This is a genomic window from Tildeniella sp. (assembly GCF_059505325.1).
In genome coordinates this window covers 1-57,671 of the sequence record NZ_JCACKI010000009.1, presented here as the reverse complement: position 1 = coordinate 57,671, position 57,671 = coordinate 1, and the positions used below count along the sequence as shown (strand labels likewise).

General features: G+C 51.2%; 50 protein-coding genes and 1 pseudogene. 19 read left to right on the top strand and 32 right to left on the bottom strand.

The window, feature by feature from the left end; genetic code table 11:
- Positions 1 to 598: 598 nt before the first annotated feature.
- From AC5JO6_RS04250 to AC5JO6_RS04230, 5 genes are all read right to left on the bottom strand, one after another.
- Positions 599 to 1,150 carry a GNAT family N-acetyltransferase gene (locus AC5JO6_RS04250; RefSeq protein ID WP_496079798.1) on the bottom strand — a complete coding sequence of 184 codons (552 nt, stop codon included), beginning with the start codon at positions 1,148 to 1,150 and terminating at the stop codon, positions 599 to 601.
- Between the two features lie 42 nt (positions 1,151 to 1,192).
- Entirely contained in the window at positions 1,193 to 2,845 is a 1,653-nt protein-coding gene (locus AC5JO6_RS04245; RefSeq protein WP_496079797.1) for a CocE/NonD family hydrolase, read from the bottom strand.
- Between the two features lie 113 nt (positions 2,846 to 2,958).
- Complete coding sequence (locus AC5JO6_RS04240; RefSeq protein WP_496079796.1) at positions 2,959 to 3,414, bottom strand: cupin domain-containing protein; 456 nt, start codon at positions 3,412 to 3,414, stop codon at positions 2,959 to 2,961.
- 67 nt (positions 3,415 to 3,481) lie between these two features.
- Complete coding sequence (locus AC5JO6_RS04235; protein WP_496079795.1) at positions 3,482 to 4,282, bottom strand: cysteine hydrolase family protein; 801 nt, start codon at positions 4,280 to 4,282, stop codon at positions 3,482 to 3,484.
- Between the two features lie 147 nt (positions 4,283 to 4,429).
- Positions 4,430 to 5,398 (bottom strand): DUF1517 domain-containing protein, encoded by a 969-nt coding sequence (locus AC5JO6_RS04230; RefSeq protein WP_496079794.1) that lies wholly within the window; start codon positions 5,396 to 5,398, stop codon positions 4,430 to 4,432.
- 286 nt (positions 5,399 to 5,684) lie between these two features.
- Between AC5JO6_RS04230 and AC5JO6_RS04225 the strand changes: the two genes are divergently transcribed.
- The 3 genes from AC5JO6_RS04225 (at position 5,685) to ilvN (ending at position 7,698) form a co-directional block, all read left to right on the top strand.
- Positions 5,685 to 6,047: a hypothetical protein gene (locus AC5JO6_RS04225; protein WP_496079793.1), complete on the top strand. Its 363-nt coding sequence runs from the start codon at positions 5,685 to 5,687 to the stop codon at positions 6,045 to 6,047.
- Positions 6,048 to 6,257: 210 nt separating this feature from the next.
- Positions 6,258 to 6,428: a hypothetical protein gene (locus AC5JO6_RS04220; RefSeq protein WP_496079792.1), complete on the top strand. Its 171-nt coding sequence runs from the start codon at positions 6,258 to 6,260 to the stop codon at positions 6,426 to 6,428.
- Positions 6,429 to 7,179: 751 nt separating this feature from the next.
- Complete coding sequence (gene ilvN / locus AC5JO6_RS04215) at positions 7,180 to 7,698, top strand: acetolactate synthase small subunit (protein WP_496079791.1); 519 nt, start codon at positions 7,180 to 7,182, stop codon at positions 7,696 to 7,698.
- Positions 7,699 to 8,073: 375 nt separating this feature from the next.
- Here the strand turns inward: ilvN and era are convergent, their stop codons facing one another.
- Positions 8,074 to 9,150 carry a GTPase Era gene (gene era / locus AC5JO6_RS04210; protein WP_496079790.1) on the bottom strand — a complete coding sequence of 359 codons (1,077 nt, stop codon included), beginning with the start codon at positions 9,148 to 9,150 and terminating at the stop codon, positions 8,074 to 8,076.
- Positions 9,151 to 9,266: 116 nt separating this feature from the next.
- Here era and surE point away from each other — a divergent pair, with 116 nt between their 5' ends.
- The gene (gene surE / locus AC5JO6_RS04205; RefSeq protein WP_496079789.1) at positions 9,267 to 9,953 is read left to right on the top strand and encodes a 5'/3'-nucleotidase SurE; all 687 of its coding nucleotides are present in this window, start codon (positions 9,267 to 9,269) and stop codon (positions 9,951 to 9,953) included.
- Between the two features lie 30 nt (positions 9,954 to 9,983).
- Here the strand turns inward: surE and AC5JO6_RS04200 are convergent, their stop codons facing one another.
- The gene (locus AC5JO6_RS04200) at positions 9,984 to 10,745 is read right to left on the bottom strand and encodes a hypothetical protein (RefSeq protein WP_496079788.1); all 762 of its coding nucleotides are present in this window, start codon (positions 10,743 to 10,745) and stop codon (positions 9,984 to 9,986) included.
- A 444-nt stretch (positions 10,746 to 11,189) separates the two neighbouring features.
- Positions 11,190 to 11,558: a hypothetical protein gene (locus tag AC5JO6_RS04195; RefSeq protein ID WP_496079787.1), complete on the bottom strand. Its 369-nt coding sequence runs from the start codon at positions 11,556 to 11,558 to the stop codon at positions 11,190 to 11,192.
- Positions 11,559 to 12,328: 770 nt separating this feature from the next.
- On the opposite strand from AC5JO6_RS04195, the gene truB reads away from it, so the two are divergent.
- Entirely contained in the window at positions 12,329 to 13,303 is a 975-nt protein-coding gene (truB, locus tag AC5JO6_RS04190) for a tRNA pseudouridine(55) synthase TruB (protein ID WP_496079786.1), read from the top strand.
- 128 nt (positions 13,304 to 13,431) lie between these two features.
- Here truB and AC5JO6_RS04185 read toward each other — a convergent pair whose 3' ends face one another.
- The 8 genes from AC5JO6_RS04185 to acpP all read right to left on the bottom strand — a co-directional run bounded on the left by AC5JO6_RS04185 (position 13,432) and on the right by acpP (position 20,327).
- Positions 13,432 to 14,397, bottom strand: a complete 966-nt coding sequence (locus AC5JO6_RS04185) for an Rpn family recombination-promoting nuclease/putative transposase (RefSeq protein WP_496079785.1) — start codon at positions 14,395 to 14,397, stop codon at positions 13,432 to 13,434.
- A 15-nt stretch (positions 14,398 to 14,412) separates the two neighbouring features.
- Positions 14,413 to 14,979: a Uma2 family endonuclease gene (locus tag AC5JO6_RS04180; protein ID WP_496079784.1), complete on the bottom strand. Its 567-nt coding sequence runs from the start codon at positions 14,977 to 14,979 to the stop codon at positions 14,413 to 14,415.
- Between the two features lie 36 nt (positions 14,980 to 15,015).
- Positions 15,016 to 15,228, bottom strand: coding sequence for a hypothetical protein (locus tag AC5JO6_RS04175; protein WP_496079783.1), 213 nt, complete (start codon positions 15,226 to 15,228; stop codon positions 15,016 to 15,018).
- A complete protein-coding gene (locus AC5JO6_RS04170) occupies positions 15,212 to 15,487 on the bottom strand; it encodes a BrnT family toxin (protein ID WP_496079857.1) in 276 nt (91 codons plus the stop codon). Before AC5JO6_RS04170 ends, AC5JO6_RS04175 begins: the two co-directional genes overlap by 17 nt.
- Before the next feature lie 138 nt (positions 15,488 to 15,625).
- Positions 15,626 to 16,582 (bottom strand): hypothetical protein, encoded by a 957-nt coding sequence (locus tag AC5JO6_RS04165; RefSeq protein WP_496079782.1) that lies wholly within the window; start codon positions 16,580 to 16,582, stop codon positions 15,626 to 15,628.
- A 90-nt stretch (positions 16,583 to 16,672) separates the two neighbouring features.
- A complete protein-coding gene (locus AC5JO6_RS04160; protein ID WP_496079781.1) occupies positions 16,673 to 18,586 on the bottom strand; it encodes a thiamine pyrophosphate-binding protein in 1,914 nt (637 codons plus the stop codon).
- Positions 18,587 to 18,659: 73 nt separating this feature from the next.
- Positions 18,660 to 19,910: a beta-ketoacyl-ACP synthase II gene (fabF, locus tag AC5JO6_RS04155; RefSeq protein WP_496079780.1), complete on the bottom strand. Its 1,251-nt coding sequence runs from the start codon at positions 19,908 to 19,910 to the stop codon at positions 18,660 to 18,662.
- A gap of 165 nt (positions 19,911 to 20,075) precedes the next feature.
- A complete protein-coding gene (acpP, locus tag AC5JO6_RS04150) occupies positions 20,076 to 20,327 on the bottom strand; it encodes an acyl carrier protein (protein WP_496079779.1) in 252 nt (83 codons plus the stop codon).
- A gap of 61 nt (positions 20,328 to 20,388) precedes the next feature.
- On the opposite strand from acpP, the gene AC5JO6_RS04145 reads away from it, so the two are divergent.
- Both AC5JO6_RS04145 and AC5JO6_RS04140 read left to right on the top strand, forming a co-directional pair.
- Positions 20,389 to 20,685: a hypothetical protein gene (locus AC5JO6_RS04145; RefSeq protein ID WP_496079778.1), complete on the top strand. Its 297-nt coding sequence runs from the start codon at positions 20,389 to 20,391 to the stop codon at positions 20,683 to 20,685.
- A 60-nt stretch (positions 20,686 to 20,745) separates the two neighbouring features.
- Entirely contained in the window at positions 20,746 to 21,669 is a 924-nt protein-coding gene (locus AC5JO6_RS04140; RefSeq protein WP_496079777.1) for a CoB--CoM heterodisulfide reductase iron-sulfur subunit B family protein, read from the top strand.
- 50 nt (positions 21,670 to 21,719) lie between these two features.
- Here the strand turns inward: AC5JO6_RS04140 and AC5JO6_RS04135 are convergent, their stop codons facing one another.
- Together AC5JO6_RS04135 and AC5JO6_RS04130 are read right to left on the bottom strand one after the other, a co-directional pair.
- Positions 21,720 to 22,658: an ROK family protein gene (locus tag AC5JO6_RS04135; RefSeq protein ID WP_496079776.1), complete on the bottom strand. Its 939-nt coding sequence runs from the start codon at positions 22,656 to 22,658 to the stop codon at positions 21,720 to 21,722.
- A 603-nt stretch (positions 22,659 to 23,261) separates the two neighbouring features.
- Positions 23,262 to 26,402, bottom strand: coding sequence for an O-linked N-acetylglucosamine transferase family protein (locus AC5JO6_RS04130; protein ID WP_496079775.1), 3,141 nt, complete (start codon positions 26,400 to 26,402; stop codon positions 23,262 to 23,264).
- A gap of 290 nt (positions 26,403 to 26,692) precedes the next feature.
- Between AC5JO6_RS04130 and uraD the strand changes: the two genes are divergently transcribed.
- Complete coding sequence (gene uraD, locus AC5JO6_RS04125; protein WP_496079774.1) at positions 26,693 to 27,193, top strand: 2-oxo-4-hydroxy-4-carboxy-5-ureidoimidazoline decarboxylase; 501 nt, start codon at positions 26,693 to 26,695, stop codon at positions 27,191 to 27,193.
- Positions 27,194 to 27,509: 316 nt separating this feature from the next.
- Here the strand turns inward: uraD and AC5JO6_RS04120 are convergent, their stop codons facing one another.
- Complete coding sequence (locus tag AC5JO6_RS04120; RefSeq protein WP_496079773.1) at positions 27,510 to 28,052, bottom strand: Uma2 family endonuclease; 543 nt, start codon at positions 28,050 to 28,052, stop codon at positions 27,510 to 27,512.
- Positions 28,053 to 28,237: 185 nt separating this feature from the next.
- Here AC5JO6_RS04120 and puuE point away from each other — a divergent pair, with 185 nt between their 5' ends.
- The 3 genes from puuE to AC5JO6_RS04105 all read left to right on the top strand — a co-directional run bounded on the left by puuE (position 28,238) and on the right by AC5JO6_RS04105 (position 31,351).
- Positions 28,238 to 29,143, top strand: coding sequence for an allantoinase PuuE (gene puuE / locus AC5JO6_RS04115; protein ID WP_496079772.1), 906 nt, complete (start codon positions 28,238 to 28,240; stop codon positions 29,141 to 29,143).
- A 72-nt stretch (positions 29,144 to 29,215) separates the two neighbouring features.
- Positions 29,216 to 29,830, top strand: a complete 615-nt coding sequence (locus AC5JO6_RS04110; protein ID WP_496079771.1) for an SH3 domain-containing protein — start codon at positions 29,216 to 29,218, stop codon at positions 29,828 to 29,830.
- Positions 29,831 to 30,205: 375 nt separating this feature from the next.
- Complete coding sequence (locus tag AC5JO6_RS04105) at positions 30,206 to 31,351, top strand: hypothetical protein (RefSeq protein WP_496079770.1); 1,146 nt, start codon at positions 30,206 to 30,208, stop codon at positions 31,349 to 31,351.
- 319 nt (positions 31,352 to 31,670) lie between these two features.
- Here the strand turns inward: AC5JO6_RS04105 and AC5JO6_RS04100 are convergent, their stop codons facing one another.
- Positions 31,671 to 33,938, bottom strand: a complete 2,268-nt coding sequence (locus tag AC5JO6_RS04100) for a capsular polysaccharide synthesis protein (RefSeq protein WP_496079769.1) — start codon at positions 33,936 to 33,938, stop codon at positions 31,671 to 31,673.
- A gap of 144 nt (positions 33,939 to 34,082) precedes the next feature.
- Positions 34,083 to 34,337 carry a hypothetical protein gene (locus AC5JO6_RS04095; RefSeq protein ID WP_496079768.1) on the bottom strand — a complete coding sequence of 85 codons (255 nt, stop codon included), beginning with the start codon at positions 34,335 to 34,337 and terminating at the stop codon, positions 34,083 to 34,085.
- Positions 34,338 to 34,960: 623 nt separating this feature from the next.
- Here AC5JO6_RS04095 and AC5JO6_RS04090 point away from each other — a divergent pair.
- Together AC5JO6_RS04090 and dnaK are read left to right on the top strand one after the other, a co-directional pair.
- On the top strand, positions 34,961 to 35,503 hold the full coding sequence (locus AC5JO6_RS04090) for an Hsp20/alpha crystallin family protein (RefSeq protein WP_496079767.1): 543 nt from the start codon (positions 34,961 to 34,963) through the stop codon (positions 35,501 to 35,503).
- 314 nt (positions 35,504 to 35,817) lie between these two features.
- Positions 35,818 to 37,731, top strand: a complete 1,914-nt coding sequence (dnaK, locus tag AC5JO6_RS04085) for a molecular chaperone DnaK (protein ID WP_496079766.1) — start codon at positions 35,818 to 35,820, stop codon at positions 37,729 to 37,731.
- 128 nt (positions 37,732 to 37,859) lie between these two features.
- On the opposite strand, the gene fghA is transcribed toward dnaK, so the two are convergent.
- Positions 37,860 to 38,708 (bottom strand): S-formylglutathione hydrolase, encoded by an 849-nt coding sequence (fghA, locus tag AC5JO6_RS04080; RefSeq protein ID WP_496079765.1) that lies wholly within the window; start codon positions 38,706 to 38,708, stop codon positions 37,860 to 37,862.
- 193 nt (positions 38,709 to 38,901) lie between these two features.
- Entirely contained in the window at positions 38,902 to 39,081 is a 180-nt protein-coding gene (locus AC5JO6_RS04075) for a hypothetical protein (protein WP_496079764.1), read from the bottom strand.
- A 390-nt stretch (positions 39,082 to 39,471) separates the two neighbouring features.
- Here AC5JO6_RS04075 and AC5JO6_RS04070 point away from each other — a divergent pair, with 390 nt between their 5' ends.
- From AC5JO6_RS04070 to AC5JO6_RS04055, 4 genes are all read left to right on the top strand, one after another.
- Positions 39,472 to 39,969 (top strand): HNH endonuclease, encoded by a 498-nt coding sequence (locus AC5JO6_RS04070; protein ID WP_496079763.1) that lies wholly within the window; start codon positions 39,472 to 39,474, stop codon positions 39,967 to 39,969.
- Positions 39,970 to 40,249: 280 nt separating this feature from the next.
- Positions 40,250 to 41,548, top strand: a complete 1,299-nt coding sequence (locus AC5JO6_RS04065; protein WP_496079762.1) for a DHH family phosphoesterase — start codon at positions 40,250 to 40,252, stop codon at positions 41,546 to 41,548.
- Between the two features lie 168 nt (positions 41,549 to 41,716).
- Positions 41,717 to 42,205, top strand: a complete 489-nt coding sequence (gene sixA, locus AC5JO6_RS04060) for a phosphohistidine phosphatase SixA (RefSeq protein WP_496079856.1) — start codon at positions 41,717 to 41,719, stop codon at positions 42,203 to 42,205.
- Positions 42,206 to 42,662: 457 nt separating this feature from the next.
- Positions 42,663 to 44,315: a sensor histidine kinase gene (locus AC5JO6_RS04055; RefSeq protein ID WP_496079761.1), complete on the top strand. Its 1,653-nt coding sequence runs from the start codon at positions 42,663 to 42,665 to the stop codon at positions 44,313 to 44,315.
- Between the two features lie 394 nt (positions 44,316 to 44,709).
- On the opposite strand, the gene AC5JO6_RS04050 is transcribed toward AC5JO6_RS04055, so the two are convergent.
- The 4 genes and pseudogenes from AC5JO6_RS04050 to menH all read right to left on the bottom strand — a co-directional run bounded on the left by AC5JO6_RS04050 (position 44,710) and on the right by menH (position 47,457).
- Complete coding sequence (locus tag AC5JO6_RS04050; protein ID WP_496079760.1) at positions 44,710 to 44,892, bottom strand: CsbD family protein; 183 nt, start codon at positions 44,890 to 44,892, stop codon at positions 44,710 to 44,712.
- 207 nt (positions 44,893 to 45,099) lie between these two features.
- Positions 45,100 to 45,777, bottom strand: a complete 678-nt coding sequence (locus AC5JO6_RS04045) for a hypothetical protein (protein ID WP_496079759.1) — start codon at positions 45,775 to 45,777, stop codon at positions 45,100 to 45,102.
- A 161-nt stretch (positions 45,778 to 45,938) separates the two neighbouring features.
- Positions 45,939 to 46,484, bottom strand: a pseudogene (locus tag AC5JO6_RS04040) (cyclic nucleotide-binding domain-containing protein); the annotation flags it as partial.
- 187 nt (positions 46,485 to 46,671) lie between these two features.
- A complete protein-coding gene (gene menH / locus AC5JO6_RS04035) occupies positions 46,672 to 47,457 on the bottom strand; it encodes a 2-succinyl-6-hydroxy-2,4-cyclohexadiene-1-carboxylate synthase (RefSeq protein WP_496079758.1) in 786 nt (261 codons plus the stop codon).
- Between the two features lie 52 nt (positions 47,458 to 47,509).
- Between menH and AC5JO6_RS04030 the strand changes: the two genes are divergently transcribed.
- The gene (locus AC5JO6_RS04030) at positions 47,510 to 48,895 is read left to right on the top strand and encodes a cytochrome P450 (protein WP_496079757.1); all 1,386 of its coding nucleotides are present in this window, start codon (positions 47,510 to 47,512) and stop codon (positions 48,893 to 48,895) included.
- Between the two features lie 54 nt (positions 48,896 to 48,949).
- On the opposite strand, the gene AC5JO6_RS04025 is transcribed toward AC5JO6_RS04030, so the two are convergent.
- The 5 genes from AC5JO6_RS04025 to AC5JO6_RS04005 all read right to left on the bottom strand — a co-directional run bounded on the left by AC5JO6_RS04025 (position 48,950) and on the right by AC5JO6_RS04005 (position 55,898).
- Positions 48,950 to 49,372: an FHA domain-containing protein gene (locus AC5JO6_RS04025; RefSeq protein WP_496079756.1), complete on the bottom strand. Its 423-nt coding sequence runs from the start codon at positions 49,370 to 49,372 to the stop codon at positions 48,950 to 48,952.
- Positions 49,373 to 49,657: 285 nt separating this feature from the next.
- The gene (locus tag AC5JO6_RS04020; protein ID WP_496079755.1) at positions 49,658 to 50,179 is read right to left on the bottom strand and encodes an FHA domain-containing protein; all 522 of its coding nucleotides are present in this window, start codon (positions 50,177 to 50,179) and stop codon (positions 49,658 to 49,660) included.
- 72 nt (positions 50,180 to 50,251) lie between these two features.
- Positions 50,252 to 52,888, bottom strand: a complete 2,637-nt coding sequence (locus AC5JO6_RS04015) for a heavy metal translocating P-type ATPase (protein WP_496079855.1) — start codon at positions 52,886 to 52,888, stop codon at positions 50,252 to 50,254.
- Between the two features lie 224 nt (positions 52,889 to 53,112).
- Positions 53,113 to 53,769, bottom strand: a complete 657-nt coding sequence (locus AC5JO6_RS04010) for a hypothetical protein (protein ID WP_496079754.1) — start codon at positions 53,767 to 53,769, stop codon at positions 53,113 to 53,115.
- A gap of 614 nt (positions 53,770 to 54,383) precedes the next feature.
- Positions 54,384 to 55,898 (bottom strand): CPBP family intramembrane glutamic endopeptidase, encoded by a 1,515-nt coding sequence (locus AC5JO6_RS04005; protein WP_496079753.1) that lies wholly within the window; start codon positions 55,896 to 55,898, stop codon positions 54,384 to 54,386.
- Between the two features lie 180 nt (positions 55,899 to 56,078).
- On the opposite strand from AC5JO6_RS04005, the gene AC5JO6_RS04000 reads away from it, so the two are divergent.
- Positions 56,079 to 57,431, top strand: a complete 1,353-nt coding sequence (locus AC5JO6_RS04000; protein WP_496079854.1) for a histidine phosphatase family protein — start codon at positions 56,079 to 56,081, stop codon at positions 57,429 to 57,431.
- Positions 57,432 to 57,671 lie beyond the last annotated feature (240 nt).

Sequence of the window (57,671 nt, the reverse complement as noted above, 5' to 3'; positions counted from 1 at the left end):
CCGAAGGAGAAGGGAGCAACATTCAAAGTCCCTCTCCTGCGGGAGAGGGATTTAGGGTGAGGGCGCAAAGGTGACATGCTCCCTGTAGCGAATGCTTCGACTACGCTCGACATTCTTGTCTTTGTGCTCAACATTCTTATGTCTAGGCTCAACATTCTTAGGCGATTTCCACGAAAGAAATTACCTGACGTAGTACGGTCATCTTGCCCACGTCCCAAGCGAGACGCTTGCACTACGAAATAAATTAGGTAGATTCGTAGACTCTTTAAGAGAAATCTCCTTATGTCTAGGCTCAACATTCTTGTGTCTAGGTTCGACGTTACTTATGTTTGTGCGCGACACCTCTATGTTTCTGCTCAACATTCTTGTGTCCAGGCTCGGCGTTACTTATGTTTGTGTGCGACACCCCTATGTTTGTGCACGACATTACTTGTGTCTAGGCTCAACATCGTTGCGTTTGCATTCAACATTCTTATGTCTAGGCTCAACATTCTTGTGTTTGCGCTCAACATTCTTGTGTTTGCGCTCAACATTCTTATGTCCAGGCTCAACATACTCCAGGTCTGCGGGTTGAGCGCAACCGAAACCAACTTCAGAGTCATGTTTCGGCATTGTAATCAACTTCAGGGTTGAGTTCTAAGGTCATCAAGTGCTCGTCATAGAAGCGTCCGTTTCTCGAAAAAGTTTCCTGTTCAGTGCCGTAGATGCGGAAGCCGAATGATTGATAAAGGCGGATTGCCGCTTCTTGCTGGGTTACGACTGTTAGGTTAACCCGTCTGATTTCTGGAGCGTTTGCTGCCCAACTTAATGCTTTGCGGACGAGCGCTCTACCGCAACCGTAGCAACGAAAAGGGGGCAGGACATAGAGACCTGCAAGGTACGCACGATGCTTCTCATTGGGTGCTGTATAGCGAGAAAGACGGATGATGCCGATGAGTTGCTCATCTTGAAATGCTCCAAAGAAGCAGCGATCGTCGCTCTCTGCAAGTCTCGCGGCAATCTCGGAGAGATTTGGCTCATCTTCAGGGAGCGAACCGAAAGCGGGCGGCTGTTCATGAAGCGCACGCAGACGTACAGAACGATACGCCTCAGCATCGGCAGGAGTGAGCACGCGCACACTCACTGGACTGATGTTTTGCAAAGACTTCATGCCTGTTCGTCCATGGAAGTGTAGCTACGCCTGACAGAATAGTTATTTGCCTTGAATGACAGGCAGCAAAATCTGGGAGGGTCGATCGCCCCCACTTTGCACCGTTACTGTAATGATTTGTTGATCAATCAAGCGCGCTTCACCCGCAGGCGCACCCGTGCCCGCATTGACTGGATAGGCAGGAAAACAAGCTGCGCTCAGACTCAAACGAATCGCGTTGCCCCTTAAAACGCAAACGCAAATTGGTTGGAGTACAACTTGTAGCGGTGTCGTAGCTTGCCCTGGAGCGACTCGAATATACCCTTGAGTCACGTTGTAAACACTACCATTGGGACATACTTCAGACAAAATGGCGCACAGGTCAAAACTGGGCATGTCAGCGGTGCAATGAACCAATAACGACACATCGCCTGCCAGATGCAAATCTTCCTCCAGTGGCTGAGACGTATAGGTAAGAATGTCTGTGCGACAGTCCAGGCTAGAGCGTTCTTGAGGTCCGGCTGGGGCTGAAGCATGACCACCCAGGGCAGGAACGGGTCGCCAGGGATCGTGGACGAGAAAGTCGGATGACGGGGTAAGGGTGAGGAGGTGAGAGGATGAGGGGGTGAGGATGCCTTCCTCACTCGTGCTGGCGAGTCCGGTGGTGGCGAGGAAGTAGGGCGTTGCATTGGCGCTGTGCCATGTGTCGAAGGAGCGCCATTGGTTGCTGCCCATCTCGAAGAGAGCGATCGCAGGCTCATCCAGTAACCCTGTATTTAAACCTTTGAGAAACTGATCGAACCAGCGAATTTGGAGACGATCGCACGGACTGGCGGCATCCACTCCAACGTCGATCGCGCCCACCTTTCGTCCCCACGGCAAATGCGCCCAGGCACCGACAAGCAACTGCTGACGATACGCGCTTCGCGCTGCCATCTCTTTATAAAGATGCATTGTACCGCGCAGAAAGGTATCAAACCAGCCGCCAATGTGCAGCATCGGCAAATCGACAGTTTGCAAAGAAGCCTTGGGCGACAGGCTCTCCCAGTAGTCATCTGGTTCAAAATGCTGCAACCACTCGAAATAAAACGAATCGGGATCAAACTGTTCGAGGACACTAGCGCGAGTGGGCACCGAGTCGTATACAGGTAGATTCTTTGCTGCGATCGCAAGCGCTTGATGTGCTAGACCGTCACCCTTCAATCGAGCGGTTTCAGCCGCAATTTGAATCGCCCAACTCAGATTTGCCTGCAAGCAAAAGGCTCCGCCTTCATATGCCCAGTCGGTGTAAAGGTCGTAGCCGATCATGGCGGGACAGATGGTTTTGAGGGCGGGTGGTTTGGCAGCAGCGGCATATAGTTGAGTCATGCCCTGATACGAAAAGCCATACATTCCCACCTGTCCACTACTGCCAGCAAGCGTTGTCGCCCAATTGACGGTATCCTCGCCATCCTCAATTTCGTGAGCGAAAAGCTTGAAACTGCCTTCTGACGTGCCACGTCCGCGTACATCCTGAATCACCACGATATAGCCGTGAGCCGCGTACCAGATGGGATGGGCGTAAACGATAGTAGATGCGATCGACCTCCCATAGGGTTGTCGCATCAGTAAAACAGGAAACTCTCCCTCACCGTCGGGACGATAGATATCTGCATCCAACCGCACTCGATCGCGCGTCAGCATGGAGGCAGTTTCTTTAGGACGAACCTTGAGCATGGAGAAGAGAGGCAGAAGGCAGAAGTAAGGGGAGCAGAGGGAGCAAGGGAGGCAGAGGGAGCAAGAAGAGCTCAAAATTCCTTTTATCCCTTAGCCTTTAGCCTTTAGCCTTCTCAACACAACACGGGTGACGGCGTGCGACGTAACACTGCCATGTCTTCGTCATCCAGTTCAGCCGGAATGCCACTACGGATCAGCTCGGCAAAATCCTCATTTGGCACCATGAAGCAGAGGGCATACAACCGTCCTGATCCCGTATTTTCAATCCCATGAATGCCAGTAGGAGGTACCAGAATGCTATCACCCGCCTGTACCTTCACGGTTTTGCCATCACAGGTTGCCAGCCCTTCACCTTTGAGAACAAAAAACATTTCGACCGCCAATTGGTGACGATTGGGTGGAGTTTTGCCACCGACATCAAAGATTTCGACACAAAGGGTCAGCGACATGTTGGCGATTTGGGGATCAAAGACGATCGCCAGCCGATTGGTATCTTTAGCGCTAATCCGAAACGCCTGATAATCTGTAGGAGACTTGACAACCGGAATCACGCAGCGTGCAGAATCCATATGGGTATTGCTCCAGAGGAATGGGGAGTTTTGAGTTTTGAGTTGATTGTAGTTCCTGTTTCCGCTCTTACCTTTTGCCCTCTGCCTCCTGCCCTCTGCCTTCCTTTATCGCAGTCAAGAGTGCATGAGAATCCGTCACGAAACCAAAGCACTGATTAACGTTGTAGAGTGTGGCTTGCCAGCAATAGTCAGGGGATGTGGTGGCGCTACAGTCTGTTAGCAAGAGGCAATCGTAGCCCAGAAAATTGGCATCTTGTAGGGTTGCCATCACGCATTGGTCAGCGTTCACGCCAGCAAAAAGAAGCGTCGTCTTGCCCAAATTTTTGAGAATGCTGTCGAGCGGTGTGTCCCAAAAGCCGCTCATACGGTACTTATCAACCTGAATATCTTCTGGCTTCTGCTCCAGTTCGTCTACAACAGCGGCTGCCCAGCTATCTTTAGTCAACACAGGCGCATCATTGGCAGGAAGCCGATCGCCCAGTCCCACCCCATCACCAGTGGGATTGTAGACGTGACGCGAGGCAGCACTGACGTTGAGCAAGTCGGGACGGTTGCCCCAGTTGACCCATACGATCGGCACTTGCACAGACCGCAGAACAGGCAGCAAGCCTTGCAGCGGCGCGATCGGCGTGCTTGCTGGACTCACATCGACCCCAATGTGCGCTAACCAACCATCAGGATGGCAAAAATCGTTCTGCATATCAACGATCAGAAGTGCGGCTTTCGCCAAATCCAGCCGCAGCATTTTGGTTGCGGTGGTGAGCGTGATGAGATGAGGCGGAAGAGGTGAACGGGTGATGTCTGCGATCGTGGCATTGACCAACCAGGCGTTGGGCGGCACTCCTAAAGTCCGAAGCGGTGATGTCATTCCGTGCAAGAACGTTACAACTAGTCTTAGTATGAGGGGTTGAAGGCGACAAGACTGTATTGCAGGCAATAAAAAAGGGGGCTAAAACACCCCCAATGTAAATCATTTTTCCTATGGAGCGATCGCATCAATGCGATCTAAACCGCTTTAAACAAGCTTCAAGTCGGGATACTGAACGACAACATCTTCGTTCGTCAGGACATCACCTTCCGCTTGCGGTGTCCAGAGCACTTCCAGCGCCAGGAGGCGATCGCTCGACACGCCACCCAATTGTTGCAGTGCCTGCCGCAAGTCATCTGAACTATTCACTTTTGGTAGTTCTAGCTTGCCTTGAGTACCGACTAGCAGCGTCACGATGATATATTCACCAGGAGCAGCCTGCGCTAAAGCGCCACCCTTTTCAGCCACAGCGAGGTTGCTGCTTGACGCTTGCTTAAGCTGACTGTTGACATTAGAAAGCGTTTCGCCACTGAACTTACTGCGCTCAGCGATCAGCAGACGGTTGAACTGAGACTCTGCTGCTTCTAACCGCGTTTGCTGAACAGTAGAACCCGCGTAGACCCAGTATTCTGGGTGACGCAACAGCGCCAGCGTTGATTCTTGCAGCACTTCAGACAAGCCAGCCGTAGAGCTAGTGTCAGCTTTTTGAGCGATCGCATTCAGGTCAGCCTGTAGCTCTCTCGCTTCTGCTAGCAGACCCACTTGAAGCTTGGCAACTGAAATAGTGGGGTTGTCGGCGCTGTAACCCACGCTATCGTCGGAACGGTTTCTGCGGAAGCTTTGTACTAGAAAGTTCGCTATGGCTAGAAAAATCAGGATGCTGAACAAGCCACCAGTCCCCCCGCCAATGCTAAAGAAGGGGAACAGGAAGGGCAAGCCCAAGCCACCGCCTGGATAATAGCCTCCACCATACCCACCACCATACCCACCACCAGGTGCGTAGGTGCGCGGTGCAGAGTACGTGCGGCTTGGTGCGCGGAAAGAGCCGCCACCCATCCGACCGCCACTTGCGGCTAGTGCGCCATCAGCATGACCAAATGACAGTGCAATGACTAAGCCGATCGTCATGAGCACCTTCACCCATGACTTGATTAATGAACGTAATGTTTTTTGCATAAACAGCCTACCCAGACGCTTGCTAAATGACAGTGAAATGTCGGCTCCCTGTTCCATTTTGCCTGAAACTTCGCAGCGATTGACTAAAAACGAAAGCTACTGGTACGAACATACGAGCCGAATCAAGCGATCCTAAATATCGACTCTCTGTTAAGAGTTGTTACTTTAGATCTCCCTACTACTGTATCGCCTTCACACACCCTTGGAAATCAATTGAAGGGCGTAATCATGGGTAGAAAGCCGTACGATCGCATTCGTTTATCTAGCCCTTTAGGGAAGAGCCAGTATGAAGAACCTTGCTCCAGCCATCTTCCGCCAACGCTTGTTGATTGAAGGCTTTTATACAGTAGATGTTACACAAACACTGCTGAAAGACTATTTACAAGGTGTAGCGGCTCATCTCAACCTACGTGCTTACGGTGAACCCGTCATTTTTTCACCCGCAAGCGGTATGGGCAAAGCTGAAAACCAGGGCTTTGATGCCTTTCTGCCACTCATTGATTCGGGCATCTCAGCCTACATTTGGAGCGGTCACAAGTTTCTTTCGATCGTGATCTATACCTGCAAGGGTTTTGATGAACAGGCAGCGATCGCCTACACCCAAAGTTTTTTCGTAGTAACTGACGAAGTTGTCTATCAGTCTTTCTAGCACCGTTCTCTTTGTTGTGGCACTTCAGTTCCACGAGCGTCAAGCAATTTGGCTGAGGCGATTAGGTGCATTGTCTCAAGCAGCCGCTACAATAAGAATGTAAACATTTGTAATCTTCCGTCAGATAGATCTTTGCGGCTAGCCAATAACTATCTCTATGCTGTCAAAGCCACCCAAGTTACATTTAGCCTTATTGAGAGCAACTGCCCCATGACTCAACTTAAACCAACTGTCACCCCCAAACTAGAAGAGCCGAAGTTTGGCTTTAGCGAATATGCTGAACGGCTGAACGGTCGTGCTGCCATGATTGGTTTTGCCCTCACCCTAATTATTGAGTATGTCACCGGACAAGGTGTACTGGAGTGGTTAGGCTTAGGCTAATGGCTCAACCTTCGATCGCTCCAGCGGTCGTTTTATAGATTTAAGCAGAACCGTGGAGACAAGTAATCTGACTGTCTCCACGGTTTTTAGGTTCTAAGGTGAATTACCTGATCGTGAAGAAGGCAGAGCGTTGCTACGCACCAGCGCCTTGTTCCTGCATGTCTACCTCCAGTCTTGCTACGCGCTCTTCTACCGCCATACGTCTACCTTAAGCTGTTCGTACCCTAACTTATGATGACGCTAGCGACACTAAGACCTAGCCGTTCTGCGATGTTCATTTCTTGATCTTAGGTTGAGTAGATCTTGTGTCAGGTATGTCAGATTGAGCGGTCGTTACCATTGTCATGAGGTCTGACGTTGAGGAGTCCCACTAATATCCGCATTTGAGGCAAGACAGCATCACTTTATTCGATCCGATCATGCCGCCAGCAAGTCCTACGGGTTCAAGTAGTACAGCACCGATCGCGGTTTTACCGACTCCAAACCCCTTTTTTGCTCCTGTGATCTAAGTAGAGGTGCAATTCGGGCATCTAATCTGCTCCTCGTTCTGGCTCGCTCCATGCTGGCAAGTCTTCGCCCGTCACCCGCCCATAGATAGCCAAGCTCCTAACCGCTGCAACTCCTAGTCTTTTCCTTTGCGCAAATACCAAAGAGGGTTAGGGAATGCAAGTCACGATAAGATGAAAGGCTCAGGCACGATCGCATTCTTGCCGCGCTGTCAGCCTTCTACTACATTCCCCTTCGCAAGTCCATGAAGCACACCCTCTCTGTTTTGGTTGAAGACGAAGCGGGGGTTCTGTCCCGCATTGCTGGTTTGTTTGCCCGTCGTGGGTTTAATATCGAAAGTTTAGCCGTCGGACCTGCCGAGCAGATGGGCGTTTCGCGCATTACGATGGTGGTGCCGGGGGACGATGGCAGCATTGAGCAGTTGACCAAGCAGCTTTATAAACTCATCAGTGTGCTAAAAGTGCAGGATATTACCGAAGTGCCCTGCGTCGAGCGTGAATTGATGCTGATGAAGGTCAACGCCAGCAGTACCAGCCGCTCCGAGATTGTAGAACTGGCGCAAATCTTTCGGGCGCGGGTGGTAGACGTAGCCGAAGACTCTGTGACGCTGGAAGTAGTGGGTGATCCCGGTAAGATGGTGGCGATCGTCCAGGTGCTCAACAAATTTGGCATCCGCGAAATCGCCCGCACAGGCAAAATTGCTCTCCCGCGCGAGTCTGGCGTGAATACGGAGTATCTGAAGTCGTTGGAAGCGAAAGTCTGAGGAGTTTTTAGTTGTTGGTTTGAGGAGTTTTTAGTTGTCAGTTTGGGACTGAATCTGGTTTTAGTGATTGGTTGGGGACTAAATTGCGATCGTGGTAGATTCACAAGGATTGCTGATTGGCGTGCTCGAATTGAAGCCAATGCTTCAGAGCGATGAGGGGCAATGGCGGTGCTCAATGAGTCCAAGAAGAGAGTGACGCAAGTGTTTCTATCGTACTGATCTTGCCTTCGGGTTGTGTCTACCAGCAGCCCCAACACTGCTTTGGTGCAGACAGTACAGAGGTGATCGGTAGAGTTTAAGCTTGTCTGCCGCCGCACAACTTTGCCGCCAGGTGCAATTACGGCTTAAAGTGTGGTTACCCGGAGGTTCGCCCTTTTACTCTTCAACCCGATATCCCAATTCAGCGAGACGAGCACTCGACTGTCGCCATTTGGGTTGCACTTTGACAAACAGTTCAAGATACACTTTGCCCGCCACCAATTTTTGAATTTGCTGTCGTGCTGCTGAGCCGATCGCCTTCAGCATCTCTCCCCCTTTCCCAATAAGAATGCCTTTCTGGGACGATCGCTCAATATAAATCGTTGCCAGGATACGGGTAATGGTTGGTTCTTCTTCAACGCGATCGATGCCGATCGCGGTTGAGTGCGGCACTTCCTCTCGCGTCAGCAGCAGCACCTGCTCTCGAATCAACTCGCCCATGATGAAGCGTTCTGGCTGGTCTGTTACTAAATCAGGCGGATAGTAGTAGGGACCTGGCTCCAAGTGCTGAATGAGCTGTTGCTGTAATGCCTCTAAGCCTTCTCCTGTCAGTGCAGAGAACTTGGCGATTTCCCATGCTTGACTGGCGGCGAGTTCCTGGTAGGTGCGATCGAAGCGGTGAGGAGAGAGGGATGAGGAGAGAGGGGTGAGGAGAGAGGGGCTAATCAATTCTGTCGGTTCGACTTTTGGCTCGTGTTCACCTACCTCTAGATTCTGATCATCTGCTTCCGCGTCCTCCTCGGCACCCTTGCTCTCCTGCTGTTGATCTGCCTTGTTAATGCCCAAAATGATCGGCGTTTGGCAGTGGGTGAGTAGATTGGCAATAAAGCGATCGCCCCCACCTGCTGCGACCGATCCATCCACAACAAACAGCAAAACGTCCACTGACTGAATGGCAACCTGAGCATTTTTGACCAGCACTTTGCCGAGTTGGTGGTGAGGTTTGTGAATACCCGGCGTATCGACAAAAATAAGCTGGGCGGTCGGTGTCGTCAGAATGCCCCGCAATCGGTTGCGTGTGGTTTGCGCGACGGGGGAGGTAATGGCGATCTTTTGACCCACCAGGTAGTTCATCAAGGTCGATTTGCCGACATTCGGGCGACCAATAATGCCGACAAAGCCCGATCGAAACCCAGGTGGCGAAGCGGGAATGAGACCTAATCCCGCTCCATCATAGTCATTCAGCTCACTCATGCAGTCCCCAACCTGTACCTTGTTATTAAACGTGCGATCGCTCCCCTCTTAATCACTTTAGTTTACGCACTAGCATTTACTCAGCCGTACGCCAAACTCAACCTCTTTCTACCTGCATGACTTTAGTTTTGACCAATGACGATGGCATTGACGCGCCAGGCATACGATCGCTGCTTAAAGCCGTGAGCCAATTGAATGGCAACGCGATCATTGTTGCACCTCAGGCACCTCACTCTGGCTGTGGACATCAAGTGACAACGACAAAACCGATCCATGTACAGCAGCGATCGACCGTGGAATATGCGATCGGTGGTACCCCCGCCGACTGTGTTCGCATCGCGCTCAACCACTGCGTCTCCGATGCTCACTGGGTACTCTCTGGTATTAATGCTGGTGGCAATTTAGGGTCAGACGTTTACATTTCTGGAACCGTAGCGGCAGTGCGAGAAGCAGCACTATATCGCATTCCTGGTGTAGCGATCTCTCAGTATCGGCAAGGTGGGCGGGCGATCGATTGGGCGATCGCAGCCCAGCTCACGACCCACGTTTTGCAGGCTCTTTTCGCCCGTGATTGGGAGCCGGGAACCTATTGGAACGTCAACCTTCCCCATTTGGACGCGAGCGAACCCATACCAGACATTGTTTTTTGTCAGCCCTGCACACAGCCGCTACCCGGAAATTATCGGATTGAGGGTGATTACTTCTACTATGCGGGGGAGTATGCCAAGAGACAAAGGGATACGGGTAGTGATGTAGATGTTTGCTTTTCTGGTCACATCGCCATCACCCGTATCACACTCTAACGCAAAGGTGCTTGCAGCCAGATGCCCTGGTTAGCCTTCCAGTAAGTTTCGGTAAATTTTTTGCACCAGCCGCGTGTACTCGCCAAGATCGGCAATAAAGCGACGAATTTGCTCATGAGCTTCCAAAGAGCGATCGACGCTGAAAGGAAGAGCATTGAGTTCCCCTTCATAAAGTGCAATTTCTCCTTCCCATGTAATGATGTGCACCTGTAAAAAAGCGACAAGCTGACGATATCTTTCTAATTCCTCTTCATTTAAATTGATTGGACTTGCTAGAATTCTATTCGACTGAGCATCAATCAAGCTTTCGATTTTCAGCACCAGATCTCGGAAAACAGACAGGTGATCTTTGACAAGGGAAACATTCGCTAACGCTGCTGAATGATTGAGCGTTTCACTGAGATAATTGATGCGTTCTTCAATCCGTAGAAAGCAATCTTCCCCACCTTCCAGAAGCAAACTCAAACAGTATGCTTGAACTAGCTGAACATACTGTGTTACTTGGCTACTGTAAACGCAAAGGCTATCGTATATTAGAGCAATCTGCGGCGGTACTGAAGCAGCCTGCTTCAGTATGACGTGGTAATCGCGGATGCTCGCTCTAAATGAGTTAATATGCTCGAGCCATAATTCCAACCACTGCTCTGGGTCAGAGACAAATTCTCTAAGACGTGGAGACTTTTCTAGCGCCTCTTCAAGTAGGTTGATGGTTTCTTCAAGGACATTAACAACGGATTTAAGGTTACGAATATTTTTACGGCTTTCTAAAAAAAAACTCTCGGTATTAAACATCGGTTAGTCAATGCACAGTTTATACAGTTGCCCTTTGCACTACAAGACGAAGACCCGCAATGTAGAAACTTCGTCTCTCAAAAGGCACTTGCGCTAAGTAAGTTATTGGGCGTAATCAAACCAAAGATGAATTTGCGGGTGGAGAGGGTGGAACCCCCTTCGGCTTGAGCGCTCAGGTCGAAAGCTACCTGGTGGCAGCGCCCTCAAACCCCTACCTCACAACTAATTGTGGCTACCTACTTAATAGCACGGGTGGAGACCTAAGGTTCCGCTCCAATCAGCTTCAGCAGGATTTTCCGAAGAATTGGTCTCAATGAAATCCACGAAGTAATGCTACAACGACATCAAACGGATACACGTGAGCGAAATCACTGATTAGTGATGATCGATACAACCAGGTTGTCAACCAAAATTGCTGTTAAGTGAGAGGCTAACCCGGTAGAGCTACTTTGAGCCTATTATGGGAGTCTCTTTTTGAAGCTGTGATTTCAGCTTGTAAACCTCTTTCTGCGTCTCTACAGCCAAGTCTTGAAGCTGCTTGAGTGTTGAATCTAGACTGCTGTAGCTGTGCTTGTTGGAGGGCAATGGCTGGCGTAGAGTTGAAAAGGGCTGACACAGCGTTCTGTTCATGCGCTCTTTATCTGAACCAAGAATGTCTGAAACGGTCGCATCAACTTCATTGCAAAGACGATCGATCTGCGTGAACCATTGCGCGATCGGTCTAATTTGAATGTCTAAACGTGTTTCGATTTGCACAAGGCTCTGGTCAATTTTGCTATAACGGGGATTGAAGTCATCTAAACGTTTTTTCATACTGCTATTGCCTATAAAGCTCAAATCTTACTGATTCTAAAACGCTAAATGCTCACGTACTGAGCATCATGTTAAATAACTGAGAGTGTTTGCACTCATAAACATAGACTTGACAGTGTTTAGTGATCAAATCACAATCAAATCTATAAGAGCTTTAAGGCAAACAAATACTGGTGTAGTTATGATCACGAACAACTCGACATGTGTCAATAAACTTACTTTCAGTCACACTATAACTCAAAGCGAACAATCAATTATTAATTATTAAGTTTTACATATGAAGTGATCAAGAACGTTGATACTCTTTGCCAAAGCAACAAGAGCTATAGCAGTCCCAGATTCAGTGGTGAGCGGAACTTAATGATGGATCGGTCAGCTTTTCTCTGTCTGCTGACCGCTGACGGCTAAGAGCTGCTATCAAGAAGCTTCTCACAACTCACATAGGATCGCTCTATGTGTATCACTAATTAACGCGATGTTGATCAATGTACGGCATGAAACAACAAAGACTGATGTCGTTTAGTAGCAAGTGTATCAATAGCCTGAGTGTAATGGCTAAGCAGAAACCTGAACCGACTCAGAAGAGCTACTTGATAATGCTTGAAAAACGACTGAGCAGAGGTATGCAAAGATACTTTAACGACTTAAATATCCATACCCGTTTACTTAATTTCTGTGTCCACTCATTCTCCACATTAGTTGCGGTTAGAACTAACTCGTTACGCTAAATTGTTAGGCTGATAGAGTGTTCGCAAAAACGTTGGAAGCAAATGGACGGGTTTCTTAATCTCAACAAACCGATAGGGTTTACCTCTCACGACTGCGTTGCAAAAGTACGGCAGTTGCTACAGATGAAGCGGGTTGGTCATGCTGGCACTCTTGACCCTGCTGCAACCGGGGTATTGCCGATCGCCCTCGGCAAAGCGACCCGTCTGCTGCAATTTTTGCGTCAGGATAAAGCGTATCAGGCAACCGTGCGGCTAGGGGTTAGCACAAACACCGACGATCTAGAAGGTGAAACGCTGCTTGCCCAACCTGTTGTCGGACTTGAGTTGGAGACAGTAAAAGCAGCGCTCCAACAGTTTCAGGGCACGATTCAACAAGTGCCGCCTAACTACAGCGCGATTCAGGTACAGGGCAAGCGGCTATACGATCTGGCGCGCGCAGGCGAACCAATCGTGGTCAAGTCTCGCGAGGTTAACGTATACAGCCTTGAAGTACTGAACTGGCGATCGGGCGCTTTTCCTGAATTGGAGCTGGCGATCGCGTGTGGTCCTGGCACATATATTCGGTCGATCGCGCGTGACCTGGGCAACGTCTTGAAAACAGGTGGAACCTTGGCAGCCCTGACACGCACAGCAAGCAGCGGCTTTGAGTTGGCAGAAAGCCTGACCTTTGAAGCTTTGGCAGAACAGATAGAACAAGGTGATTTTCAGCCGATCGCTCCAGAGGTCGCCTTGTCTCATCTCAGTAAAATTTCGTTATCGGCAGCGATCGCCCGACGCTGGTGTCAGGGGCAGCGCATTGCGATTTATCCTACGGGTGACGATCGGTGGGAAGGGTTGGAAGACGCGGAAACAGGCATCTACAAGGATGCAGACAGCACCCAGGTTTATGCCGTTGACCCACTTCAGCGATCGCTCTGCGTCTATCACGAAGATGGGCAATTTCTGGGCGTTGGCAAACCAACTGATACTGAAATGGGAATCATCTTGTTAGCTCAAATGGTCTTTGAGAGTGGTTAGTGACTTGCATGAAAATCGCAGCGCGATCCCTAGTTGTACAGAAATAACAGCATGGTCTGTAGCCGTCAGCGAAAAGCTGATAGCTGATAGCTGATCCAAAAGTGTGCCGTTATTTTTTAAGCAAGCTCTTAGGTCTGATGACTTTCTAACCAAGCTTCTAGCTCAGCCAGGGTGGAGACATTTAGCAAGGCGATTGCCAGTGCTTCTAGTTGAGTCAGGTTTAACTGAGAGAGGCGGTCGTGCAAGCTATCCGGTAATCGCCCCACTCGTTGCTCAAGGAGAAGGACAACGAGCGATCGGCGCTCCTCTTGCCGTCCTTCTTGCCGTCCTTGTTGAATGCCTCGCTCAAAGCCGATTTCTTCAACGCTCGTAATGTAGGGCACTTTACGTTCCTCCTCGTAAGCCTTCAGCTCTAACCAAAACGCCTGTTTCAACCCTTCTGGCAAGATCATAACCCAGTCAATGAACTTGAACAGGTGCAGTACATCCCGACGACTATACCCAGCCTCATACAAGCGCCGAATTAAGCTGAGTTTCCACTCCTTGCGACTACTCGAATTGCGCTTCGTTTCCTGTGCCTTCAAATGTGCCATGACGACTGTGGCAAAGGGATTTGGGTTGGCTTCTAACCCCTGCCATTGCGCTTGATAGTCCAGCAGCTTGACAGTGTCGAATTGAAACGATAAGTGAGTGCCGGGGTAGCTAAACTCGTAGCGGTTCGGTCGCCAACCAGCGTTGCTGTCACACAAAATCGCTAAACTGACGGCAGGCTGACGAAAGCGATCGAAAATGCGCAGGGCATACACAAACATCCGTTCAGCGAAATCTGCTTCGGGTTTTGCCTGTACTTCGACGTGCAGCAGCAGAAACAGTGCTTTACCCCGCTTGCGCCAGACCTTGACCAAAAGATCCGCATAGCGTTTGCCAATGGCAGTATCCGGGGCAATCTGCTGGAATTCTTTGTCCAAAAACTCAGGCGGCTTTTGCCAGTCGATCGCGCGATGCAATGCAGGGAAGAAAAACGCGATCGCCTCTGGAAAATAGTGACGCAAAATCTCTTTCCAGGGAGAATCCTGGTCTGTACGAGCTGCCATGCGGACTCACCCAATCTACGACGAGGAGCGATCGGATAATGGTTTTGATGGTTGTAGCCAAGCAAAGACTTGATCAACTGTTAAAACGAGTGGGATGTCTTGCAGGACAGGTAAGCGATCGCCATTGCTCAAGAGCGTCAGGCGGCGATCGGGTAACAGTACCATAACAATACGTTCGGTTGAATCGATCAGCCATCCAAGCTGTGTTCCTTCTTCCAAACAGGCTTGAATTTTGGCAATCAATTTCGTGGTGCTTTGTTCAGGAGACAGAATTTCAATGATCCAATCGGGTGCGCCTGAAATGGGACTATTTTCAGACGGAACGCGATTGCGATGAATCACGGTGATATCAGGTACGACAGAGTTGTTGCTCAATGTGCAGCGCAGTTCTGGAAACGCTTCATAGGGTGAATCGACCTGATCGATCGCAGCCGTCAAGCGCTTCTGCAAGATGCTGTGATGAGCAGTGGGCATTGGTTTTTGGTGAACGTGTCCCGCCACAAACTCCCAAGCTGGCGATTCTTCAATCTGCGGCAGCTTGAGAAAGTCTTGCAGTGTGAGGCGTTGCGTTGTGGTAGTCATACACGATCGTGGCTATAGTAGCCGAAGAGATATAAGTTACTGCCGTTGAGCGATTTGGAGCAATAGCCGCAGTGCTTCATTGACAGAAGCATCAGTTGGAAAAGCACGAGCAACATCAGGATCTAAGAGCACGAGGTTTGTTCCAGATCGATAGCGTTCCACATATTTACCTCTGACACCGCCTGCCATCTTAGAGAAGTCGTATTCAGGGCGTAGTTCATCGTCTAGTTCGTCAACGTCCTTCTTCATAAAACCTCCTTTCCTGGCGAGTGGCTTTTCGAGCATTGATGATACGAGTGTGGTTTTCTCGATCAGTATGGGAAACAACCAGTAATTGATTTAACCTTGACATTCCAATGATAACGTAGCGGCTTTCGCCGATGGAATGATCAGGGTCGGGAAAGGTAACGGATAAGGAGTCGTCAAAGACGGTTACAGCTTCTTGAAAAGAGACGTTGTGCTTTCTCAGGTTTAAAGCCGCTTTATCTGGGTTCCACTCAAACTCCATCATGCGATGTGTATCACTTAAACGTATTTGCGGCAGTTTGAGCAAAGCTAACAGTGCGAGTCGTTGTGTGTAGTAGCCATAAACGATCGTGATTATAGTAGTCGAAGACACGATCAACAAACATTGAAGATTAGCGTATCAATTGCCAAACCTGAAATAATCAACCTGAATTAGATCAGGCACAGACACAACCTCTTGTTCATTTCCATCAGCATCATGACCCGTAATTGAAACGAACCCAGGATTTTGAGCGCGATAGCGATTTCCACGCTTTAAGGGAAAGGCACCTAACAAGTAACTAGCGTTAATAGCAGGATCAAAAGCATCATTTTCGATCAGGAAACGTTCGGCAAACTCCCAAATATCACCCATTGCCTTAGCACTGACCTGCCGACGACGTGACCCAAAAAAGACTGTTTGCCTTGCTTCTGGGTAAAGTTGAGGGGAGGGAGACAAGAGATAGCGTTGAATTGGTAAACCATACTCGCTTATTTCTTCAGTAACGTCACCCTCCAGTCCCCAGAAATACTCAACAACCTTTCCGTTCTCAAACAAGATGTACTCAATCGAGCCAGTAGTATCGCTTACGCTCAGGTCAATTACAGGCTTCCCTAATGCCTTAGAAAGTTGAGCTTCAGTAGGTGCTGGCGATATTGCTACACGATCGGGTTCTATGATTTCGTCATGAACCATTATTGACCAGGGATGTCCAACAAGCTGAAACGCAAATCTAAAATAACCTGACACCTTAATTTCAGAACCAAGTACATCACGTCGTACTTCGAGTGCCCTGTTTGCAAGTACATTTGTGAGCATCTCTAGTGGAGCCTTGACCAACACAACCCTATCATTGCGGTCAATTGTCTCAATGCCCCGCCTTTCAGACCACGGACGCGTAAACTGCTTTGCTGCATCAGACTGTTGCTGCTGGTTCATGCTACCTCCTTCTACTGCTTGTGATGCAGCTAGTTTTGATGAGAAAATAGTACAGCCGATACAAAGAAGGAACACTATAACCGTTTTTCGGAACTCTATTTTCATTCCATGCACATCCAGTAGTAGCTTTGCAAACTGGGTAATGAAGAATCTCAACATTACAAATAACAATGGACTGAGGGCTGGGTGGTTAACCGCAACGCTCAGTCCATTAGTGTGTAGAGACTAAACTGAAATTAGTGGTTTCAGTTAGCCAACCAGTTCTTTGACTTTGGCGATGATGCTGTCGGGGTCGAGTCCTTGATGGGGATACTGTTCCCACAGACCGCCGGAGCCTTCTTTGTGAGTGCCGAGGTGGGCGTATTTGGGGGTCAAGCCGCGCTCTAGCAGCCAGGTGCCGAAGCGACTGCCCAAGCCTGTTTTGCGGTTGAATGCCTCAACGACGAGGACAAAGGGGGTTGCACCGATTTTGGCGATCGCTGCTTCATCCACCACATTCAACGTCGGCTTGTTGATCAAACCAACGTCGATGCCTTCCTGCTTCAGGCGATGCACGGCATCCAGAGCGCGATACAAGCCATCACCAAAGCTAACGATGTAGCCAGCGGTGCCTTCGCGTACCACTTCATCTTTGCCAGGAACGAAGGTATAACCCTCACCGTGAAGATCATTGCCGTTGGCATCAAGAATGTTGGGTGTTTTGGAGCGCGTGGAGAAGATGAAACGCAGTCCTGGGTCGTTAAACACGCCTGAGACAACCGCTTTCATCTGACCCGCATCGGCAGGGAAGTAGAGGCGAGTTTCGTAGCCATCGTCCAGCCCGTTGTCAGCAAAGAAGTTGTTGATGCCGAAGTGGCAGGTGTTGTCTGCCATATCGTCAATGCCGGAGTGGGAGAAGTGGCAGAGCAGGTTGGAGTAGTTTAACCGCGCCATCGTGATTTCAGAGATGCACATCTCCAAAAAAGCAGCGAAGGTAGCGAAGATGCCCTGCTTGCCTTTTTCCATGCCAAAGCCAGCCGCAGCGGAAATATTACCCCGCTCCATGATACCGGAGGGGATGAAGACTTCAGGATGGGCATCGTGAATCTTTTTCAGACCGCAAGAGCCTTCCAGGTCGCTGTCGATGACGATGACGTTTGCCTTGCGATCGGCTTCACTCATGCCATCCAACACCGCATTCACGGCATCGCCAAACACGTTGCGGTTAGAGTCCCATGTGTCGCCTGCACCGATAAATTTGTAGGGATTTTTGGGCGTTTCGATCGCTTTCAAAAAGTCCACTGCTGCTGTTAAACCGCGTTTTTCCAGATACGCGATCGCCAGCTTCACCGAAATCACGTCATGCCCGTGAGTCGAGCCTTCTAGACCTTCGATGCCAACGGACATGGGACGTTTGTTGACGACTGCGATCGGTCCCGGTGTGGAGATAGCTTCCACAATGCGCGCGTACAGATCGTCCAGATCTTCGCCATTGCCTTCCAGTACCTTGAGTCCGTGACCTGCCAGAGTTTTTGCCACGGTAAAGCCTGGGAGGTATTTGGAGGGATGTCCCGCGATCGTCACGTCATTGTCGTCAATGATCAGCTTGACGTTGAGGTGTTGCGCGACCGCTAACCGTGCCGCTTCCGCATCGTTGCCTTCTTGCTGAGAGCCATCCGAACCGAGGCAGAAAACCGTCTTGCCGGGGTTTGCCATTGCCACACCATTTACGTAGGGCCACATATGACCCAAGCGACCGGAGCTAAATTTCACGCCGGGAGTCAAGCCCAGTTCTGGATGTCCCGGCAGGTGGGAGTTTGCTTCCCGGTAGTGGGTCAACTGTTCCGCAGGCAAATCGCCATGCAGGGTTGCCATGAGGTACTGGGTTGCCACACGGTGCCCTGCTTCGTCAAAGAAGATTGGCACGAATTGATCAGGAGCGCTCCGGAACAGGGCATCAAGAATCATGACTTCGGGCACGGTGTCGTAAGGTCCGCCCGTATGACCGCCCACACCTCTTGCGGCACCCGTTGCAGTGAAGAAGATAATGGCATCCCGGCAAAGCTGGATGTTTGCCTTGAGGGTTTCGCGCTGCTCGTCGGTCAGGGTTTTGTTGGCAGGGTCTAGCGTTACGGGCTTATAAGCACCGAGGTCGATCGGAAAGCGAGTGGTCGTTGCTGTCATGATTTAGATCCTGAATAGGGCAGTGAGGCAAGCGGGCGCAAAGCTCTGAAAGGTGAAACAGTCGAACCAAAGACTATCGATACTTCTTAAATGCCAGCGTAACGTTATGTCCACCGAAACCAAAGGAATTGGACAGCGCTACGTCTACTATCTGTTCGCGGCTGTGATGGGGCACGTAGTCCAGGTCACAATCAGGATCGGGATTGTCGAGATTGATGGTAGGGGGAACGCGATCGTTTGCCACTGCCATGACAGCCGCGACCGCTTCAATGCCACCCGAACCACCCAATAAGTGTCCCGTCATCGACTTCGTAGAGCTAACAGTAATCTTGTAAGCATGATCGCCCAATGCCTTCTTCATCGCCGCTGTTTCGGTCGAATCATTCGCTGGCGTACTGGTGCCGTGAGCGTTGATGTAGCTGACTTGATCAGGCATGAGATGAGCATCTTTCAACGCTAAGGAAATGGCTCTTGCGGCACCCTCGCCTCCGGGCACAGGAGACGTGATGTGATAAGCATCGCAGGTCGCGCCGTAGCCAACAATTTCGGCATAGATACGGGCACCCCGCGCTAAAGCATGTTCTAGCTCCTCAATGATCAGAATGCCGCTGCCTTCGCCTAACACAAAGCCATCGCGGTTCTTATCGAACGGGCGACTCGCATGAGCAGGATCATCGTTACGTGTGGACATGGCTTTACAGGCGGCAAAGCCAGCAACAGAGAGCGGCGTTACTGCTGCCTCTGTGCCGCCGCAAATCATCGCTTGGGCATAGCCGTTTTGGACGAGTCGAAAGGCATCCCCGATCGCGTTTGATCCGGCGGCACACGCGGTTACGGAACAAGAGTTTGGACCTTTCGCGCCTGTGTGAATGGCGGTTAAACCTGCTGCCATGTTGGCAATCATCATAGGAATCATGAAGGGGCTACAGCGATCGGGACCCTTCGTGAGGTAAATTTCCTGCTGGTCTTCCAGCACCTTTAGCCCACCAATGCCCGTGCCGATCAAAACGCCCACCTGTTCTGCATTCAAATCGTTGATGACAAATTTGGCATCGGCGATCGCTTGCTTACTGGCAGATACGCCAAACTGGGCGAACCGATCCATCCGCTTTGCTTCCTTACGATCCATATAAGCGTGCGGATCAAATCCTTTCACCTCACCTGCCATGCGACAGTCATGCCGAGCAGCATCAAAGAGGGTAATGGGACCAATCCCATTACGTCCGCTCAATAGCCCTTGCCAATAGTCAGTCAGGGTATTTCCAATTGGGGTAATCGCGCCGAGTCCTGTGACGACAACGCGCTTACGATCGATAGTTGTCATGGCTTCAACGTTACGGGTCAATGCCCAGAATGCAGAACAGAAGAACAGTTTTCAGTAAACAGGCTTCAGTTTCAGTGAACAGGCTTCAGTTTTCAGTCAATCGCTCAGTGACTCTGACGAATCAATGCTCAAGAAGAAAGCTTGACTGCTCACTGTTCACTGTTTCTAAGCCGATGCCGCCACCTTACTGTTGATGTAGTCTACAGCTGACTGTACAGTGGCGATTTCTTCCGCCGCTTCGTCAGGAATTTCGACATCAAATTCTTCTTCTAGTGCCATTACTAGCTCAACGGTATCCAAAGAATCGGCTCCTAGATCGTTAGCAAAGCTGGCTTGAGGCGTTACTTCACTGGCTTCAACGCCGAGCTGTTCAGCCACAATTTTCTGGACTTTCTCGAAAATTTCTGTCTCGGTCATAAACTTCCTCAATCAATGCGGCGGCAGTGGTTATGCTGTAAAACCTGTCTGACTGCCTGTCATGGGGCAATACAAGCGTTTTGACACTCGTTTTGCTCATGCAGGCGATGACAAACATTCCCTGATCTTATCTGAAAGCGCGATCGTCCGAATCATTAACAGACGCTTTCCTAACCGATCGCTTAACAATGCGTACAGGACACAGGGTACAGGAAGACGGAAGGAAGCGGGTGTAAATGCCCCATTCGTGGGCAGTATTGGCTTTTGCGGGAGCAAGGCTGAAGCCTGGAGTGCTGTTCTTCCAGAAAAAGGGGATGATAAGGAAGCAATTGCTCAAGCTTTGGTCAGAGGTGACTAGAGAGGCTGGCAAGAGCCGCTCCTGATTCTCGATCGTCTGTACCCCGTACCTTAACGAATCATGTCGCTGTCCACTGTATCATCGCCCACGCTCAAATACGCCTACTTCCCAGGCTGTGTTGCTCAGGGAGCCTGTCGAGAATTGTATCAATCAACGCAAGCACTGACGCAAGCGCTAGGCATTGAGCTGATCGAATTAAAAAAGGCATCCTGCTGTGGCTCTGGCACGTTCAAGGAAGATTCCCAGTTTCTCGAAGACACGGTTAATGCTCGCAATATTGCGCTGGCAGAATCGCTGAACCTGCCGTTGCTTACCCATTGCAGCACGTGTCAGGGCGTGATCGGTCATGTGGACGAGCGGCTCAAAGAACGTCAGACAAGCGATCCTGCCTATGTCGATCGCATTAACGGCTTACTTCATCAAGAAGGCTGTTCACCGTACAAGGGCAGTACGGATGTCAAGCACCTGCTCTGGGCGATCGTCGGCGACTATGGCTTGGATGCGCTGGCTCAAAAAGTCACTCGCAAACTCTCTGGACTAAAATGCGCTGCCTTCTACGGCTGCTACCTACTGCGTGCCCAGGATCATCTCCCCTACGATGATCCCTACAATCCACAGTCGATGGAGAACGTGTTTCGGGCGATCGGAGCCACACCCGTTGACTACCGGGGACGCACTCAATGCTGCGGTTGGCCCCTCTCTAGCTACGCCACTGAGCAGTCGTTCAAGATGGCGGGAATGCACATTCAAGAAGCGATTGCGCAAGGTGCTGATTGCATCGTCACGCCCTGCCCGTTGTGTCACCTTAATCTCGATTCTCGTCAACCTGAAGTCGAAAAAGTGATTGGGCAAAAACTAGGGCTTCCTGTGCTGCATTTGCCTCAACTCATTTCGTTGGCGCTGGGTATTGATCCAAAGCAGTTGGGACTCGATCGGCACATTGTTTCAACGCGATCGGTCTTAGAGCGACTAGGAATGAATTAATCTATCAGCGGTCAGCGGTCAGCAGTCAAGAAAAAGCTGATAGCTACTTTTCAGCTTTCTAACTGTTTTTGCCATGCTAGTTTGGCGGCACCTACAATGCCTGCCTGGTTGCCTAATTCTGCCCGCAGCAGTTGCAGACCAGGGCGAGAGCTAGGCAACACGCGCTGTTCAATTTCTGCTTGCATCGCAGGAAAAAACAGATCAGCACTGGCGCTGACACCGCCACCAATGACGATCGCTTCTGGTGTAAGCACATACATCAGGCTGGCGAGTCCAGCACCCAAATCGCGCCCATACGCTTGCCAGAATGCAAGAGCTTCAGCATCACCCGTTGCAGCAAGAGCGCTGAGCGCATCTGGTTCCAGCCCAGTGCGTCGCCGAATTGCCTGCACCGAAGCGTACTGCTCCAGAGACCCACGATTGCCGCTCTTGCAAGGGGGACCGTCAGGGTTCAGCGTAATCAAGCCTAGTTCGCCAGCAGAGCCGTGATGCCCTGTAAACAGCTTGCCCTCAAGAATGATCGCGCCACCTACGCCAGTGCCCAGCGTCAGCAAAATCAGGTTCCGATACCAGCGTCCCGCACCTAGCCATGCTTCGCCCAAACCCGCGCAGTTGGCATCGTTGGCAAGCACAGTCGGACGATCGGTCTTGGCTTCGAGCCAGTCTGCCAATGGAATGTCGTGCCAGCCTTCGAGATTGATGGCAACACGCGCAATCCGTCCGGTAGCATCCGTAGGACCGGGTGTACCCACGCCGATCGCGCCTGCCTGTTGGTCTGGGTCGATCTGGGCGATTGCCTCTACCATTGCAATCAAAACGGCATCAGGAGCGGCAGGCTGTGGTGTGGGCACAGTGAGCGCCTGCAAGCAGCTACCATCCTGGTTAAAGCGCCCCAATTTGATAGCGCTGCCACCCAGATCAATGCCCAAAACCTGTCCTAGCGTCTGAGGGTGTAGGTTCATTTCAGCAGCAACAGCATCTATACCCATAAGAGTCCACGAAGTTTTGAAGAGCGAAGATGTTCAAGTGGCATTAGCTATCAGCGGTCAGCTATCAGCTTTGGATTAACTGAGAGCTTGCACCGTTTCCAATAACCGCCCTCGAATGCATTTGAGGCTAATCACTCAAACCCATTGAAATGGATTTAGAGATGATCAATGAATCGGTTTAGTCCGTTCTAACGGACTTTCCCCATCAGCCTGCAATTTGTTTCACGGCATTTGTTACAAGTGGTGCAAGATGCTCAGTTAACTGCTGACCGCTGACCGCTGACGGCTCAATGATTGAGAACTGGGGAGCATGTCATCTTTGCGCCCTCACCCTAAATCCCTCTCCCCAGGGAGAGGGACTTTGCATCCTTGCTCCCTTCTCCTGGGGGAGAAGGGTTGGGGATGAGGGCAGAATCTAGCACTTGCGAAAGTGACATGCTCCCTGAGAACTGCCATATAGCAACTAAGTAGGCGCTACCAGCTAGTCAGCAATTCTAAAGGAATTTAGGAAGGTTTTGAATTCGTGGGCAGCTTTTTGATCACTCGCTTGCTTCTGGTCAAGGGTTGTTTGAGGCATTTCACCGTCTTTAAACTGCTTTTGCGCTAATGCCGTGATGGTTGCGGCATGAATTGCCCAATCGCTTGCTGATAAAAGATTTCAAGTGCGTCGATGCAAGCGGTATCGTCATACAGGTCAGCATGGCGATCGCGCATTTGTGCCACTACCTGCTGCCTCCAGGCTGGATCGTGTCCCAAGCGAACGGCGATTTTAACGTACTCTGCCTCGGTTTGGGCGATCGTTTCGGTCATGCCCAGCGCGGTTAAAATGCCGTAAGAGTGACGACCCCGCATCAAGTCACCGGGACAGGTCACGATCGGCAGATCGCAAGCGATCGCTTCCAGAGTTGTATGCCCACCTGACCAGCTAACGCTATCCAAGAAAATGTCCGATCGCTGGTTTAAGTCCCAATAATCTGCCTGCACTTGAGGCGGCAACATGACGCAGTGTTGCTCACTGTCCAAACCAAAGTCAGCGAATGCTTGTTGCAGGCGCTGTTTGAATTGGTCTTGCACATAAACACTGGTGGGACGAGCGATAAACACAAATTGGGCTTGTGGAATTTGTTGGGCGATCGCCGCAAAAAGATAGTCATGCTGCGGCAATAGTTTGCACAACAATTGGCAGGCTAAATACACCACAGCGTCCTCGCGTAGCCCAAAGTCAGCCCGTGTTTTGGTGGGTGCTGTGATGGCTGGCTTGGCATAGGAAATGCCAATTTTGGGCAACCGAATTAAGGTTTCTGAGTAATGATTTTGAGCCGCTTCTGGCTCCATTAATGCGCTCGATAAAAAGTAGTCAACTGTTGGCAACCCAGAGGTGACTGGATGTGCCCAGGTGGTGCATTGAACGGGTGCCAATCGCAGACCTGCTAACTGAGTCATCAGTCCCTGCATACCAAGATCAAAGAAGACGAGAATGTGTAATTTATTTGCAGTAATTTGTTCACAAATCGCCTCTAAGTGTGGAGGCATTTGATAGAAAGCATCACTATACTTACGGTATTCTTGTGTTAGTGAGTCATAGCAATCTCTCATGTTGTAGCTGTAAAGCTCAAATCTGGCAGAGTTATGATGACGCAGCCAGCCAATCATCAATTTGCCAACCGTGTGTTCCCACATGCAGCCAGAAACATAGCCAATGCGAATTTTTTCACCTGCCTGGAGCGGCATTAATGACAATGGCTGGCTCCATTGGGGATAGTTCGCAGCCATAATCTTGCACACAAATTCCCCGTACTGTTTTTGCAGGTTCAGATCGTTATGTCCTTGATACGACAGTAAAAAGTTAGTACTCTGCCCAATGCCTTCCAGCGCGGTTTTGTACTGTTCGATCGTCACTAATTCTGTCTGCTTGACTAACGTATTGAGTGTCTGAGTATAACGCTGTCGATGCCATGAAATTGCTTCAGGCGTTTGATAAATAAGGGGGAGTAACCGCTGATTTTCAAGCTTAAAGCCATAGTGATCGGGAAATAAATGGATGCCGTCCGTTGCTGCTTGAACTGCTTCTTTCAGCCTGCCTACATTATGCAGATCGAGTATTAAAGAAAGATAGAAATTTGGTTCTTGAGGAAAGTGGGTTATTCCCTGACGATCGACCTCGATCGCTGCATCTAGCTGGTCAAGCTTTCGATAACAGGTTGCTAAAGATTGGTAAACGCTAATATCTCTTTCGCTAGTGGCGATCGCCTGATAGTGTTCCAGCGCCGCCTGATAGTTTTGCTGTTGATAAAACCGATCGCCCAAAAAGAGTGCTGCTTGCGTGGGATCGTGTTTTAACGTATGAGCAAACGATACATTTTCCAGTGCCGCCACGTCTTGAGGCTTGTGTTGAAGCGCTGTTTGGTAGGCAGCGATCGCGTCATCAAACTGATGTTGTGCGAGTAGCGCATTGCCTAAATTGATGTAAGACCCAGCATGGTTAGATTTAGTGGCGATCGCCTGCTGGTAGTGCAGCGCTGCCTGGTGTGCATCGCCATGTTCAAGGATCAAGTTCCCCAGGTTGTTGTAGGCATCAGTCAAAGTGCTGTCCAGCGCGATCGCCTGCTGGTAAGCGTGTGCAGCCGCTATAATGTCGCCTATTTTTTCGAGCACTAACCCCAGGCTGTAGTGGTAGTCTGCGATCGCAGGGTTGAGCGCGATCGCCTGAGTGCTTGCCTTCAACGCCTCACCGTAGCGCCCCATCAGGTAATACGTCATCCCCAAGCCGTGCCAGCTCTCTGCTCGCTGGTCATCCTGCTGCAAAATTGCCACAAACATCTGCGCTGCTTCTGCCCACTGTCCCAACTGGCGTAGCCTCGAAGCGTCTGCTTGGAGTGCTTTGAGAGCATCGCTTGGATGCGGTGTAACGGTAACGGAGAGTCGCTGCATTGCCTGAATAAATCCAGGTTTGCTTGCTTTTTGCAACGTTGACCAGTCGTAGTGGTGGTTGGCTTGCACATCCCAGCTTAAAACTTGCAGCCCGTTCCAGAAGGTAGGATAGCCGTTGTCAGGCGTGGGCAAGTCGAGAATGAGCTGGCATTGCGGGTGAGCGGCGATAAAGTCCCAATTTGCTTGCTGAACGGGTGCCCAGTTGCTGTCGTCTACGATGATGAGGGCACGATCGGCAAGAAACGGTTTGACCAGCAGCAAGCCCATGAGCTGCGATCGATAATCGTGAGCACCATCGTAGAGATAGACACCAATGCGATCGCTGGTTTCAAGGGCGCGCAAATCAGCAAAAAATGACTCAAAATCTTGGTCACAGAAGAAAACCTGCTCTTCCAAGCCGAACGCTGCCAGGTTTTGCATCAGTTTCGACTGGTTTTCGTTGGCAACATCGAATTCCGAGAAGTTGTCGATCGCGTATGCCATGCGATCGGGATGGTTGAGCAATGCCCCAGTCAGCGTTGCTCCCTGAAAACACCCAACTTCGCAGTAGACTTCACCTGGTTCCATACAGGCAACCGCAAAGTTTAACAGTTGCAGTACATTCCCAGTAGTCATGCCCTGAATCTGCTGAAGCACCGCCTGAAAGTGTTCTATCCTGGGCTGTACCGATTCGTTCCCCCAATGGTGATACAGGTTCGGTAACTGTTGCATAAACCGTTGATAGTCCATCGGCTCAGTCCTATTTGACGTTGCTAGTGTGCCCGTTTTGCGGCGGTCTGCATCGGCTTCTGGCTCAGGCAAACGCGACAGCATAGCGGTAATGCTTTCCTAGATTCAGGTGCATATCTAGAAAATTAGTTGCTTTCGCTGCGGCTATTGTTGCCATTTTTTAATGCACAAGGCAATATATAGCGGTTCCCATTAGAGTGCGGTACAAGGGCTGAGGTTTTAAGGCAGAAGGCAGAGGGCAGAGGGCAGAAGTTCAAGAGCACGTCGGCTTTCCTTCTGCCTCTTTGCGACTGTATTTCACTGGATTAAGAACCGCTATAGTAAGCCATGTTAACTTGTTGAACTTGCTCAAGGTTGCTCAGCTTTCTTAAACAATGACCTACTCGATCGCGCAGCTCAACCAGATGCATCAGGCTGACTTTGTGGCAGCGCTGGGAGATGTCTTTGAAGCGACCCCTGCGATCGCGCAGGAAGCCTGGGCACAACGTCCCTTTACAGACTTGACCGACTTGCAGCAGGCAATGAGTGATGTCGTCAATGTGATGACTGAGGCGGAACAGTTAGCACTCATTCAAGCGCATCCTGATTTGGGCAGTAAGGCAAAAATGGCAGATGCGTCTGTGCAAGAACAAGCGGGTGTCGGGCTGGATCGTCTGACTCCAGAAGAATACGATCGCTTTCATGCCATGAACCAGGCATACAAAGCGAAATTTGGCTTTCCTTTTATTGTGGCGGTCAAAAACCATACCAAAGCCAGCATCCTGGAAGCGTTCGATCGTCGCCTGCACAACACACCGTCAGCAGAAGTGAAACAAGCGTTAGCCGAGATTGGTCAGATTGCCAACTTTCGCCTCGCTGCGTTGGTTACATCCTGAGAGCTGGTTAAAAATAACGGTACCTGTCTGAATCAGCGATCAGCGATCAGCTATCAGCTATCAGCCGTCAGCCATTAACGGTTGGCTACCGTTAATGGCTGACGGCTGACGGTTACTAATCGACCAAAAGAAAAGACCCAGCAGCCCCCTGCCAGGTCTTAGACCTGATGTACATGAAGTACCTGATCTAGGGTTCAAGATACCGTCTGGGCACGATCGCGCTCTTCCTGTAGTCAGGTGATTTTGAACTCACCCTATTGGGCTAAGTAGGGGCTAAAGACTCTAGCCGTAGAAGCGTTCTGTGTTTGCTCTGAGATCAGTCGAACTCTGGCGACCACAAATCAAGCACTTGAACCTCCCAGCCCGGAAGCAGATCAGGCACGGTCAACGTGTCGCCATCATGCAGTGTTATCGGTGCTTCCGTCGATCGCCGCATCTCTACCCACCGTTGCTCTGGATTGATGAGAATGCCAACGCGCGTACCTGCCTGCAAAAACGCATCAATTTTATCTCTTAGCTTTGTCAGGCTATCGCTAGGCGACTTCACTTCCACCATTAAATCAGGAGCCAGCTCAGCAAAGCTGCGGGGACTTTTACGCAACCGCTCAGCTTGCACAAACGAGACATCAGGCGCACGGGTATCAGAGTTTGGTAGGGTAAACCCGGCGCTAGAACCTGTAATCCGCCCTAAGCGGCGATCGTCCACCCAATTAAACATCTTGGCTGCCATTCTTGTCGCAACCTCGTCGGACTCGTAGCCGGATGGACTCATGACAATAATTTCTCCATCGACTAACTCCAGACGATGGTCAGGGATTTGTTCTTGTAGTTTCTCCAGGTCTTTAACGGTGAGAGCCATAGTGCCTCTGGGAAAACGTGCGTTACTTCAATCTTGCCATTATCTTCACGACAGAAGAAGATAATCTGAATCGAATGTTGCTAAGGCTGGTTGCTGCAAGGCTTACAGCCTTTTAGCGATCGCGGCGATCGCCGTCAAAGCGTATTCACTGCACAGCAGTTGTTCATCTATTCTCAAAGAACTCCATGCCAGAACACTATCCACGCGACATGGTGGGCTACGGTCGCCATACTCCCGACCCAAAATGGCACCAGCAGGCACGGGTTGCGGTGCAGTTTGTCATCAACTACGAAGAAGGCGGCGAAACCTGCATTCTGCATGGTGATGATGCCTCGGAAACCTTTCTGTCGGAGATTGTAGGAGCGGTGCCGCTTCACGGTATTCGCCACATGAATATGGAGTCGTGCTACGAATACGGGAGTCGATCGGGCTTTTGGCGGCTGCACCGGATGTTCACGCAGCGCGGCATTCCCGTCACGGTCTATGGGGTTGCAATGGCGCTGGAGCGAAACCCCGAAGCGGTTGCTGCGATGCTCGAAGCAGATTGGGAAATCGCCAGCCACGGCTATCGCTGGATTGACTACAAGTACTTTGGCGAAGCTGCCGAACGGGAGCATTTACAGAAAGCGATCGCGCTTCACACCCAGGTAACGGGCGATCGTCCCCTCGGTTGGTATACGGGCAGAACCAGCCCTCACACGCGCCGTCTCGTTGTCGAAGACGGTAATTTTCTCTACGATGCCGACAGTTACGGCGATGATTTGCCCTATTGGGTGCACGACTATGGCAAGCCCCATCTCGTTATTCCCTACACGCTGGACAACAATGATATGCGCTTTGCCAGCATCCAGGGCTTCAACTCTGGCGATCAGTTTTTTGCCTACCTGCGCGATGCGTTTGATGTTCTTTATGCTGAAGGCGACGCGGCACCGAAGATGATGAGCGTCGGGCTACACTGTCGGCTGGTAGGTCGTCCGGGTCGCGCTGCCTCGTTAGCCAGGTTTTTGGATTATGTGCAGCAGCACGATCGCGTCTGGCTTTGTCGTCGGATCGACATTGCCCGCCATTGGCATGAGCACCACAAACCCTGAAGAAAGGTGAATTATTTGAGCGCTTTTGAGCTTAGATAGTCTGAGCACTATTTTTTAACGGATCTATTTGTGATGAAGTTTAAGTACGGTTCAGCGTTGATGGCAGCCCTGGTAATCTCGTTTGCGACGGTGCTACCAGCGTTAGCAGCCACAGGAACGATTCAGGGATCTGGTCGTGTGAATATACGAGCAACGCCTTCCACAAGTGCTCCTGTGCGGCACTATGGGTTAGGCGGCGATCGGGTCACTATTCTCAACCAAACCAATGCACCAGACGGCTACCGCTGGTACTTTGTCGAGTTTCCCAATTCTGGTGCGCGTGGCTGGATTCGGGGCGACTTACTGCGCGTGGGTGGCACCCCTGGTGGCACGTCTACCCAGCGAGTCTCGTTTGCACCGGGCACCTCCGCCTCAACGGTCGGGGGCAGGGTGCAAGGCGCGCAGTCCCGTGACTATCTGCTGAATGCTAGAGCTGGTCAAACGCTCAGCATCAGCACGGTCGGCACCAGCTCCTTTTTACAGTTGCAGGTGTTTGCCCCTAACGGCAGCAACCTCTACACAGGCGGCAGAAACTGGTCGAGCGTCTTGCGCCAAAGTGGAGACTATCGGGTGCGTGCGCGGTTGGTGCCTGAGGAGCAGAAGCCGGGTGCGGCGGCAGAATATAGCCTTACGATCGGTGTGCGTTAGTAGTAGGGAGGGCGCTATAGCCCCTCTAAGGAATTTTTCCTTGAAAGACTGACTGTAGGATGGGTTAGCGACAGCGTAACCCATGCTGCTTAAGGGATTGATGCGTTGCAGCTTCGCCTAACACAGCCTACGTCTCTGTGCTTCATTTGAGTAAACACCTCTACAGGTGCCCAGTCAGGTACACAAGTAGAAGATACAGTTCTGTAAAGTGTTCATAAAGTTTCTGTAAAAAGGAAAACTCGTAACCCACTGATAACCTGGTCGTAACCCATCTGTTATTAACGATCCAGTAGTGTAAATTCTTGGCTGGAATGGCGCAGGCAGGGACAACTTGTCTAGAAGGCGTTTACAGCTACCAAGAATACTTGAGGATTTATGATGACAAGGCTTGGCTACTTGGGGTTTCAACGCGTCACCACTGCGCGGTTGCTACGTAAAGTATGTTTACTGGCGCTGACTGTACCTTTCCTGACCAGTGCTGCGATCGGCTTAGCGACTGCCAGCGAACGAGAGAACGAAAAAGAGAATAGCAACCGTTCCTACGCGATCGGACTTTGGGGCGATCTACCTTACTCAGACACGCAGGCACAAACCGGGGTACCGAACCTCATCGCCGACATGAACGCGCAAAGCCTGTCCTTCACAGTTCACAATGGCGACTTGAAGGCGGGCAACGCCACCGCTGGCTCGGTCACACCGACGACCTGTAGCGACGACCTCTACACGCAATCACTCGGCTACTTTAACGCTCTGAAGGCACCTGCAATCTTTACACCGGGCGATAACGATTGGACAGACTGCGATCGTCCCGCAAACGGTGGCTTTAACTCACTCGAACGCCTTAACTACGAGCGGCAGATCTTTTTCAGCACGCCCTACTCGCTCGGCAAGCGCCGCCTCAAACAAGAAGTCCAGGCGGCTCCATATGTTGAAAACCGCCGCTGGACGATCGGCAGAGTCACCTATGCGACCCTCAATGTCCAGGGTTCGTGCAACAACCTGTGTGATATTGCACCTGACCAAGAGGAGTACGCAGCGCGAAACGCAGCCAATATTGCCTGGTTGCAAGAGACTTTTAAGGTCGCCAAGGCGCGCAACTCGGTAGCGGTGATGTTGATCGCTCAAGCCAATCCAGGGTGGGATAATAGCGACCCTACTAGAGCACCGACGCGTGATCCGAGAACGCTCGTGGAAAATGGTAAGGATGCGAACGGTGTCCCCTTTCCTGATGGCTTCAAGGACTATTTAGTTGCCTTGCGCGAAGAAGTCATCGCGTTCCGCAAGCCAGTTGCCTACGTGCATGGCGATTCGCACTACTACCGCCTTGATAAGCCCTTGCAGGATGCTCAAGGCAGACGGCTTGAGAACTTCACTCGCGTTGAGACCTTTGGCAACAGTGCGGCAAATGGTAACAATGACGTGCAGTGGCTTAAGGTGACGGTCAACCCTCGTAGCCGAGAGGTGTTTTCCTATCAGCCGCAAATCGTTCCTAGCAATCGAGTCGCGGTTCCGGCTCCGTAACACCAAATCCAAAAATAGGTGCTACAGATCAATCGAGTCGCCCTCACCGTAAATCCCTCTCCCCAAGGGCGAGGGGCTTTGAATTTAGCCCTTCTCCCTGGGAAGAAGGGTTGGGATGAGGGCAAAGAATCTGTAACGTTTGTCATTTGATTTGGTATAACATCACACTCTAATCAGCGATGTTTGGCAATGGCTCCTCCTGTGTCTCTTGAGGCGCGGGAGGAGTGTTTCAAGGCGATCGCTAATAAGCGTGGGGGACAACAAGAACCCCAATGGTACGTTTGGGCATGTGTTTTGGGTCTTCGAGTAAAGGCTTCGATTAATGCCGTCTGAAGTGCATGATGATTTGCTGGAAGTCATCAGCATTGTTGCACGGAACCTCATGAACAAAAGCCAGTCCACGAAGTGCAAAGAGGTAGACTATCTCTTGCCGTGTGTACTCATTGACCCATCCACGCGAACGGCGGATCGGCAGAACGGAGGACTTAGTAGCATCGCTTAACACGCAACAATATGAGATCAGCAGGTTACGCGTACCCTGAGCCAGTTTGTCGGCAACAGCGTGGGTGTGATGTAAATATTCAAAGACACCAAGCAGCACAATAAAGTCAAACACCTGATCGGGAAGCGGATCATTGTCGAGGTCAAGTCGGATCGTACCAGGAGCGATCGGCTCAAGATCCGCTCCCAGGTAACCGCAGGATTGTGCAACCAGATCCCGAAACTGCCCGCCCCCGACACCAATTTCAAAGAGGCTTACACCTGGCGGAATGAATGTAGCTGCCAGAGCGGCTCGGCTACCCCAGGCTGACTTGTAGCTTTGCGGGTTCCCCCAGCGTTCCCTGTCTGGCACCCCAGCAGCCGCCAAATTCATCAGGCGCTTTGGCTGAGCGAGATAGCTAGAGAGACTCTGTTGATCTGGAAGGGGCAATATATGTGACGGAGCGATCGGAGCGATCGGTTCGGGGTTGGGCAACCGCCACGTCTTCGCCTTTGCTAAAAGCACGTCGAGGAGACGCAGTTTGATATTAACGACATCGACCAGTGCTCCGTGCCAATCAACATCGGCAGCTTGGTCAAACGTGAAGACGCGGAGCAGGCGCTCAAGAGACGAAAAACGCTCCCTATCAGAGGCGTGCATCTGGTCGCTATTCAATGGATAAAATACGACCACCGGAATGCCCATAGCGATCGCTGGTAGGGCACAGTGCAATAGCGTAGTGACAATCAACCGCGCCCGATCGCGGTAGGTGCTGAGGAGCGATGTCGCCAGATTCATGTTGTGGCTGAAATCATGGCAACCGGAGTAATGGTTGATAAAGGTGTACGGTCCGACTTCAGTTGGTATGCACTGGCGGATACGCTCATCACGAGAGACGACAAACACCTCGGTTTGGTCTTGCGGCTTAGCCAAGCGTCTTGGCAACGACAGCGTTAAGCAGTGAGACACGAACGATCGCACACCGTGCTTTGCTAACAGTGCCTGTGTATACACATCTCGGCAGCCGATCGGTGCATAGTTTTTGTAGTGTTCGATTGCTGCTGCTCCTACCAGCGATGGTGACTGGAACAAACGGATGTGAAAGCCGAGGTAAAGCGGGTCTAGCGCTGCGTGAGGGGGCCATGCAGCCGGGTTGGTCTTGAACCAGCCATTCAAAATAATCGGAATCTTGCCAACAGCATTGTCCAGATCAGCCCGTGAAGCGATCTCGTTGTCTCGGTCAATGAACACCGACGGTGTTTGACCAAGCCGTTTTAGCAGTGCGTGAGATGCCAGGATTTGCATATGGTCGCCCAAATTTTCGGTAGCGACAGAGATTGATCCGAACGTTGGCACCTCAGCGAGATCCTCTTGATCAGAGGTTGTGTGTGAAGCGACAGGCTGATGTCGATCCAATACCTTGTGTAGTAAGCAGTCAGGGCGATATTGAGTGTCATCTAAGCGATACGTTAACTTGAAAAGTGGTGTTGACCAATCGATCTCGTGTTCAACCTCGTGTGCCGATCGATACAACCGTCCGTTTGCTTGCAGAGCGTGCGGACCCTGTGCGCTAAGGCGCGGTACTTTCTCCCACGCTGCCTTGAAAGCAGCATCACAGGTAACAAGTTCAGAAAATAGATGGTGAAACCAGAAATAGTCGGTTGAAGTGTCGATTGAGTCCCAGTATTGTGCCGTTGCCGCAGCCCAAGTCTGAATTAGCGGGTTGAAAGGATCGCCAACCAAGAACCAGCTTGAGAGCAGCCGATCGGGTGCTGGCTTTTCAAAGGCGAAGAATCCTGTCGCGGCGGCTTCGCTAACCCAATCGTCGAGGGGGATATTGCACAACGTGGTCGCATCAACCCACACACCACCATACTCGTGCAGAAGCAGTATGCGAATAATATCTGACAGAGAAGCATGGGTTACCTGCTGCTGCTGAAGGTCAACGATTTCATTGATGTCAATGTAATGCCTCAGCGTTTTGGCATTTAAGATACGCAAATCCCACCCTGGGTTGAGATCGCTCCAGCTACCGAGGCATCGTTGTACAACATTGGGAGCCTTTTCGATGCCTTGCAGCCAGCAAGCCCAAATAATTTTTCTCAATCTAACCTCACTGCGGCAACCCTAAACGCGATGAATGATAACACCTTCCCCTTAAAAGGTGATTGAGTAATGGTAGATGGTGCTCCTTTGCCGTCCTACCGTCCTCAAGCCAACATTCGGTAAGGGCGCGATCGGACTGCCAGACTATCGAAAGTCCTTGATATGCTCGATATAAACAGTAACGTTGGTTGGTTGTTGCCCTACTGGGTACAAATGCCATCGCACTTCTTTCACCCAATAAATTGATGCGTTAATCACCACAGTGTCACCAACGCGAGGGACATGCTCCAAACGAAACATCTCTGGATCACCGTGCTTCACACCCAAAAAGATAGCCGAAATCATGGTAATGCTAAACGGGTAAGGATGGCTGAAATCTCCTTGCAGCCTGAAGTTCATTGATTGACTAACCCGTGGAACGATGCAAGTATCTGCCGCAGAAGTTACCGTGCCGATTATTTCGTCAACGGCTTGGCTGCGTAGCTGCAAATGTATGAAAAAAGCCAGGGTACTTCCAGTCTACAAGGTTAGTTGTATGCTCTGAAAGCCTTGCATACAAGAAGTCATGCCTCTCCTTACCTAAATAGAACCACCTAAATCTGAGCAAGCAACAAGCAACAAACCTTCCGTCTTGGGCGCTTTCTAGAAACGAAATGCTCAAGCAACACCAATCTACCCTAAAGCAATACAGCTCACTCTGATGCGCGATCGATTACTTCGGAAAACCCACCCTAGACTACGGTTTGCCGAAGCAGAAGAAGGCACTAAGACACAGTTCTCAGTCGGTAACTACAACTGTGCTCTGGCGGTTTGCCCCAATGTTGTAACGCTCTGGCTGCCTTACATTAGATTCATTGGCGCTAACAGCAAAGCAACTGATTAAGTCATCGCTTTACTAACAGCATCGCCAGCTTTTTCTACCACTCTCTCAACTTTAGATGTTACAACGCTACAGATTTTCGCCTCGCGCAACACAGCGCCTTATTCCTCAAACCCCATCACTTTTAAGAGGTAATCCCGCTATGTCACTCATTCGTTGGCAACCCTGGCAAGAAGTCGAAACTTTAAGCCGTCAACTCGATCAATTGTTTGCTGATCTGCCCCCCGTCAGTCGTACTGCTTCCCCTGTTGCCAAAACCTGGACACCCGCGATCGAACTCAAAGCGATCGACGATGCCTTTGTGCTTCGCGCTGAACTCCCCGGCATTGATGCCAAAGACTTGGACATTCAAGTGACCCGCGAAGGCGTTTCTATCGCTGGTGAGTATCGTGCAGAAACCCAGCACGAAGACGGCAAGTTCTTCCGGTCTGAGTTTCGCTACGGCAGTTTCCGTCGTGTCGTTCCCTTACCCGTCGCTATTCAAAACGACCAGGTTAAAGCCGATTTCACCGATGGTATTTTGACACTGACCTTGCCTAAAGTGGTGAGCGATCGTCCTACAGTCGTCAAAGTCAACCTGACTGAAGCAGCCGCTGAACCAGCGCTAGAAGCTGCTTCTAAGGATGCTCCTAATGCAAGCAGCACCGCTCAAACTGATGACCTTTGGTCGGAAAAAGCAGCGTAAGAAACGTTAAAGGCTGAAGGCTGAAGGCTAAGAATTTTTAGTCTTTAGCTTACTCCTTCGGAGAAGCAAGCTACATCCTTTATATTTTTCTTCTCCAACCGTCCAACCGTAGGTTCGGTAAACACGCCTTCATTAGAGCATCAATCGCAATCAGTATAGAAGGAGTAGGAAGGCGCATTGTGCGTCATTCGGTGGCATCGGTAGCATCCTTGCTGACCGCTCGACTCTGAACCATCGCGCTTACCTGCTCTGGCTGACTGGCTAACGCCACCCCCTGTAATTATTTTCGTACATTTGATGGAGCCGAAGCACTCATGGCAAAAGTTGTTGGAATTGACTTAGGTACAACCAACTCGTGCGTCGCGGTGATGGAGGGTGGTAAGCCCACTGTCATTGCCAACGCCGAGGGCTTTCGTACCACCCCTTCTGTAGTCGCGTTCGCTAAGAATGGCGATCGTCTCGTTGGGCAGATCGCCAAGCGTCAGGCGGTGATGAACCCCGAAAACACCTTCTATTCGGTGAAGCGGTTTATCGGTCGTCGCTATGACGAAATCACGCACGAAGCAACCGAAGTTGCTTACAAAGTTTTGAACGTTAACAATAACGTCAAGCTAGATTGCCCCGCTGCTAGCAAGCAATATGCACCCGAAGAAATCTCCGCGCAAGTGTTGCGGAAACTGGTCGAAGATGCCAGCAAGTACCTGGGTGAAACAGTGACGCAGGCAGTGATCACTGTACCCGCTTACTTCAACGACTCGCAGCGTCAGGCAACCAAAGACGCAGGTAAAATTGCAGGCGTGGAAGTGCTGCGGATTATCAACGAGCCAACCGCTGCCTCCTTGGCGTATGGCTTGGATAAAAAAAGTAACGAAACGATCATCGTCTTTGACTTAGGTGGCGGTACGTTTGACGTATCCATCCTGGAAGTGGGCGATGGGGTCTTTGAAGTGCTATCGACCTCTGGCGACACCCACTTGGGCGGCGATGACTTCGACAAGAAGATCGTGGATTACCTGGCAGAAGAGTTCCGTAAGGCAGAAGGTATCGACCTGCGGAAAGACAAGCAGGCACTGCAACGCCTGACCGAAGCAGCAGAAAAGGCAAAGATCGAACTCTCCAGCGTCACTCAAGCGGAAGTAAACCTACCCTTCATCACCGCGACTCAGGACGGTCCCAAGCACCTGGACACCACGCTGACTCGCCAGAAGTTTGAAGAACTCTGCGCTGATCTGATCGATCGCTGCCGTATCCCCGTTGAGAATGCCCTGCGTGATGCCAAACTTGACAAAGGCAGCATTGAAGAAGTCGTGCTGGTCGGTGGTTCCACCCGGATTCCTGCTGTGCAAGACCTGGTGAAGCGCGTTCTCGGCAAAGAGCCAAATCAGACTGTAAACCCCGATGAAGTGGTTGCTGTCGGTGCTGCTGTACAAGCAGGTGTACTGTCTGGTGAAGTCAAAGACATTCTGTTGTTGGATGTTACTCCACTGTCTCTGGGTGTGGAAACCTTGGGCGGCGTGATGACCAAAATCATCCCACGCAACACGACCATTCCTACCAAGAAGTCGGAAGTCTTCTCAACAGCAGTAGATGGTCAGAGCAATGTGGAAATCCACATTCTCCAGGGTGAGCGCGAAATGGCGAACGACAACAAAGATTTGGGTGTCTTCCGTCTTGATGGCATTCCCTCTGCGCCTCGTGGTGTACCGCAAATCGAAGTCACTTTTGACATTGACGCGAACGGTATCCTCAACGTCACTGCTAAGGATAAGGGCACGGGCAAGGAGCAGTCGATCAGCATTACAGGTGCCTCGACCTTGCCGAAAGACGATGTGGAGCGCATGGTACGCGAAGCTGAGCAAAACGCCACGGCTGACAAAGAGCGGCGTGAGAAAATCGACCTGAAAAATCAGGCAGACTCGCTGACCTACCAGGCTGAGAAGCAAATCAATGAACTGGGCGACAAAGTACCCGAAGCGGACAAGACCAAAGTTGAAGGACTCATCAAGGATCTGCGTGATGCGATCGCCAAAGAAGACTTCGACCAAATCAAGACACTGACGGGCGAACTACAACAGTCGCTCTACAGCATCAGCAGCAACCTCTATCAGCAAGCAGGTGGCGATGCAGGTGCTCCTCCTCCGGGTGGTCCTGATATGGGTGGTCCGACCCCTCCCTCCAGTGGTGCAGACGATGACGTAATCGACGCTGACTTCACTGAATCTAAGTAGGTTTAGTGGCGATCGTTGCTAAGTTGACCGCTCCTTAACATCCAGGCTGATCGAGAACGCAAACGCTAATCGATCAGCTTTTTTGTGAGAACCAGATCCCCGACTTCTTCAAGAAGTCGGGGATCTCCCTAACGCCACAGAATCTCCGCGTGATGGCGAATGTGGTCTTCGATAAAGGTGGAGATGAAATAGTAGCTATGGTCATAGCCGTCTTGCATTCGTAGCGTTAGCGGTTGTCCTGCCTTAGCGCACGCTTGCTCAAACACTTCTGGCATCAGTTGCTTTTCGAGAAACGTATCTGCCATGCCCTGATCGATCAGGATAGGATGCTGGAGTTGAGTGGTGAGAACAAGTTCGCTGGCATCGTACGATCGCCACGCCTCCTGATTAACTCCAAGGTAATTAGTAAACGCCTTTTGTCCCCAGGGCACACGTATGGGCGCGACGATCGGCGCAAACGCAGACACCGATCGATACTGCTCTGGATTTCGTAGCGCACAGACTAACGCACCATGTCCGCCCATCGAATGCCCAAAGATCCCTTGTCGATCGGCTCTAACGGGAAAATTTGCCGCAACCAATGCAGGTAACTCTTGCGTGACGTAGCTATACATTTGGTAGTGCGATCGCCACGCCTCCTCTGTTGCATCGACATAGAATCCAGCTCCGGTGCCAAAATCCCAGTCGTCATCTTCGCCCGGAATGCCAGCACCACGCGGACTGGTATCCGGTGCGACAAGAATCACGTTGTACTTTGCCGCGAACGGTTGTGCGCCTGCTTTCGTCATGAAGTTCTCTTCCGTACAGGTCAACCCCGACAGAAAATACAGCACAGGTAGGGGTTCAGACTGCGATCGGGGTGGCAAGTAGACCGCGAACTTCATCGTCCCATTGCAGGCAGATGACGGATGGCTATAGAAACCAACGGTGCCGCCAAAGCAGCGAAATTGATTTACAAGGCTAGGTGGTTGAGACATAGTTCAATCAAGTACCGACTACTGGTAGTTTCAGGTCACTTGATCGCAATTTACACCAAACCAGGCTCCTCGACGACCAATACACTCTCTCCGTTTGACTCTACAAACTGTTCCACAGCAAACCCACAGCAACAATAAAGCCCACTTTTGCTGCAGGTGAGTAAAGTGGGCTTGTTCTGCTGGTTAAAGTTTCCTACGGTAGCTGATAACGCCAGTTGACGGCACGTGGTTGAAGTGTCGGGCGGCGTAGGCTTGGAGTTGGGCTATAGATCATTCCTGGAATTTGATGTCTCCAGTTGATTGCACGAGGAGACGCAAGTTTAGCGGGGGCAGGCGTGTACTCAAATTTTTGTGCGCCATAGATCAAGTTCATATGATTCACCGTATGTGTGGGGCATTTGTCTCTGAAAACCTAATAATCAATATAGCCGCCCGTTGTGAGGATTCATTGACAAAACGCGCAATTTGATTTCCAAGCCTGGAAAATTAACGCCAAAAAGTAGCGAGAATTGCAGTAATTCAATCAAACTCTCAGGTGAAAAGAAAGGTTAACCGATGCGGAGACGGAAAGTAGAGGATCACCGATCGTGGTGAGCAGGTAGAAAGCTAAGTCAATAGAAGGCATTGGCATCAAAACTTACGGCTCCTATGACTTCATAGCCTCAAGCTCCTCAGTCATCCCATTCTTGATCCCATTCACACCGATCCTCTACGTGTCACCTGTGTTACCATCTGTTAAACTCTTGTTTCAACAGAATCACACATGGGCAAGGTTCTGGTGCTGAATGCGTCCTACGAACCGCTCAACATTACGAGCTGGCGCAGGGCAGTGGTTTTGCTAATTAAAGGCAAAGCAGAGCAGGTTGAACACAACGGCAAGTACATCTATTCTGACTTTCCTCTGCCAACAGTGATTCGGCTGCGTCACTATGTCCGCGTTCCCTACAAAGAAATTCCGCTGACCCGCCGCAACCTCCTCCATCGCGATAGTCATTCCTGCCAGTACTGTGGCTACACGGGCGATGATCTCACACTGGATCATGTCATACCTCGATCGCGTGGTGGTGGCGATTCCTGGGAAAATATTGTCACTGCCTGTGTGCGTTGCAATGTCAAGAAAGGCAATCGCACACCCAAAGAAGCCAACATGCTGCTTCAATTTGCACCCCGCAAACCCTACAGCGGTCTTTATTTTGAAGTCACCAAACATCTTAAGAATGGAGTGAATCAAGAGTGGCGTAAATACGTGATTGGTATTTAAGCGTTTGTACTGGGAGCAGAGCGAATGCTGAGCTGGAAAACACTCTAGTAACCAGTCGTGAATTTGCAGTCATTCACCATCGGTCACAAGCCCGCTCAATCTGCCAGACGATCGTCTGGCAGACGATCGTCTATAGAAGCAGAAATATAGCGTTTGGCTTATGACGTTTAGCGTTTTTTTTGCGAAGATCGAAGTAGTCTCGATCGCTTTACTCCCTCTGCTTGTGAGAGTGGTAAGACGATCGCACAGAAGCTCAGCTTCATCCACCTTTTAACCAAACATGCACGATTCGCCTCCTTCCCTTGACAATCTGGTGATGCTCACAGAAGCACACCCGCTCACGGTCGCTGCAATGCCGAACGGGGTTGAGCAGATTGCCTCACCACCAACCGTAATATCCCCTCAGCAGCCACTGCCACAACAGTCAGTGCAGCCCTTTGGCTACGATATTCCTCGTTCTTCCGAGCAAATTCATAAGGTAGAAGCCTTTCGGCAGACGTTGGAGCGGCACCGAGGCGATCGACACCTGCTGGTACTTCAGGATTTTCCTGACCCTGATGCGCTTTCGTCTGCCTGGACTTACAAGCTCATCGCTCAGAAGTACGACATCCAGTGCGACATGGTTTACGCAGGCACTCTCAGTCACCAAGAAAACATTGCGCTGGTCAAGCTAACCAACTTGCCTGTGCAGCGCCAAACACCGCAAACCCTGAAAAGCCGGGATCTATCAAAATATCAGGGCTGCGCTCTTTTAGACAATCAGGGAACCACCAGCCAACTGTTACCGTCTGTGTTGCAGGCTGGCATTCCTATTACGGTTGTTATTGATCATCACAGTATGCAGGGAGACATCAACGCCGAGTTTGTGGATATTCGTCCCTACACTCGCGCTACCGCAACCATCCTGACGCAGTATCTCCAGGCTGGGTTGCTCAAGCTTGACAGCAACACCAGCGAGCATGTGAAGTGTGCAACGGCGCTGATGCACGGCTTACGATCGGATACGAACGCGTTAAGACAGGCTGGGGAAGAGGATTTTCTGGCTGCTGCCTACTTGAGCCGTTTTTATGACGCTCAGTTGCTCAATGCCGTCCTGCAATCATCCCGATCGCGCCAGGTCATGGATGTCATTGAGCGAGCGCTCAAAAATCGCATTGTGCAAAACAACTTTTCGATCGCGGGTGTCGGTTATCTGCGCTACGACGATCGGGATGCGATTCCCCAGGCAGCGGACTTTCTCGTGACCGAAGAAAACGTCCACACGGCAGTTGTCTACGGCATTGTTCACGATGAAGACGAAGAATTGGAGGTCGTCATTGGCTCCTTACGCACCAACAAGCTAACGCTAGACCCTGATGAATTTATCAAAGAATCGTTCGGGCAGGATGCTCAAGGGCGTTTCTTCGGGGGCGGTCGATCGCAGGCAGGCGGCTTTGAAATTCCCCTCGGCTTCCTCTCCGGTTTTACTGAAAGCTCTGAATACGCCAAGATGAAATGGGGTGTCTTCGATGCTCAAGTGAAACAAAAGCTGCTGCGATTGGTTAACCCAGACCAGCACTATCCCAATGGGGTGAGTTAAGCAGAAAAGAAAGGATGAACGATAAAGGCTAAAGGATAAAAACTATGCCTGTTGTCTGTTGCAGATGACCCGCTTTACATGCCTTTGCCACTTGAGAAACAAGATTTTATAGCAGTTTGAGCCATTTTCTTAGCCTTCATCCTTTATCCTTTAGCTTTTATGTCATCCATTGATCTTTATCTCATTCGTCATGGCATTGCTGGGGAGCATGGCAGCTATGCCAACGATGATGAGCGTCCACTCACTGCTGAAGGCAAGCAAAAGACACGACAGGTTGCACAACGCCTTCATGCATTGACGTTACGGTTTGACTTGATTCTGACCAGTCCACTGGTACGGGCGCGGCAGACAGCAGACATTTTGCTGGAGGCAATGTTATCACAGACGGTGCAAGTGTCTTCGCATCTCGCTCCTGGTGGCAAGCTGGAGGAATGGCTAGAGTGGTTGCAGGATGGGCGATCGCCAGACGCTACTACCCTTGCTTTAGTTGGGCACGAACCGAATCTAAGCACCTGGGCAGAAACGCTCGTGTGGGGTGAAGCAAGAGGTGCTTTGAGCCTGAAAAAAGCGGGTGTCATTGGGTTGGCGTTACCTGAGCAGTCTCTTGTGGGCAACAGCACTTTATTTTGGCTGACCCCGCCCCGTTTTTTACGGTAAGTCCGGCTTCTACTGTAAGACGGTAGAGCAAACCAAGCCAGCAATTGATGGCACTCGAAGAAGACCGTGTTCTGAAAATATAGCTGTCGCCAAGACGCTAGGACATTGGGATCAAAAGGGGGTGGAGGCGTTGCCCCCAGCCAGCTTTCGACCTGAGCGCTCAAGCCAAAGGGGGTTTCACCCCTGCATTCCGTCCTAACAAATATGGCTGCGGCTATAAAAGAGTCAAAGCAGCAAGGTGGTGCGGCAGGGCATTAAGTGAGGAGTGAGAAGTGAATTTTGCCTTCTGACCTCTCTCCCCTTACTCCTCTTCCCTCACCTCTACCTCACCGGACATCGTCACCTCATCGGTTCGGTTCCACGACTCCACTTTGAGCAATAATCTAGATACCGTCATAGTAGGAGTTATGAGGAGGGGTATCCTAACGGCGGGTATCCCTAAGTGGAAGTGAACTTTGTGCCTAAGTGGTTACTGCCAACGTTAAGTGAAATTCTGGCGCTGAACGATCCGACCTGGATGGGTCAGTTTGAGCCGTTACCGTCTCGATCGAGCGAAACGGAGTCGCTTGGACACTACCGCTCAAACCGCTCGGCACTACAGCGAGTAAGGGCAGAGCGTGAGTGGACTGGGGCGATCGCCGCTCTTAACATCCTGCTGCAAAAAGCTGTAGTCATGGCGGAAGCGACCGACCCACAACAAGCGACACATGGGTTTGTTCTGTCAGGTCCGCTGCCAGTCCTTAGCGACCCTGCATTAATCTGCAATTTTGCGACCTGGTCACTGACCGCCAACCCGTTACACGTTGCCGCATGGCTACCGCTACAACTGCTCCCCGCGATCGAAAAAACAGTCGTGACAGGCTTAGACGCAACCACTTCAGATCCAACGGCTTCAGATGCAACCGTTTCAGAGAAACCAATCACGTCTGCTTTACCCCTACTGCCTGGTGACCCCTTGGCAGCAGAGCAATTCTGCCTGGTATTAACGCCTCAATTCAGCCTGGTCTTGGTCTTAGGAGAATCGCTACAGAGCGCGCCTTCGTTTATGTTTTCGTTTGTACCAGAAGTGGTACAGCAAGCGTGGAACGCGATTCGCCCCCGTATTTTGCTCATGAATGCTGACCAGATCGAACAGTTGGATGCCTTAGCGGAGCAATTTGTACCTGTAGCACCTGACTACGCAACGGTGATGCAATTCAGTCGTTTGATGCTGGCACATCTGCCAGAACCGCTGGAAGAAATACGTCCTGAAAAAGCTGACGGTCAGCACAATATCGCGTCTAAGCAAGAAGTGGTAAAGCACGGTCAAGCATCGCCAAAGCGCAGAGACGCGACAACGCAAGCTCTGATTGACTCAACACCGTATCCTCCGCTGCCTTCGCCTCACCCTACCACTCCAGATGTTGAACTCTTACAGGCACTTGCCCACGAGATTCGCACACCTCTCACGACCATTCGTACCCTCACGCGATCGCTGCTCAAGCGTACGGATCTCCCTCCCGATGCGTTGAAGCGTCTGAGCATTATCGATCGTGAATGCAGCGAACAAATCGATCGCTTTGGCTTAATCTTTCGGGCTGTTGAACTACAAACGTCGCCCGCTCACCACGACAAGATGTCGCTGACACGCACATCGCTGGCGCAGATGTTCCAGCAAAGCATTCCCCGTTGGCAGCAGCAGGCGAGCCAGCGACAGCTCACTCTAGATGTTGTGCTTCCACCCCAGATGCCGACTGTTGTTAGCGATCCGACGATGCTAGACCAGGTCCTTACCAGCCTTATTGAACGCTTCACACGTAGCCTTCCGGGCGGTAGTCATATTCAAGTCGAAGTGATGCTGGCGGGCGATCAACTTAAGGTGCAGCTCCAATCCGAGCCAGATGCAGCGGTTGCCGCTCGACAGCATCACCGACCCCTGCTGCGATCGCTCGGACAGCTACTCATGTTTCAACCAGAGACGGGCAGCCTTAGCCTTAATCTCGCTGTGACAAAAAGCCTCTTTCAAGCATTGGGTGGCAAGCTCGTCGTGCGCGATCGACCGCAGCAAGGCGAGGTGATGACGGTATTTTTACCGCTAGAAGCAAGCAGTATAGAAATGCTGGATGTGTGACGCGATCGCTTTAACCAAGACCCCCAACTGTTTAAGAAAGTAGGGTCTTTAGAGGATGTTTGAAAAGTCCAATTCTTTGTAGCGTTGGCGGCTGGAGTCGCGGTTTTAATTGCCAGATTACTTTGAAGACAACCTCTTAGGATTGCTGGAGAAGAATGATTAAGCATTTGAAGGTCATCTAAAACCTATTCGATGACTAAAGTATTCGACGACTAAAACGCGACTGCGAAAATGCCTGGATTGAGGTTCTGATTTCACTCCAACAGTCTCTCAAAGTGACTGGTTACGGCAGTTTTTTATCATTGGTCGTATCTGCTTATCAACAAAAAGTCTAGGCAATCTGTTGCTGCCTAGACTTTCAGTTAATAAGCCTGAACGATGATTACGTCATGCTCTAGTCAATGACTTTCTTAACGTTATCTTTCACATCTTCGACGGTATGCCGACCTTCCGCTTCTGCTTGCTTTGCCTGCCCTTCAGCTTTGGTTTGAGGATCGCCAGTGACATCGCCAACTGCTTCTTGAATTTTGCCTTCAATGTTTTTAGCAGTTGCCTTAACTCTATCTTCTAGACTCATGATGATCTCCTTGGTTAATGTTAGAAAAATGCCGTTGGCTTCAGGAGACTGTGTTGTTCGCCTCACTATCTCAGCACACTAATAATTTACCAGGGGTGACTGGTTCTACTGTCCCTCTCTGGAGATAAATAAACATCATTCAGACAAACCGAAAGAGAGAGCATCGGAGATTGCATCCCGCTACTGTAGCTTTTTAACCAGGCAACATTAACGCAATGCCAACGGAGAGTTTAGCGTCAACGTGAGGTCAGTATTGGGGTTAACTACCACTACATCCGCTCGTTTTTTGCCAAAGATCAACCCGCCTAAAGCACCCGCTCCGCCCCCAATCAAGATTTTGCCAAGAGTGATGCGTTTTTTGCCTGTGACTCCAGAAATGATTGTGGCAGCACCAGCACCGATCGCAGCCCCCTTCAAAACCGCATCTGTATTCGTGCCAGGAACAATCTCCTGTGTTTTGGTCACAACCTCAGATGTCGCATCAATTGGCACCACTGTTCCGTCCGTCAAGGTGATCTCTTGACCATAAAACTGGGAGCCACCATCTACAGGTCTGAGTTCGCCTCTAATCTGGCTACCCGATCGCACCAGGATTTCACCAGAAGAAGAACGAATATTTCTAGCAAGCAGCAGCGTTAGAGGGCTGGTTTCGGTGGGCGAGACCACGACCTTTTCAGCGCCATCGTAGCGAATCGGCAGCCTTGTGCCCGCTGGAATCTCAACCCGACGGGGAGACTGTTGCGAAGGAAAGAGCTGCGCCACGGTATAAGGAGCCGGGTTAGCAGTGGCGCTAGTGGCGATCGTCAGCGGTGCGATCGCGCTTGAACCCATACCCAAAGCAAGTACAAGAGCCGTCTTAGACTGCCATCGACTAAAGTTAACCATAAGGGATCACCCCAAAATATGTGTGCCGGATGCTTTCTAGACTCGGTGAGAAATTAAAAGGTTCCAGAGGGGAGTGGGGAGTAGGGAGTAGGGAGTGGGGAGTGGGGAGTGAAGTAGAAGATGTAAGGTTTGTGATATCCACTTTAGCCTTTAGCCTCCTTCTACCGTCCCTTCAGCCGTCTCAGCAGCCAGTCAAGCCGAGTTTCCGCCAGAGCCACGTTGTCTTTTGCATCCCGCGTCAGGTCATCTCTCGTCAGGTCGGTCATTTCAAACTGGTTGTTGCTGCCATAGCCGAGTTGATTGACGGTTACACGCAGTCGATTGGAAAGAAAAATAGCGAGCGCGCGATAAAACCGGGAAGCAAAGCCGACATCTTGACGAAGTTTGGTCGCAAGCTGTTCTCTTGGGAGAGAGAGGACGAGTGATAGTTGGGTCGCAGTAACGGTTGCAGAGGGCGGACGCGTGTCGATGAACGACATTTCGCCAACGACATCACCACTGGTCAGTTTGGCAATTTCACGATCGCCCATTGCCGCAACTGAAACGCTTAGCGTCCCTTCCAGCAAAATATAGAGAGTGTCGATCGGTTGCCCTTCGTGAATCAGCACTGTTCCGGCAAGAACGTCTTGTCGAACGGCTGTTTCAATTACCCAGTCAATGTCATCGTCATCCAGTTCGCCCAGGATGAACAGAACTTTCTTCATGCGTTTGCGCTCTGCCTCATGCTACCAGGATAGTCTGTTCGTCCGGAGACACCCTGATCTGTTTACCGTTGTACTCGAAGATGAGACTGGCTGGATCGGCGCTAACGCAAAATTCTTAAGAAGCTTGCTCAAGGCTAGATTTATCTGTAAGTAAACTTCATAAAGCGGTACTATTCACCATGCAAGTCAATCACCGCAAGAATGCTTGTACAGCTTGTGCAAATGCTGCTGCGTCCTCAAGATGGATGGCGTGACCGCAGCCAGGAATGACGTGTAGTTGAGCCGCTGAGCAGACAGCAGTCATCGCTTGATTAAGTGTGCAAAACTTGCGATCGTCCCCTCCCACCAGTAGTAAAAGCGGTTGCGCGTGCCGTTGCAGCGGTTCCCAAAGTGAGGGTTGCAAGCCTGTACTCAGAAAGCGCAGTGCTTTTGCTAGCTCCGACGGACGATTGCGCGATCGCTGCTCTTGGATTTGAAGAAAAGCAGAATGGTGTCGCAACGTCTGAAATAACGGTTGGCTGTACCAATCGGACAGAAAGGAGGAAAAATCGGCTTCAAGCTGCTCTGCCAGGTTGCGATCGTGCTGTAGTCGTGCCCTCCGTTCCGCCTCGGTTCGCAAACCAGGGGACGCGGACTCTAGCACCACTTTAGGAAAACGTTGGGGAAAGTGCAGTGCCAGATAGAGTGCCAAGCGCCCACCCATTGAGTAGCCGACGAGAAAGCAGCGAGAAAGCTGCAATTCATCCAGCCAGGACACGATCGCGCTGGCAGTTTGAGGCATGGTGTAGAGATCAGCTTCACCGTTCACCACCGTCTGCCCATGACCAGGCAAATCAACGGCGAGACAGCAAAATTGGTTGACCAGGTGGGCGATCGCCCTGTCAAAATCGGCACCACTGCCCAGAAAACCATGCAAAAATAGCACCACTGGCAACTCACGACTGCCGTGAGAAACATAATGAAACTGATACCCCATTATTCGTTCTTACCTTTAGCCTTTAGTCCTTAGCCTCTTACCTTCGATCGCGATGAGTTTGATCCACCTACCAGAGGGTTCGTCTACGCCCTCACTCCTGCAAACGCTGGCGCTGGTTTCAGACCCGATCGGTTTTTTGGATCGCTGCGCCCAGCGCTATGGTGATACGTTTACGACGCGTGTGTTGGGTTGGCAGTCGCCACCTGTCGTCTTTTTTGGCGATCCAGCCGCGATCGCGCAGATTTTTACGGCTCCCAGTGGTCGGTTTGAGTTGGGCAAAGTAACCCACGTGTTTCGACCGCTTACAGGCGATCGGTCTCTTATTATGCTGGATGGCGATCGACACCAGCGGCAACGGCAGCTTTTGATGCCACCGCTACATGGCGATCGAATGCGAACCTACGGTCAACTCATCTGTGACATTACCCGCCAGGTCATAGCCGACTGGACGCTGCATCAACCGTTCTCCATTCGAGTCTCCACGTCCGAAATCTCCCTTCAGGTGATCTTGCGCGTTGTCTTCGGCATGACTCCGGGGAGTCGGTATCAGCAGCTCAAGCAACTGCTGCATTCCCTATTAGAATCCATTACCTCGTCCCTTTACTCCAGTCAATTTTTCTTCCCGTTGTTGCAGCAAAATTTGGGGCGTTGGAGTCCGTGGGGCGCGTTTTTGCGACAGCAGCAGCAAATTGATGCGCTGGTCTATGCCGAAATTCAAGAGCGTCGGGCAAAGTTTGATCCATCCCGTGAGGATGTGCTGACGCTGCTGCTATCTGCCCGTGATGAAGTGGGGCAAGGAATGACCGATGAGGAATTGCGCGATCAGTTGATGACGCTGTTACTGTTAGGGCACGAAACGACCGCATCAGCTCTGTCATGGGCATTTTATTGGGTGCATGAAGAGCGATCGGTGCTAGAGCAACTGCGGCACGAGCTAGAAACAGTGGGCACCGAAGCAGACCCCGATCGCCTGGCACAACTGCCCTACCTCACTGCCGTTTGCAAAGAGTCGCTGCGGATTTACCCGATCGCCCTGATTTCCCAACCGCGCAAGGTTAAAGAAGCGATAGAAATTGGGAACCACACCTTCAACCCTGGCACAATTCTGATTCCTTGCATCTATCTGGCACATCGTCGCGCTCAAACTTATCCCAACCCAGAGCAGTTTCAGCCAGACCGTTTTCTCCACCAAAAATTTTCTCCCTCCGAGTTTATGCCCTTTGGCGGCGGGGCACGGAGTTGCATTGGTGCGGCATTTTCGCTGTATGAGATGAAGCTAGTGCTGGCAACCGTTCTGTCCTGCTATGACCTGGTGGCGACAACGCAGGGAACCGTTAAACCATCACGGCGCGGCATTACCTTTGTCCCGTCTCAAAATTTTCGGCTCAGCGCGATCGCCCAACGCAGCCATATCAGTATGGTAAAAGCTGGCGTTTGAAGTACAGTCTGCGTAGCGATCGACCGATTGACTCAATCAGTTAAGGTCGATTGGCTAATCCTCTGGATCGCCGATCATGTTGGGGCTAATCAGCGTGATGTCAAATTCATCGGGAGGCACTGTCATAATCGCGTCTCGTTTCAGCAAATAATAGATCGCACGCACTTGCGGTCCAAAGACAACCTCATCCTCATTTTGCAGATCGTGCGCTTGAAGCTTGCGCCCATTCACTAGCAGACCATTGGCGCTGGACTTGCCTTTAAGATTACCGTCCACGATGCGGTAATAGTAGGTGCCATTATCGTTAAGAAGCTGTACCAGTGTGGCATGACGGCGTGAAACAAATTGAGAAACGAGGCGAATATCGCATTTTGGGTCTCTGCCGATCGAATAGACGGGACCATCCAGGACAAATTCGCGCCGTCCTTTGTCGTCTTCAATAATCAGCAAATGGTTTTGATGCGGTTCTGAAGGCATTGAACAATACGTGACGTGATTGAGTCGAAGTGGTGGTTGAGTCGGATCACTGACCGTTAAGCAAATTCACTCTACTTCCAGCCAGCTTAGTCGATGCAAGGCGATAATCAGCAGTTCGTAACAAACTTGACAGACCTGATTTTGCCATCATAACGTCTGCAGTAAAACTCATGACAAGCAGCCGCCAATCAGAGTATGCCCCAATTGTCAAGCAAAAGACTAAACGCGTTTAGTCTAGCCTCTACGAAGGTTTCATCAAGGCTTGCTATTGCCTATGCCCAGCAATCAGTCGGGGAGGCGCTTGCGTCTTAACTTCAAGAGGGATCGACGTGGCTGTTGCCTCTGCAAAGAAGCGGGTAAGTTCAGCGATCGGCGCTTCTGCCTGCTTGCATCAGTGTCACTGATCATCCCTGGGCTAATCAACGTAATGTCAAATTCGTCACAGGGCACAGTGACAACGGCATCACGCTGACACAGATAGTAAATAGCGCGTACTTGCGGTCCAAAGACAACCTCGTCTTCATTTTGCAAGTTGTGCTTGCGAAGACGATACCCATTCACTAGAAACCCGTTTGAGCTTCGTCTGCCTTCCAAATCGCCGTCAACAATGCGGTAGCTGAAAGTGCCATCGCCATTTGGCAAACGCAACAAAGTAGCATGGCGGCGGGAGACAAACAAAGACTCCAGGCAAATATCGCAGGTTGGATCTCTGCCGATCGCGTACTCGGACTCTTCCAGCACGACGCTGCGCCGTCCATTATCGTCTTCAACGATCAGCAAGTGGCTTTGGTGAGGTTCTGAGGACATGAGACCCTAGAAAGCTGTTGGTTTACTTGATACAGACAATGCAGACACAAGCTTTACCGAGGCTACAACAAACTACCTGGCGGTTCCAGGTCGCTTCAATGCAGGAAAGGTGAGATACAGCAACAGGGAATTGGTCACGACACTAACGGAACTAAATGCCATCATAGCGCCTGCCGCCGCCGGACTGAGCAAAAAATTAGCCGTTGGCAATAACAATCCCGCTGCCAGAGGGATACCCAAAATATTGTAAACGAACGCCCAGAAAAGGTTCTGACGGATTTTGTTGAACGTTGCCTTGCTCAACCGCATGGACTCCACCACATCAGTCAGCCGATCGCGCATGAGGATAATGCCTGCCGTTTCCACAGCGACATCAGTGCCAGAGTGCATGGCAATCCCAACATCTGCTTGAGCCAGGGCTGGCGAGTCGTTGATGCCATCGCCAACCATCGCAATCTTGTGCCCCTGCGCTTGCAGTTGAGCGATCGCCTGTGCTTTGCCATCAGGTAGCCTGTTCGCCAGAATGTTCTCTGGCTCGAGTTGCAGCGGTTGAGTGATCGCAGCGGCTGTCTCAGGTCGATCGCCCGTCAGCAGCATGACCTTAAGACCCATCTGCTTCAAGGCGGCAATGGCTTCGACAGCATCCAGTCGAAGGGTATCTGTCACCGCGATTAGCCCTACCAGACGACCATTCACGGCTACATACACAACTGTCTTGCCAACGTCAAGTAAGTCTTGCATTCCTGCCGCATCGTTAGCCAACACACCGTTCTGTGCCAGCCACTCTTGAGTGCCGATCGCAACGGATACCGTCTCCGTAGCTGCCTCTGTTGGCACGGTCACGATCGCTGCAACACCCAACCCTGGTGCGGTAACAAAGTCTCTCGCAGGCAATAACGAAAGCGCTTCCTGCTGTGCCTGCTGCTGAATTGCGATCGCCAGCGGATGGCGTGTGCCGCTCTCGACGCTGGCAGCCAGTTGGAGGAGGAGTGAGGGGGTGAGGGAGGAAGGGAGGGGGTGAGGGGGTGAGGGGGTGAGGGGGTGATGAGCGATTTCGAGTTGATCCTGACCGCTGACTGCTGACCGCTGACCGCTGACCGCTGACCCATCGCTTTCAAGCAAAATACAGTCTGTCACAACGGGCTTACCTGTAGTGAGCGTACCCGTTTTGTCAAAAATAATCGTGTCTAGCTGGTGGACGCGCTCTAAGATATCGCCACCGCGAATGAGTAATCCCCGTTCTGCACCAATGCCGGAGCCAACGAGAATGGCGGTAGGTGTAGCAAGACCAAGGGCGCAAGGGCAAGCCACGACGAGAACCGCGATCGCGAGTTTGAGGCTGAGAACTAAGGGTGAGGAGTGAGGGGTGAGGGGTGAGGAGTGAGCCATTGTGTGCCCAGCGCTCATTGCCCAGTGCCCAGTCTGCATCAGAGCGTCGCCCCAAAGGTGACTGCCGATGAAGTACCAGAACAGGAAGGTAAGCGCCGCGATCGCCATCACTCCATAAGTGAAGTAGCCAGCGACGGTATCTGCCAGGTTTTGAATGGGTGCCTTGCGGGTTTGAGCGGCTTCTACCAGGGCAATAATTTGTGCCAGCGTGGTTTCGTTGCCAGTACGGGTCGCACGGAGGGCGATCGTGCCCGTCTGGTTCAACGTTCCTGCTGTGACCAAATCTCCAGGCTGCTTCAAAACGGGCAGCGGCTCACCCGTTAGCATCGACTCGTCCACAGTCGTTTGCCCGATCACCACTTCGCCATCAACGGGAATTTTGTCTCCTGGCAACACTTGCAGCCATTCGCCTAAACGGACGCGATCGGCAGGAATTTCGATGCAGTCTGAGGTGTGGGGTGTGGGGTGTGGGGTGTGGGGTGTGGGGTGTGGGGTGTGGGGCTTGTGAACGTTCTCCCCCTGCTCCCCCTGCTCCCCCCTCACCTTCATCAACCGCGCCACGGTTGGTTGGAGCGCTAGCAACGTTTGAAACGCGCTGGCAGCACGATTTTTCGCTTGCTGTTCCAGGGTGCGACCGAGCAAGATGAAGCCAACGAGCATGACAGGTTCATCAAAGAAGCACTCCCAACCCAATTGCGGCACGAGTAAGGCGATCAGGCTGGTGAGGTAGGCAGTCAGCGTCCCCATGCTGACCAGCGTATTCATGTTAGGGGCGTTGCGTCGCAGTCCGCGCCAGCCATCAACGAGCATCGATCGCCCCGGTACCAAAAGTGCAACCGTTGCCAGACCGCAGTGGAACCAAATGTTCGTTAAACCCAGGCTCGTTAGACCGGGAACACTGAATCCACTCATCTGGTCGAGGTGTCCGATGCCAGAGAGAAGGAGGAGCAGTGTTGCGATCGCCAACCGCCAAAGCTGACGCTGCGCCTCTACACGCCGCAGTGTTTGAAGATCCAGGCGATCGCTTGTTTGTGAGTCCACCTCATCAAGATCACGCGCAGACAAGCGAAGCTGAGCCGGAAAGCCTGCTTCGGTTAATGCCGCTGCTAAAACCGATGGTTCGAGGGTGTCGCTCTCATACTCAACGGTTGCCACTTCTGTTGCCAGGTTTACCGTTGCCGTCACGACTCCTTGACACTGTTTCAATGCCTGCTCGACGGTTCGCACGCAGCCAGCGCATTGCATCCCAGTGACATCAAGGGTGGCATTTTCTAGAGTGGGTGCAGCGATCGCTTGGGTTGGGCGATCGATCGCTGACAGGGTTAGTTTCGTAGCGTCTAAAACCAATGGGACTTCCACAAGGATCTACAGGGTTCTTTCTTGAGAGTAGATGAAGTGGAAGGTGATTGGTCAAAAAACATCAACTTTCTTTAAGCCAACTGACGCATTTTGACCAAACCCTCGGAGGTTTAAGCGACTGGCTTGGTGACGATGCCTGGTTAAAACCTCCGAGGTTTGCATAGGTTCTAGATTGTCATCAGCCTCTAAAGATCAGAGCTAGTAGACGGTAAGCCGACAATATCCGCGTAGGCTGCCGCGATCGCGCCCACCGAAAGTGGAATGGTGACCAGCAAGCCAACCCCTAAAAGCAAAGCACCAGCAAAGTTGATTAATACCAGGACAAACGCAAAGCCGAAGAAGGAAAACCAATTTTTGGAAATCAGCTTGCGGCTAAACTCCATTGCATCCCAGAAGTTCATCTTTTTTTCGAGCACCAGCGGCAGTGCAAAGGTGTAGGCAACCGCCAGATAAATGCCAGGAATAATCAACAGCAGGAAACCCAGACCGATCAGCACTCCAGAAACCAGGCTTACCAGAAACAACGGCAGGTAATTGTTAAAGCCTCTAAAGAAATCACCAAACGCTGTTTCGCGGTGACGCAATACTTTGAATGCAACAATCAAAAAGCCTGCGTTCAGAGGACCAGAGATTAAGAGACTAATCAGCGAGCCAACGGGAGAGGCAGATTCATTGATTTTTGCCAGTGCGATGTTGATGAGAAATAAGACGATCGTAAAGCCAACAAAGCCGCCAGCATTCTTTTTGAAGGTTTCCCAACCGCTGCCAACGTACTCTCCAATCTTGACTGTGTAGCTTTTTTGAAGCAGACCTTCCAGACTATTTGATCCGTAGCTCTCCATTGCTGATATCTCCAAAATGTACAAGTGATGCTCTTTTTCAACCAACACTAAAAATAGCTTTTAGAATGTTGTACACGTCAGTTTCCAAGCAAGCTAACGCAAACTAGCTTAAATCCATCATTAATTTACTCGTCGAAATTGTTAAATGGAGGAATTCCCAGAAAACTTAACTCAATTAATGTTCGTCAGAAACAACTTTTAGAGACAACTGATGTCGAAGGCAGCTCTCAAGCTAGTGAAAGGCAGGAGCGTGTCCTGTCGTCACTGAGATGGAGCTTTCAGGGGTTGTGATGGTTACCGCTGTCGCTTAACACATCCTACAAAAGCTGAGATGGAGTGATTCGATCGCCTCTTTTGTCGATCGCAGCTATTGTCACGCCATAACAAGCTTGAACAGTAGTTCAGCACCTGCAAGGAGCAATCAGGACAATCCACTCAGTATTGAGTGCCAAATGGACTAACGGTTGCAACATCAGCGGCACCAGGTGAGCCAGATGACGCAAGTTGAGCCATCTGCGCCTGCTGGATGCACTTAGTAATCACCCATTGCTGACGTAACCAACAGTAGAATGCCTGTAGTTAACAAAAGTTTATCTTTACCTCAAATTTTGTGGCTACTGTGAGCTGCTGCCCAACACATACAGGCTCAGCAATGTGCCACTGTTCCATAAGCTGTGTAGCAGCATGGACGAGAGAAGATTGCGCGATCGCGAGTAGACAAAGCCCAGCACCATCCCCAATACCATGAGTGGCAACACTTCTGAAAGGCTGAGGTGTGCCAGGGCAAAAATAAAGCTGCTGAGGGTAATTGCGCCCCAAACGGGCATGTAGCGGGTCAGAGAAGGCAGCAAAAAGCCACGAAACAGAATTTCTTCAAAAATGGGCGCGGCGATCGCGGCGGTCACGCAAAAGATCGCAAAAGCGACCTGATCTTTACCTTCCAGGGCGATCGGCAAGATGGGATTGCTGCCGCCTTGCCCCTGCCAAATTTTTTGGTTCAGCAACGAGATCAAAATCACCAGTGGCAGCGCTGCGAAATAGCCACCGATGCCCCACAGCACCCATCTGCTCCGCAGCTTGACCTGAAACCAGCCCTCGGGAAGCGGTAAGAATGCTCTGATCGAAACGTACAGCACCATCAAGCCACCAGCAGCCAGCAGCAAGTAGTTCGCCAGGATGTAGAAGGCTCTGGCACGTTCACTTAACCCGGCAGGGTTAAAGCCCGATGCCTGCTGCAATATGCCCAGCACCAGCGGCAGTAGAATTTGTCCGACCAGGAAAAAGCCGAAAATTAAGACCTGCCAGACGATTTCCCCATCCCAGGGCACTGTCCAGGGTGCGATGCTCTCTGGTGCAAGGAGGGATTGCTTACGGCGCACTACCCACTGACCGGCGAGGAAGAGCAGGATGATCACACCAATAAAGCCACTAACGGTAGGAATGCCGCCCACGATCGCCAGATTGGTTAATGCCCGTTCTGCCGTCTCCTGTTGTGCTGCCCGCAGTTCTGTCAGCGCCTCTGGTCGTTGTTGGAGTTGGTAAAGCTTGACGAGCGATCGATAGCGAAACCAGCTATCCAGATTTTGCTTCAGTGACGGTTCTGCATCAGGCAAGAGTTGTGGGGGATCGCTCCAGAGTCCTACCAGCACACCAGCCGTTTTGCTTAAGGGTTCCAGACTGGCGTTACCGTCGGTTTGCTGAATGGCATCTGCCCATTTTTTTTGTGCGTTGGCAACCTGCCCCTGCTCCACCTGAAGGACACCCAGCCTTAGATCGAGTTCAGTCCTCAAGCGCTCTAGTGTCGGCACCGATGCCTTTAGTGAAGGATCGGCAGTCGGCGAGGCAAGCAACACCTGAGTCCGTTCCAGATTTTTTTGTGTAGCCTGCCGCAGCTCTTCGTACTGCTTCGTCGCACCCTTGACGGGTTCACCGCCAATGATCCCCTTCCGAACTGACACCAAACCTGGATCATCGCCCTGCCATTCCGTTGCCTGTAGCACCAGGTTGGTTTGGTACAGCTCTAGCCGACTCTGGAACTGGGGTTGACTCCAGCTTGCCAGCAAATCTTGACCGATGAGGGCGATCGCCAAGATCGTCAAGATCACCAACACTACCCGCTTAATGGTCATGAACTCTCCAAACATAGCTATCAGCCGTCAGCTATCAGCCAGCAGCTACAGCACGACTAGAACCACTGCACTGTAAACAAGAATCATAGATCCCGTAGAACGATTGTCGCTTAGATAGGGCAAAGGCTGTGCGCCAGACGGGGTAAAATTCTTCAGGAGCACTCACTGGAGGACAAACCTCTGACTACCCGCATCATCCTCGTCCGCCACGGCGAGAGTAGCTTTAACGTTGAACGACGAGTGCAGGGTCACGGCGACAAATCTACCCTCACCGAAACTGGGCAACTGTCTGCCGATCGCGTGGGCATCGCCCTGAGCGATCTTGCCTTTGATGCGGTGTATTGCAGTCCGCTACGACGGGCAAAGGATACTGCCGATCGCATTTTGGTTCGCTTGAAGCAACCACCTGCAAAACCCCTGCAAACCACGGACAACCTGAAGGAAATCAACCTGACCGCGTGGGAAGGCAGACTGTTTAAGGACATTGCCGAGCAAGACCCAGAGGGCTACCGTGACTGGCAAACCCAGCCGCACAAGCTCAAGATGCCCATGTCTGAAGTGGCTGGAGCGGCGGACTATTACCCGGTGCCAGCGCTGTTTGAGCAAGCCGCTACCTTTTGGCGAGAAATTCTACCGCATCATGTAGGGCAAACTGTTCTGTTGGTTGCCCACAGCGGCATTAATCGGGCGTTGATTAGCACCGCGATCGGGCTGTCGAGCGATCGCTACCAGTCGGTGCATCAGTCCAACTGCGGCATCAGCGTTTTGAACTTTGCAGGCGGCTTTGGGGAAGCGGTACAAATCGAGTCGCTCAACCTGACTGCTCATTTGGACGAGCCGTTACCAAAGCCTAGAAAAGGACAGCAGGGAGCGCGCTTTCTGCTGGTGCGTCACGGCGAAACGGATTGGAATCGTGAAAAGCGGTTTCAGGGTCAAATCGACGTACCGCTGAACGAAAATGGACGCGCACAGTCGCTACAGGCGGCTGAGTTTCTCAAAGCGATCCCCATTCATTACGCCGTCACTAGCCCGATGCTGCGTCCGAAAGAAACTGCTGAGATTATTCTCCAACACCATCCCAATGTGCCGTTGGCGTTGGAGGACAACCTGAAAGAGATCAGCCATGGGCTTTGGGAAGGCAAGCTAGAAGCAGAGATTGAAGCGGGGTATCCCGGTACGCTGCACCAATGGCAACGATCGCCCGAAACGGTGCAGATGCCTGATGGCGAAAACCTCCAACAAGTATGGGATCGTGCGATCGCAGCGTGGGACAGCATTGTGCAAACCGCTGCCAGCCGCCCCGACCCAGGAACCACTCTGGTCGTTGCCCACGACGCAGTGAATAAGGCAATTCTCTGCTATGTCCTCGGTCTTGGAGCAGAGCATTTCTGGAACTTCAAGCAGGGCAACGGAGCCGTGAGCGTCATCGACTATGCCCAAACGTCTGCTATCCAGCCTGTTCTGATGGCGATGAATATTACCGTTCACCTGTCGGGCAGTATTTTCGACAAGACGGCGGCGGGGGCGCTTTAAGAGAGGAGGCGGAGGGCAGAAGGCGGAGGGCAGAAGGCAGAGGGCAGAAGGCGGAGGGCAGAAGGCAGAAGCTAATACACCTCACACCTCACACCTCACTTCCGCGAAGAGGTAGAGGGCAGAAAGTAAAAGATAAAGGTACTCTCTCCAAGCTTGGCTGTCCGACCTCTAAGCTCAACTGTCCAAGTCTAAAGCTCACTCGTCTGAGTCTAAAGCTCACTCGTCTGAGTCTAAAGCTCA

What these genes read in the sequence shown, in the direction of transcription:
- AC5JO6_RS04250 (WP_496079798.1), bottom strand. Translation starts at nt 1,150, where the DNA reads ATGAAGTCTTTGCAAAACATCAGTCCAGTGAGTGTGCGCGTGCTCACT.
- AC5JO6_RS04245 (WP_496079797.1), bottom strand. Translation starts at nt 2,845, where the DNA reads ATGCTCAAGGTTCGTCCTAAAGAAACTGCCTCCATGCTGACGCGCGAT.
- AC5JO6_RS04240 (WP_496079796.1), bottom strand. Translation starts at nt 3,414, where the DNA reads ATGGATTCTGCACGCTGCGTGATTCCGGTTGTCAAGTCTCCTACAGAT.
- AC5JO6_RS04235 (WP_496079795.1), bottom strand. Translation starts at nt 4,282, where the DNA reads ATGACATCACCGCTTCGGACTTTAGGAGTGCCGCCCAACGCCTGGTTG.
- AC5JO6_RS04230 (WP_496079794.1), bottom strand. Translation starts at nt 5,398, where the DNA reads ATGCAAAAAACATTACGTTCATTAATCAAGTCATGGGTGAAGGTGCTC.
- AC5JO6_RS04225 (WP_496079793.1), top strand. Translation starts at nt 5,685, where the DNA reads ATGAAGAACCTTGCTCCAGCCATCTTCCGCCAACGCTTGTTGATTGAA.
- AC5JO6_RS04220 (WP_496079792.1), top strand. Translation starts at nt 6,258, where the DNA reads ATGACTCAACTTAAACCAACTGTCACCCCCAAACTAGAAGAGCCGAAG.
- ilvN (WP_496079791.1), top strand. Translation starts at nt 7,180, where the DNA reads ATGAAGCACACCCTCTCTGTTTTGGTTGAAGACGAAGCGGGGGTTCTG.
- era (WP_496079790.1), bottom strand. Translation starts at nt 9,150, where the DNA reads ATGAGTGAGCTGAATGACTATGATGGAGCGGGATTAGGTCTCATTCCC.
- surE (WP_496079789.1), top strand. Translation starts at nt 9,267, where the DNA reads ATGACTTTAGTTTTGACCAATGACGATGGCATTGACGCGCCAGGCATA.
- AC5JO6_RS04200 (WP_496079788.1), bottom strand. Translation starts at nt 10,745, where the DNA reads ATGTTTAATACCGAGAGTTTTTTTTTAGAAAGCCGTAAAAATATTCGT.
- AC5JO6_RS04195 (WP_496079787.1), bottom strand. Translation starts at nt 11,558, where the DNA reads ATGAAAAAACGTTTAGATGACTTCAATCCCCGTTATAGCAAAATTGAC.
- truB (WP_496079786.1), top strand. Translation starts at nt 12,329, where the DNA reads ATGGACGGGTTTCTTAATCTCAACAAACCGATAGGGTTTACCTCTCAC.
- AC5JO6_RS04185 (WP_496079785.1), bottom strand. Translation starts at nt 14,397, where the DNA reads ATGGCAGCTCGTACAGACCAGGATTCTCCCTGGAAAGAGATTTTGCGT.
- AC5JO6_RS04180 (WP_496079784.1), bottom strand. Translation starts at nt 14,979, where the DNA reads ATGACTACCACAACGCAACGCCTCACACTGCAAGACTTTCTCAAGCTG.
- AC5JO6_RS04175 (WP_496079783.1), bottom strand. Translation starts at nt 15,228, where the DNA reads ATGAAGAAGGACGTTGACGAACTAGACGATGAACTACGCCCTGAATAC.
- AC5JO6_RS04170 (WP_496079857.1), bottom strand. Translation starts at nt 15,487, where the DNA reads ATGGAGTTTGAGTGGAACCCAGATAAAGCGGCTTTAAACCTGAGAAAG.
- AC5JO6_RS04165 (WP_496079782.1), bottom strand. Translation starts at nt 16,582, where the DNA reads ATGTTGAGATTCTTCATTACCCAGTTTGCAAAGCTACTACTGGATGTG.
- AC5JO6_RS04160 (WP_496079781.1), bottom strand. Translation starts at nt 18,586, where the DNA reads ATGACAGCAACGACCACTCGCTTTCCGATCGACCTCGGTGCTTATAAG.
- fabF (WP_496079780.1), bottom strand. Translation starts at nt 19,910, where the DNA reads ATGACAACTATCGATCGTAAGCGCGTTGTCGTCACAGGACTCGGCGCG.
- acpP (WP_496079779.1), bottom strand. Translation starts at nt 20,327, where the DNA reads ATGACCGAGACAGAAATTTTCGAGAAAGTCCAGAAAATTGTGGCTGAA.
- AC5JO6_RS04145 (WP_496079778.1), top strand. Translation starts at nt 20,389, where the DNA reads ATGGGGCAATACAAGCGTTTTGACACTCGTTTTGCTCATGCAGGCGAT.
- AC5JO6_RS04140 (WP_496079777.1), top strand. Translation starts at nt 20,746, where the DNA reads ATGTCGCTGTCCACTGTATCATCGCCCACGCTCAAATACGCCTACTTC.
- AC5JO6_RS04135 (WP_496079776.1), bottom strand. Translation starts at nt 22,658, where the DNA reads ATGGGTATAGATGCTGTTGCTGCTGAAATGAACCTACACCCTCAGACG.
- AC5JO6_RS04130 (WP_496079775.1), bottom strand. Translation starts at nt 26,402, where the DNA reads ATGCTGTCGCGTTTGCCTGAGCCAGAAGCCGATGCAGACCGCCGCAAA.
- uraD (WP_496079774.1), top strand. Translation starts at nt 26,693, where the DNA reads ATGACCTACTCGATCGCGCAGCTCAACCAGATGCATCAGGCTGACTTT.
- AC5JO6_RS04120 (WP_496079773.1), bottom strand. Translation starts at nt 28,052, where the DNA reads ATGGCTCTCACCGTTAAAGACCTGGAGAAACTACAAGAACAAATCCCT.
- puuE (WP_496079772.1), top strand. Translation starts at nt 28,238, where the DNA reads ATGCCAGAACACTATCCACGCGACATGGTGGGCTACGGTCGCCATACT.
- AC5JO6_RS04110 (WP_496079771.1), top strand. Translation starts at nt 29,216, where the DNA reads ATGAAGTTTAAGTACGGTTCAGCGTTGATGGCAGCCCTGGTAATCTCG.
- AC5JO6_RS04105 (WP_496079770.1), top strand. Translation starts at nt 30,206, where the DNA reads ATGATGACAAGGCTTGGCTACTTGGGGTTTCAACGCGTCACCACTGCG.
- AC5JO6_RS04095 (WP_496079768.1), bottom strand. Translation starts at nt 34,337, where the DNA reads ATGAACTTCAGGCTGCAAGGAGATTTCAGCCATCCTTACCCGTTTAGC.
- AC5JO6_RS04090 (WP_496079767.1), top strand. Translation starts at nt 34,961, where the DNA reads ATGTCACTCATTCGTTGGCAACCCTGGCAAGAAGTCGAAACTTTAAGC.
- dnaK (WP_496079766.1), top strand. Translation starts at nt 35,818, where the DNA reads ATGGCAAAAGTTGTTGGAATTGACTTAGGTACAACCAACTCGTGCGTC.
- fghA (WP_496079765.1), bottom strand. Translation starts at nt 38,708, where the DNA reads ATGTCTCAACCACCTAGCCTTGTAAATCAATTTCGCTGCTTTGGCGGC.
- AC5JO6_RS04075 (WP_496079764.1), bottom strand. Translation starts at nt 39,081, where the DNA reads ATGAACTTGATCTATGGCGCACAAAAATTTGAGTACACGCCTGCCCCC.
- AC5JO6_RS04070 (WP_496079763.1), top strand. Translation starts at nt 39,472, where the DNA reads ATGGGCAAGGTTCTGGTGCTGAATGCGTCCTACGAACCGCTCAACATT.
- AC5JO6_RS04065 (WP_496079762.1), top strand. Translation starts at nt 40,250, where the DNA reads ATGCACGATTCGCCTCCTTCCCTTGACAATCTGGTGATGCTCACAGAA.
- AC5JO6_RS04050 (WP_496079760.1), bottom strand. Translation starts at nt 44,892, where the DNA reads ATGAGTCTAGAAGATAGAGTTAAGGCAACTGCTAAAAACATTGAAGGC.
- AC5JO6_RS04045 (WP_496079759.1), bottom strand. Translation starts at nt 45,777, where the DNA reads ATGGTTAACTTTAGTCGATGGCAGTCTAAGACGGCTCTTGTACTTGCT.
- menH (WP_496079758.1), bottom strand. Translation starts at nt 47,457, where the DNA reads ATGGGGTATCAGTTTCATTATGTTTCTCACGGCAGTCGTGAGTTGCCA.
- AC5JO6_RS04030 (WP_496079757.1), top strand. Translation starts at nt 47,510, where the DNA reads ATGAGTTTGATCCACCTACCAGAGGGTTCGTCTACGCCCTCACTCCTG.
- AC5JO6_RS04025 (WP_496079756.1), bottom strand. Translation starts at nt 49,372, where the DNA reads ATGCCTTCAGAACCGCATCAAAACCATTTGCTGATTATTGAAGACGAC.
- AC5JO6_RS04020 (WP_496079755.1), bottom strand. Translation starts at nt 50,179, where the DNA reads ATGTCCTCAGAACCTCACCAAAGCCACTTGCTGATCGTTGAAGACGAT.
- AC5JO6_RS04010 (WP_496079754.1), bottom strand. Translation starts at nt 53,769, where the DNA reads ATGGAGAGCTACGGATCAAATAGTCTGGAAGGTCTGCTTCAAAAAAGC.
- AC5JO6_RS04005 (WP_496079753.1), bottom strand. Translation starts at nt 55,898, where the DNA reads ATGACCATTAAGCGGGTAGTGTTGGTGATCTTGACGATCTTGGCGATC.